Source organism: Sphingomonas sp. RS6, from assembly GCF_054489705.1.
The window spans coordinates 1-55,533 of record NZ_JBTMWM010000012.1 but is presented as its reverse complement, the minus strand read 5'-3'; the positions used below and the strand labels follow the sequence as shown (position 1 = coordinate 55,533).

Annotated in this window: 54 protein-coding genes and 1 riboswitch (1 of these 55 only partly in view); of the genes, 29 read left to right on the top strand and 25 right to left on the bottom strand. The window is 66.9% G+C overall.

Annotated features, from left to right (window positions below):
• From flhA to ACX40Y_RS16810, 4 genes are all read left to right on the top strand, one after another.
• Window positions 1-1,682: the 3' portion of a flagellar biosynthesis protein FlhA gene (gene flhA, locus ACX40Y_RS16825; RefSeq protein ID WP_459120724.1), read on the top strand. It extends 400 nt beyond the left edge of the window; 1,682 of the gene's 2,082 nt are visible here — the last part of the coding sequence; the start codon falls outside the window, past its left edge; it ends in the stop codon at window positions 1,680-1,682.
• Window positions 1,683-1,757: 75 nt separating this feature from the next.
• The gene (locus tag ACX40Y_RS16820; protein WP_459120723.1) at window positions 1,758-3,344 is read left to right on the top strand and encodes a flagellar hook-length control protein FliK; all 1,587 of its coding nucleotides are present in this window, start codon (window positions 1,758-1,760) and stop codon (window positions 3,342-3,344) included.
• Window positions 3,345-3,353: 9 nt separating this feature from the next.
• On the top strand, window positions 3,354-4,016 hold the full coding sequence (locus ACX40Y_RS16815; RefSeq protein ID WP_459120722.1) for a flagellar hook assembly protein FlgD: 663 nt from the start codon (window positions 3,354-3,356) through the stop codon (window positions 4,014-4,016).
• Between the two features lie 304 nt (window positions 4,017-4,320).
• Window positions 4,321-4,827: a hypothetical protein gene (locus ACX40Y_RS16810; RefSeq protein ID WP_459120721.1), complete on the top strand. Its 507-nt coding sequence runs from the start codon at window positions 4,321-4,323 to the stop codon at window positions 4,825-4,827.
• A gap of 188 nt (window positions 4,828-5,015) precedes the next feature.
• On the opposite strand, the gene ACX40Y_RS16805 is transcribed toward ACX40Y_RS16810, so the two are convergent.
• The 7 genes from ACX40Y_RS16805 to ACX40Y_RS16775 form a co-directional block, all read right to left on the bottom strand.
• The gene (locus ACX40Y_RS16805) at window positions 5,016-5,357 is read right to left on the bottom strand and encodes a hypothetical protein (protein ID WP_459120720.1); all 342 of its coding nucleotides are present in this window, start codon (window positions 5,355-5,357) and stop codon (window positions 5,016-5,018) included.
• A gap of 100 nt (window positions 5,358-5,457) precedes the next feature.
• Window positions 5,458-5,859, bottom strand: coding sequence for a hypothetical protein (locus ACX40Y_RS16800; RefSeq protein WP_459120719.1), 402 nt, complete (start codon window positions 5,857-5,859; stop codon window positions 5,458-5,460).
• 139 nt (window positions 5,860-5,998) lie between these two features.
• Complete coding sequence (locus ACX40Y_RS16795; protein WP_459120718.1) at window positions 5,999-6,856, bottom strand: flagellin; 858 nt, start codon at window positions 6,854-6,856, stop codon at window positions 5,999-6,001.
• 244 nt (window positions 6,857-7,100) lie between these two features.
• Window positions 7,101-7,850 (bottom strand): flagellar basal body L-ring protein FlgH, encoded by a 750-nt coding sequence (gene flgH / locus ACX40Y_RS16790; RefSeq protein ID WP_459120717.1) that lies wholly within the window; start codon window positions 7,848-7,850, stop codon window positions 7,101-7,103.
• An 11-nt stretch (window positions 7,851-7,861) separates the two neighbouring features.
• The gene (flgA, locus tag ACX40Y_RS16785; RefSeq protein WP_459120716.1) at window positions 7,862-8,290 is read right to left on the bottom strand and encodes a flagellar basal body P-ring formation chaperone FlgA; all 429 of its coding nucleotides are present in this window, start codon (window positions 8,288-8,290) and stop codon (window positions 7,862-7,864) included.
• The gene (gene flgG, locus ACX40Y_RS16780) at window positions 8,290-9,072 is read right to left on the bottom strand and encodes a flagellar basal-body rod protein FlgG (RefSeq protein WP_459120715.1); all 783 of its coding nucleotides are present in this window, start codon (window positions 9,070-9,072) and stop codon (window positions 8,290-8,292) included. Before flgG ends, flgA begins: the two co-directional genes overlap by 1 nt.
• Window positions 9,073-9,094: 22 nt before the next feature.
• A complete protein-coding gene (locus ACX40Y_RS16775) occupies window positions 9,095-9,835 on the bottom strand; it encodes a flagellar hook-basal body protein (RefSeq protein ID WP_459120714.1) in 741 nt (246 codons plus the stop codon).
• 111 nt (window positions 9,836-9,946) lie between these two features.
• On the opposite strand from ACX40Y_RS16775, the gene ACX40Y_RS16770 reads away from it, so the two are divergent.
• The 5 genes from ACX40Y_RS16770 (at window position 9,947) to ACX40Y_RS16750 (ending at window position 13,696) form a co-directional block, all read left to right on the top strand.
• Complete coding sequence (locus ACX40Y_RS16770; RefSeq protein ID WP_459120713.1) at window positions 9,947-10,507, top strand: flagellar basal body-associated FliL family protein; 561 nt, start codon at window positions 9,947-9,949, stop codon at window positions 10,505-10,507.
• Window positions 10,504-11,523 carry a flagellar motor switch protein FliM gene (gene fliM, locus ACX40Y_RS16765; RefSeq protein WP_459120712.1) on the top strand — a complete coding sequence of 340 codons (1,020 nt, stop codon included), beginning with the start codon at window positions 10,504-10,506 and terminating at the stop codon, window positions 11,521-11,523. The genes ACX40Y_RS16770 and fliM overlap by 4 nt, the downstream gene beginning before the upstream one ends.
• Entirely contained in the window at window positions 11,520-11,969 is a 450-nt protein-coding gene (locus ACX40Y_RS16760) for a DUF6468 domain-containing protein (RefSeq protein WP_459120711.1), read from the top strand. Before fliM ends, ACX40Y_RS16760 begins: the two co-directional genes overlap by 4 nt.
• Entirely contained in the window at window positions 11,969-12,514 is a 546-nt protein-coding gene (locus tag ACX40Y_RS16755) for a magnesium transporter MgtE N-terminal domain-containing protein (protein WP_459120710.1), read from the top strand. The genes ACX40Y_RS16760 and ACX40Y_RS16755 overlap by 1 nt, the downstream gene beginning before the upstream one ends.
• Before the next feature lie 243 nt (window positions 12,515-12,757).
• Entirely contained in the window at window positions 12,758-13,696 is a 939-nt protein-coding gene (locus ACX40Y_RS16750; protein ID WP_459120709.1) for a hypothetical protein, read from the top strand.
• A gap of 149 nt (window positions 13,697-13,845) precedes the next feature.
• Here the strand turns inward: ACX40Y_RS16750 and ACX40Y_RS16745 are convergent, their stop codons facing one another.
• A complete protein-coding gene (locus ACX40Y_RS16745) occupies window positions 13,846-14,262 on the bottom strand; it encodes a hypothetical protein (RefSeq protein ID WP_459120708.1) in 417 nt (138 codons plus the stop codon).
• A gap of 90 nt (window positions 14,263-14,352) precedes the next feature.
• Here ACX40Y_RS16745 and ACX40Y_RS16740 point away from each other — a divergent pair, with 90 nt between their 5' ends.
• Window positions 14,353-14,586: a hypothetical protein gene (locus tag ACX40Y_RS16740; RefSeq protein WP_459120707.1), complete on the top strand. Its 234-nt coding sequence runs from the start codon at window positions 14,353-14,355 to the stop codon at window positions 14,584-14,586.
• Window positions 14,586-16,442 (top strand): hypothetical protein, encoded by a 1,857-nt coding sequence (locus ACX40Y_RS16735; RefSeq protein WP_459120706.1) that lies wholly within the window; start codon window positions 14,586-14,588, stop codon window positions 16,440-16,442. The genes ACX40Y_RS16740 and ACX40Y_RS16735 overlap by 1 nt, the downstream gene beginning before the upstream one ends.
• On the opposite strand, the gene ACX40Y_RS16730 is transcribed toward ACX40Y_RS16735, so the two are convergent.
• The 5 genes from ACX40Y_RS16730 to ACX40Y_RS16710 all read right to left on the bottom strand — a co-directional run bounded on the left by ACX40Y_RS16730 (window position 16,432) and on the right by ACX40Y_RS16710 (window position 22,147).
• Window positions 16,432-18,615 (bottom strand): TonB-dependent receptor, encoded by a 2,184-nt coding sequence (locus tag ACX40Y_RS16730; RefSeq protein WP_459120705.1) that lies wholly within the window; start codon window positions 18,613-18,615, stop codon window positions 16,432-16,434. The two genes, ACX40Y_RS16735 and ACX40Y_RS16730, sit on opposite strands and share 11 nt — an antisense overlap.
• A 119-nt stretch (window positions 18,616-18,734) precedes the next feature.
• Window positions 18,735-19,169, bottom strand: a complete 435-nt coding sequence (locus ACX40Y_RS16725) for an acyl-CoA thioesterase (RefSeq protein ID WP_459120770.1) — start codon at window positions 19,167-19,169, stop codon at window positions 18,735-18,737.
• A gap of 85 nt (window positions 19,170-19,254) precedes the next feature.
• Window positions 19,255-20,028, bottom strand: a complete 774-nt coding sequence (locus ACX40Y_RS16720; RefSeq protein ID WP_459120704.1) for a FadR/GntR family transcriptional regulator — start codon at window positions 20,026-20,028, stop codon at window positions 19,255-19,257.
• A gap of 95 nt (window positions 20,029-20,123) precedes the next feature.
• Window positions 20,124-21,206, bottom strand: coding sequence for an NAD(P)/FAD-dependent oxidoreductase (locus ACX40Y_RS16715; RefSeq protein WP_459120703.1), 1,083 nt, complete (start codon window positions 21,204-21,206; stop codon window positions 20,124-20,126).
• A complete protein-coding gene (locus tag ACX40Y_RS16710; RefSeq protein WP_459120702.1) occupies window positions 21,203-22,147 on the bottom strand; it encodes an alpha/beta fold hydrolase in 945 nt (314 codons plus the stop codon). The genes ACX40Y_RS16715 and ACX40Y_RS16710 overlap by 4 nt, the downstream gene beginning before the upstream one ends.
• Before the next feature lie 49 nt (window positions 22,148-22,196).
• Here ACX40Y_RS16710 and ACX40Y_RS16705 point away from each other — a divergent pair, with 49 nt between their 5' ends.
• The 9 genes from ACX40Y_RS16705 to ACX40Y_RS16665 all read left to right on the top strand — a co-directional run bounded on the left by ACX40Y_RS16705 (window position 22,197) and on the right by ACX40Y_RS16665 (window position 31,199).
• Window positions 22,197-22,673 carry an A24 family peptidase gene (locus ACX40Y_RS16705; RefSeq protein WP_459120701.1) on the top strand — a complete coding sequence of 159 codons (477 nt, stop codon included), beginning with the start codon at window positions 22,197-22,199 and terminating at the stop codon, window positions 22,671-22,673.
• Between the two features lie 53 nt (window positions 22,674-22,726).
• Window positions 22,727-23,761: a Flp pilus assembly protein CpaB gene (gene cpaB, locus ACX40Y_RS16700; RefSeq protein WP_459120700.1), complete on the top strand. Its 1,035-nt coding sequence runs from the start codon at window positions 22,727-22,729 to the stop codon at window positions 23,759-23,761.
• 1 nt (window position 23,762) lies between these two features.
• A complete protein-coding gene (locus ACX40Y_RS16695; RefSeq protein ID WP_459120699.1) occupies window positions 23,763-25,409 on the top strand; it encodes a type II and III secretion system protein family protein in 1,647 nt (548 codons plus the stop codon).
• 30 nt (window positions 25,410-25,439) lie between these two features.
• Window positions 25,440-26,078, top strand: a complete 639-nt coding sequence (locus tag ACX40Y_RS16690; RefSeq protein WP_459120698.1) for a CpaD family pilus assembly protein — start codon at window positions 25,440-25,442, stop codon at window positions 26,076-26,078.
• Entirely contained in the window at window positions 26,075-27,358 is a 1,284-nt protein-coding gene (locus ACX40Y_RS16685) for an AAA family ATPase (RefSeq protein WP_459120697.1), read from the top strand. Before ACX40Y_RS16690 ends, ACX40Y_RS16685 begins: the two co-directional genes overlap by 4 nt.
• 108 nt (window positions 27,359-27,466) lie before the next feature.
• Complete coding sequence (locus ACX40Y_RS16680) at window positions 27,467-28,447, top strand: type II secretion system F family protein (protein ID WP_459120696.1); 981 nt, start codon at window positions 27,467-27,469, stop codon at window positions 28,445-28,447.
• 5 nt (window positions 28,448-28,452) lie between these two features.
• Window positions 28,453-29,448: a type II secretion system F family protein gene (locus ACX40Y_RS16675; protein ID WP_459120695.1), complete on the top strand. Its 996-nt coding sequence runs from the start codon at window positions 28,453-28,455 to the stop codon at window positions 29,446-29,448.
• Between the two features lie 256 nt (window positions 29,449-29,704).
• On the top strand, window positions 29,705-30,340 hold the full coding sequence (locus ACX40Y_RS16670) for a DUF4198 domain-containing protein (RefSeq protein WP_459120694.1): 636 nt from the start codon (window positions 29,705-29,707) through the stop codon (window positions 30,338-30,340).
• 280 nt (window positions 30,341-30,620) lie between these two features.
• Window positions 30,621-31,199: a hypothetical protein gene (locus ACX40Y_RS16665; protein ID WP_459120693.1), complete on the top strand. Its 579-nt coding sequence runs from the start codon at window positions 30,621-30,623 to the stop codon at window positions 31,197-31,199.
• 151 nt (window positions 31,200-31,350) lie between these two features.
• Here ACX40Y_RS16665 and ACX40Y_RS16660 read toward each other — a convergent pair whose 3' ends face one another.
• From ACX40Y_RS16660 to ACX40Y_RS16645, 4 genes are all read right to left on the bottom strand, one after another.
• The gene (locus ACX40Y_RS16660; RefSeq protein ID WP_459120692.1) at window positions 31,351-31,848 is read right to left on the bottom strand and encodes a chorismate--pyruvate lyase family protein; all 498 of its coding nucleotides are present in this window, start codon (window positions 31,846-31,848) and stop codon (window positions 31,351-31,353) included.
• Window positions 31,848-34,511, bottom strand: coding sequence for a pyruvate, phosphate dikinase (ppdK, locus tag ACX40Y_RS16655; protein ID WP_459120691.1), 2,664 nt, complete (start codon window positions 34,509-34,511; stop codon window positions 31,848-31,850). The genes ACX40Y_RS16660 and ppdK overlap by 1 nt, the downstream gene beginning before the upstream one ends.
• A gap of 163 nt (window positions 34,512-34,674) precedes the next feature.
• Window positions 34,675-37,032: a glycine--tRNA ligase subunit beta gene (gene glyS, locus ACX40Y_RS16650; RefSeq protein ID WP_459120690.1), complete on the bottom strand. Its 2,358-nt coding sequence runs from the start codon at window positions 37,030-37,032 to the stop codon at window positions 34,675-34,677.
• Between the two features lie 229 nt (window positions 37,033-37,261).
• A complete protein-coding gene (locus ACX40Y_RS16645; RefSeq protein ID WP_459120769.1) occupies window positions 37,262-38,101 on the bottom strand; it encodes a glycine--tRNA ligase subunit alpha in 840 nt (279 codons plus the stop codon).
• Window positions 38,102-38,411: 310 nt separating this feature from the next.
• Here ACX40Y_RS16645 and ACX40Y_RS16640 point away from each other — a divergent pair, with 310 nt between their 5' ends.
• From ACX40Y_RS16640 to pth, 3 genes are all read left to right on the top strand, one after another.
• Window positions 38,412-39,275, top strand: coding sequence for a TraB/GumN family protein (locus ACX40Y_RS16640; protein ID WP_459120689.1), 864 nt, complete (start codon window positions 38,412-38,414; stop codon window positions 39,273-39,275).
• Between the two features lie 257 nt (window positions 39,276-39,532).
• Entirely contained in the window at window positions 39,533-40,141 is a 609-nt protein-coding gene (locus ACX40Y_RS16635; RefSeq protein WP_459120688.1) for a 50S ribosomal protein L25/general stress protein Ctc, read from the top strand.
• Window positions 40,142-40,348: 207 nt separating this feature from the next.
• Complete coding sequence (pth, locus tag ACX40Y_RS16630) at window positions 40,349-40,921, top strand: aminoacyl-tRNA hydrolase (protein ID WP_459120687.1); 573 nt, start codon at window positions 40,349-40,351, stop codon at window positions 40,919-40,921.
• A gap of 57 nt (window positions 40,922-40,978) precedes the next feature.
• Here the strand turns inward: pth and ACX40Y_RS16625 are convergent, their stop codons facing one another.
• A complete protein-coding gene (locus ACX40Y_RS16625) occupies window positions 40,979-41,986 on the bottom strand; it encodes a transferrin-binding protein-like solute binding protein (RefSeq protein ID WP_459120686.1) in 1,008 nt (335 codons plus the stop codon).
• A 177-nt stretch (window positions 41,987-42,163) separates the two neighbouring features.
• Between ACX40Y_RS16625 and ychF the strand changes: the two genes are divergently transcribed.
• Window positions 42,164-43,261, top strand: a complete 1,098-nt coding sequence (gene ychF / locus ACX40Y_RS16620; RefSeq protein WP_459120685.1) for a redox-regulated ATPase YchF — start codon at window positions 42,164-42,166, stop codon at window positions 43,259-43,261.
• 51 nt (window positions 43,262-43,312) lie between these two features.
• Here ychF and metE read toward each other — a convergent pair whose 3' ends face one another.
• Both metE and ACX40Y_RS16610 read right to left on the bottom strand, forming a co-directional pair.
• A complete protein-coding gene (gene metE / locus ACX40Y_RS16615) occupies window positions 43,313-45,622 on the bottom strand; it encodes a 5-methyltetrahydropteroyltriglutamate--homocysteine S-methyltransferase (RefSeq protein WP_459120684.1) in 2,310 nt (769 codons plus the stop codon).
• Between the two features lie 110 nt (window positions 45,623-45,732).
• A riboswitch (cobalamin riboswitch) is annotated at window positions 45,733-45,940 on the bottom strand.
• A gap of 55 nt (window positions 45,941-45,995) precedes the next feature.
• Window positions 45,996-46,415, bottom strand: coding sequence for a MerR family DNA-binding protein (locus ACX40Y_RS16610; protein ID WP_459120683.1), 420 nt, complete (start codon window positions 46,413-46,415; stop codon window positions 45,996-45,998).
• A 41-nt stretch (window positions 46,416-46,456) separates the two neighbouring features.
• Between ACX40Y_RS16610 and ACX40Y_RS16605 the strand changes: the two genes are divergently transcribed.
• The 4 genes from ACX40Y_RS16605 to ACX40Y_RS16590 all read left to right on the top strand — a co-directional run bounded on the left by ACX40Y_RS16605 (window position 46,457) and on the right by ACX40Y_RS16590 (window position 50,391).
• Window positions 46,457-47,212, top strand: a complete 756-nt coding sequence (locus ACX40Y_RS16605) for a glutaredoxin family protein (protein ID WP_459120682.1) — start codon at window positions 46,457-46,459, stop codon at window positions 47,210-47,212.
• 5 nt (window positions 47,213-47,217) lie between these two features.
• Entirely contained in the window at window positions 47,218-48,540 is a 1,323-nt protein-coding gene (locus ACX40Y_RS16600; RefSeq protein WP_459120681.1) for a hypothetical protein, read from the top strand.
• Between the two features lie 87 nt (window positions 48,541-48,627).
• A complete protein-coding gene (locus tag ACX40Y_RS16595; protein WP_459120680.1) occupies window positions 48,628-49,899 on the top strand; it encodes an alkaline phosphatase family protein in 1,272 nt (423 codons plus the stop codon).
• 42 nt (window positions 49,900-49,941) lie between these two features.
• Entirely contained in the window at window positions 49,942-50,391 is a 450-nt protein-coding gene (locus tag ACX40Y_RS16590; RefSeq protein ID WP_459120679.1) for a MaoC family dehydratase, read from the top strand.
• A gap of 3 nt (window positions 50,392-50,394) precedes the next feature.
• On the opposite strand, the gene ACX40Y_RS16585 is transcribed toward ACX40Y_RS16590, so the two are convergent.
• Genes ACX40Y_RS16585 through petA form a run of 5 tightly spaced genes read right to left on the bottom strand, consistent with a single transcriptional unit; the run spans window position 50,395 to window position 54,883 of the window.
• Entirely contained in the window at window positions 50,395-51,543 is a 1,149-nt protein-coding gene (locus ACX40Y_RS16585) for an AAA family ATPase (protein ID WP_459120678.1), read from the bottom strand.
• Between the two features lie 60 nt (window positions 51,544-51,603).
• Complete coding sequence (locus ACX40Y_RS16580) at window positions 51,604-52,146, bottom strand: adenine phosphoribosyltransferase (protein ID WP_459120677.1); 543 nt, start codon at window positions 52,144-52,146, stop codon at window positions 51,604-51,606.
• Window positions 52,146-52,982, bottom strand: a complete 837-nt coding sequence (locus ACX40Y_RS16575; RefSeq protein WP_459120676.1) for a cytochrome c1 — start codon at window positions 52,980-52,982, stop codon at window positions 52,146-52,148. Before ACX40Y_RS16575 ends, ACX40Y_RS16580 begins: the two co-directional genes overlap by 1 nt.
• A gap of 14 nt (window positions 52,983-52,996) precedes the next feature.
• Window positions 52,997-54,286 carry a cytochrome b gene (locus ACX40Y_RS16570; protein WP_459120675.1) on the bottom strand — a complete coding sequence of 430 codons (1,290 nt, stop codon included), beginning with the start codon at window positions 54,284-54,286 and terminating at the stop codon, window positions 52,997-52,999.
• 12 nt (window positions 54,287-54,298) lie between these two features.
• Window positions 54,299-54,883, bottom strand: coding sequence for a ubiquinol-cytochrome c reductase iron-sulfur subunit (gene petA, locus ACX40Y_RS16565; protein WP_459120674.1), 585 nt, complete (start codon window positions 54,881-54,883; stop codon window positions 54,299-54,301).
• A gap of 213 nt (window positions 54,884-55,096) precedes the next feature.
• Here petA and ACX40Y_RS16560 point away from each other — a divergent pair.
• The coding region (locus ACX40Y_RS16560; protein WP_459120768.1) for a tRNA (cytidine(34)-2'-O)-methyltransferase at window positions 55,097-55,533 on the top strand (437 nt) is incomplete at its 3' end.

Below are 55,533 nucleotides of genomic sequence, written 5' to 3'. Positions count from 1 at the left end.
TCGTCGTCATCACCAAAGGCGCCGGCCGCATCGCCGAAGTCGCCGCGCGCTTCAGCCTCGATTCGATGCCCGGCAAGCAGATGGCAATCGACGCCGATCTCTCCGCCGGCATGATCAACGAGGAACAGGCCAAGCAGCGCCGCGCCGAAGTGGAAGCCGAAAGCGGCTTCTATGGCGCGATGGACGGTGCCTCGAAGTTCGTGAAGGGCGATGCCGTCGCCGGCCTGCTGATCACCGCGATCAACATCGTCGTCGGGCTGGGCATCGGCGTGATTTCACACGGCGTACCGATCGGCGAGGCGTTCCGCACCTATACCGTGCTGACCGCCGGTGACGGCCTGGTCAGCCAGATCCCCGCGCTGATCGTGTCGACCGCGGCGGGCCTGCTCGTCTCGAAGGGCGGCGTGAAGGGCAAGACCGGCTCGGCGCTCGGCGAACAGCTCGGCCGCTATCCCAAGGCGTTCGGGATGGTCGCGTTCCTGATGGCGGCGCTGGCGCTGATGCCCGGCCTGCCCTTCATCCCCTTCGCGTCGTTCGCGGTGCTTTCGGGCGTCGTCGCGTGGCAGATGTCGAAGCGGATCGCCCAGCGCGAGGCCCAGGCCCGGATCCAGACCGCGCAGGAAGTTGCCACCGCCCAGGCGGTCGAACAGCCGATCTCGCAGACGCTGGCGATCGACGCCGTTCGCATCGAGATCGGCTATGCGCTGCTGCCGATGATCAACGACGATACACGCGAACCGCGGCTCGACGATCAGGTGCGCGCGCTCCGCCGCCAGATGGCGACCGATTACGGCTTCGTGCTGCCATCGGTGCGGATCATCGACAATATGAGCCTCAAGCCGAACGAATATGTCATCTCGATCAAGGAAACCGAGGCGGCGCGCGGCGAGATCAAGCTCGAAAAGCTGTTGCTGATCAATCCGGGCGGCGGCCCGATCGGCCTGCCGGGCGAGAACACGCGCGAGCCGGTGTTCGGCCTCCCCGCGCTGTGGATCGACCGCGAGCTGCGCGACGAGGCCGGTTTCCGCGGCCTCACCGTCGTCGATTGCGGCACGATCATCGCCACCCACCTGACCGAACTGGTGAAGGACAATATCGCCGATCTGCTGTCGTACACCGAGACGCAGAAGCTGCTCACCGAAGTCCACAAGGAATCGGAAAAGCTCGTCGCCGACATCATCCCGTCCAAGGTCTCGATCTCGAGCGTGCAGCGCATCCTCCAGAACCTGCTCGCCGAGGGCATTTCGATCCGCGACATTCCCACGATCCTCGAAGGGATCGCCGAAACCGCGCCGCTGACGAGCAATCTCACCCAGATCACCGAGCATGTTCGCAGCCGCCTCGCCCGCCAGATCAGCGCGCAGCAGACGCGCGGCGATGCGATCCCGGTCGTCACGCTGTCGACCGACTGGGACCAGGCCTTCGCCGAATCGATCCTCGGCCAGGGCGACGATCGCCAGCTCGCAATGGCCCCCACCGCGCTGCAACAGTTCATCGCATCGGTGCGCGAAACCTATGATCGCCTTGCCGCCGACGGCGAAATCCCCTGCCTGCTCACCAGCCCGGCGATCCGCCCGTTCGTCCGCTCGATCATCGAACGGATCCGCCCGGCCACCGTCGTGCTGTCGCAGAACGAGATCCACGCGCGCGCGCGCATCCGCGCGCTGGGCGTAATCGGCTGAGCCGCGCACCGCCGCGGCGCCGATCCTTCTATAATGCATGAAGCGGCCGATTGCGGCCCGGCATGAGGCGACTGAATGAACGTCACGACGATCGGCTTCCCCTTCGGTACCCCCTCTGCCCCCACCGGCGCGACCGAGGCCGCGACCGGCTTCGCCGACGCGCTCGATGCGTTGGTCGCCGGCGGCGTCGCCGCGCAGACCCCGATGATCCCCGGCACAGCCGGAACGGCGCCCCTGCTGCCGGCCGTGTCTGCCCAGCCGATGCTGCCCGGCACCACGGCCAACGCCGCGACGGCGATGCCCGGCGCGACCGAAACGACCGTCGCGGCGCCTGCCCCGGACAAGGCCTCGCTCGCCATGGCGCAGCTGCTCGCAACCTCGGCACCGATCGTCCTCGGCGCCGGTCCGCAGCCGCTCGGCGGCGTCACCACGCGCGGGGGCAGTCTGCCCGCCGGCAAGGCGCCTGCTGCGACGCCCGCAACCGACGATGCCGCAGCGGCGCTCGCCCCCACCCCGCCGGCCCCGACCGCTCCCGAAGCAGACGCCGCAGCGCTGCCGGTGGCTGCGCCCGCGCCTGCGCTCGCCGCCAACACCGCGACCAAGGTCGTGCCGACACCGCCCGCCGGTGCCGAAACGGCTACCGACCCCGACGCGCAGATGGTCGCGCTGCCCGATGTCGAGCCTTCGCTCGGTGGCCCCGATCTGCCGCGCACCGCGCGTGACAGCGTCGCCCCAGCGGTCAAGTCGGCCCGGCCGGGCCGCTCGTCTGCCGATGTCGCACCCGCCGACAAGACCGCCGACGAGGCGGCGGCCACCGCCGCAGCGACGGCAGCAGCCGCTGTCCTGCCGGTCGCCGTGCCCGTCCAGGCGCCCGTCGCCGACCAGCCCATGCCCGCCACCGGCAAGCGCAGCGCCCGGCCCGACGGCGCCGACCAGCCGGTCGCCGCGACGACGAGCCTCTCGTCCACCGCGCCCGGCGCGAAGGTCGCGGGCGGCACGGTCGCAGCGCCCGCCGCCGCCGAGCATCAGTCCGCGACCAACACCGGCACCGGCGAACGCGGCGAAGGCGCCGGCAACCCGCAGGGCGCGCCGATCCCCGCGTCGGGCGCAGCGACGTCGCACCACGGCGCCGCCGCACCGGCCTTCACCGTTCCCGGCGCTCCCCAGAGCGCTGCCGCCACGTCGCCCACGGCTCCGGCGGCCCCGGCCGTCGCCGCGACCGCGGAACCCGTGGTCAATGCGCGCCCCGGCGAACTTGGCCGCTCGATCGGCCTCGAAATCGCCCGCAAGGTCGATGCCGGCGAAGACACGCTGCGCGTCCGCCTCAACCCCGCCGAGCTCGGCAAGGTGGAAGTGACGCTGGCATTCGATGACGATGGCGGCCTGCGGGCGACGCTGCGTGCCGAAAGCGCGCACACGCTCCACCTGCTTCGCCAGGATGCGCCCGATCTCGGCCGCGCGCTCGATCAGGCCGGCCTTCGCACCGATGCGCAGAGCTTCCGCTTCGAGGGCCGCGACGGCGGCACCGGCGGCAATGGCGGCCAATCGAGCTTTCAGCAGCAGTCGCGCGGCAGCCAGCAGCAGTTTCGCGACGATCCCGAACCCGATGTCCAGGCCTATCGCACGCTGCGCGGCGACGGCCAGGTCGATATGATCGCCTAGGAGCATTTCATGACGCTTGTTACCGGCAGCACCACCGGCACCACCGCCACCGAAACCGGCAGCACCGCCCTGTCGAAGCTGACGGCGGACTATGATCTGTTCCTGAAGCTGCTGACCACGCAGATGCAGAACCAGGATCCGCTCGATCCGATGGACAGCTCCGAATATACGCAGCAGCTGGTCCAGTATTCGCAGGTCGAACAGTCGATCGAGCAGAACAAGACACTGACCTCAATCCTGTCCAACCTGAACATGGCGTCGCTCACCCAGAGTTCGTCGATGATCGGCCAGAAGGTCGAACTCGATTCGGACGTCGCCGGATTGAGCGCGTCGACGCCCGCCCAGTGGAACTGGATCGCGGCAGGTTCGGTCACCTCGGTCACGGCGACGATCCTCGATGCCAATGGCAATGAGGTCGACAAGGTCGACATGCAGGTATCGGGCACGTCGGGTACGTTCGCATGGGACGGCAAGACGAGCACGGGCAAAACGCTGGCAGACGGCGTTTACCGCGCCACGCTTACGGGGACGAACAGCGCCGGCACCAGCATCGCGATGCAGGCAAGTGCTTCTGGCACAGTGCAAAATGTTCAGATGCTCAATGGCGCCGCGGTTGTGTCAATCAATGACGCTCAATACCCGACGAGCCTGATTACGCGTATCGAGAAGTGATGACACCGATAGACCAGTTATCTACGATATCTAACGCTAGGTATAAATCCTGTACTCCGATTCCGTGATATTTACTTCAATCGACGTGAGAAACGTTGTATAAGAACTACAGAAGGCGGCGAGGACGTACCGATCCCCTCGCGATCCTCCCGCCTTCATCTATCTGCCAGGCACACCCCCCCGCCTGGTACATGCGGCAGGCCGGTTTCCCCCAACCGGCCTGCCGCCCGCGTTTCCGGGGTCTGCATTTCACGCACTGCCCTCGCCCCGCACGCAATGGACCAGCGCACAAGATGGGCGTAGGATGCGACGGCCAGATCGCCCGGCAATCTGCACGATGCTGGCCGTGATCGAGGAGGCGGGCTCGGTGAATGACGCGATGATCGCTCTTGCGCTCGCATTTGCCGCGCCGCCCGCCGATGCGGCTGCGGACAGGATCGGCGAAACCTGCACCGGAACCGAGACGGTCCGGGTCGGCAATCGGCGGGCACAGCTCGTGCCCTACACGCTCGACTTCAGCGCCGACCTGAAGGCGCAATCCTGGTGTTATGGCGGCTGCGGGCCGCACCAGACCTTTGCGATCGCTCGCAGCGACGACAGCGCCGTGCAGCTCGCCGACGTCAATGCCGCCAGCATCGAACCGGGCGACCAACGTCGATCGATCCGGTTCGATCGGCGATCGAACACCCTGACCGACGACCAGTCGATGGATCTTGGCAGGATGGGATCGATCATTCGGCACGCCACGGCGCGATGCCGTGCCTCGGCGTTTCACGCGCCGGCGGCGCTGCTACGGCTCAAGCGGCCCTAGGCGGACGTTCGTCCGTTCGGCGATGATGCGTGAATGCGAACGATCGGGTTCGCCGGCGTCGCCGGCGGCCTCGAGCGGTTTCGATCGTGGAAAGGCGAACGCCGGCCACCCCCGGCCGGCGGGAAGGTCAAAACCAATGGTCGCGCGTAGCGCCGCGATCGGCCATCCGGCCGATGCGCGGCCAGCGATCAGACGAGGCGGGCGCTGGCCACCATCGCGGCACCATCGCAACCGATCGGCAGCAACTGCACCGGCGCGGCCGCGGGCTGTGCCATCTCGCGCACCGTCACCTGGTCCAGGCCGCATCCGGCCACGGTGGTCGGCACCACCAGCATGGCGATGCATTCGGCAATATCGGGATCCTCGCGCGGGCCGATCGTGTCGAGCACATCGGCCAGCGTCATGCCCGGCGCAGTCAGCGCGCGTTCGGCCGCCGCGCACCACAACGCGCTTGCATTCTCCACCGTCAACGACAGTGAAACGGTGTAACTCTCACCACTGATACCCGGTCCGAACTCGCGAAAATCCATCATTGCACCCCTGCTGCGCGGGTTAATCGCCAGTTAACGGATGCCCCAGAAAGGCATCGCTGCGTATTCAGTAGATGCACCTAACCGTGCTTCTACGGATTCAATGCACCCGCGCCTCGGCTCGACGAGCCAGTTCGCGGGCATGCGCGGCCACCAGGCACAGCTCGGCATAGAGCCGGTCCCAGAAGGGCGCGGGAATATCGATCCCCTTCGATGCATCCTGGGTCAGCGACAGCGCCGCCGACGGCTCGAGCGCGAGCTGGAAGCGCGTGCCAAACATGCCGTCGACATGCTCGTCGGGCAGCGGATGCGGCACCGAAAGCCTCGCCGACATGATGAAGCCCGAAAGAACGTCGACGCCGTATCCGTCCAGCAACACGCGGGGCCGGCCCGTCATGTCGGGGCGTTCGATGACGACGAGCGCACCCGACGGGTGCTCTTCGACACTCACCCTCAGGCGGCCGCCAAACGCATCGGTGATTTCTCGTATACGCGGAAACAAGTCCGAAATCTCCTGTCCTTCCCCATTATAGAATGGGAAACCATTTCATCCCGGAGACGGCGCACAAAAAAAGGCCGGGATGGCGTACCATCCCGGCCTCCGTTCAAGCCTTTGGCCCCCAGGGTTGGGCCTTGGGCTCTTAGCGGAACAGCGACGTGATCGTCTGCGGCGCCTGATTGGCGATCGACAGCGCCTGCACGCCCAGCTGCTGCTTCACCTGAAGTGCCTGCAGTCGAGCCGATTCCTTCGCGAGGTCGGCGTCGACGAGGTTGCCGATGCCGCTCTCGATCACGTCCGACAGCTTGCTGGTGAAGGTCGCCTGCGCATCGATCTTGCGCGAAGCCGCGCCGAGCGTGCTGAGGCTGGTCTTCAGGTTCGCCTGCGTGGTGGTGATCGTGTCGATCATCGCCTGCGCATTCGACTGGCTGGAGATGTCTCCGCTCGCCGAGATCGTGACGATCGAACCGCCCAGATCGAGGCCCTGGTTGGACACGCTCAGCGAGTCCGGGTTCCAGGTGGTCGCCGACGTCGTGTCCGAATCCTGCAGCGACTGCAGCGCGGTCACGGTGCCGCCCGAAGCCTTCAGCAGGTTGGTGCCGTTGAAGTCGGACGAGTTGACGATCGTGGTGATCTGGTCACGCAGAGCAACGAAGTCGTTGTTCAGCGCTTCGCGGGTCGCATCGTCGATGCCCGCGTCGGCCGCCTGATAGGCCTTGGCCTTCATCTGGTTGACCACGTCGGAGATCTGCTCAGCGCCGGCAACGGCGACGTCGGTCACGCTCTTGGCGCGGCTCAGCGACGAAGAAACGGCCTTCAGGCCGCCCATGTCGCCACGCAGGCCCTGAGCGATCGTGTACGAAGCCGAGTCGTCCTTGGTCGACGAGACCGAAAGGCCGGTGTTGATGCGGCTCTGAGTGGTGGCGAGACCCTTGTTGGTTTCATTCAGGCTCTGGAGAGCCGCCATTGCGCCAACATTGGTGTTAACGGAAAAACCCATGATGATTTCCTTCTTGGACTAGAGCCGCTTCTGCGACCCGGATCGGAACCGCCGATCCGCGGCGGCGCCCTTGTCAGGCCCCGCAGGTTCATTGTGGAAAGGAATCCAGGAGGACCAAAATAATCCTGGAAATTTTGATGGTTACGAGGTGGTTAACCGGAACCCCCAACGCGAAAGGGGCCGGGGCGCGCCGCATCTGCGACGGGCCCCGGCCCCTTCTCCGCCGCGCGTGGCGGTCGATCGTTCAGAACGGGAACAGCGCGTCGTAGATCTGCTGGCCCCAGCGCGCCTGCTGCGCGTCGGTCAGCTGGCCCTTGCCGCCATAGATCACGCGCGCCTCGGCGATCTGGCTGTGCGCGACCGAATTGTCGCGGGCAATGTCCTCGGGCCGGATGATGCCGGTGACGATCAGTTCGCGCATCTCGAAATTGACGCGCACTTCCTGGCGGCCGCGGATCATCAGATTGCCGTTGGGTAGCACCTGGGTGACGATCGCGGCCATCGTCATGTTGATCGTCTCGGACCGGTTGGTCGATCCGCCGCCGCTATATTTGGAGGTCGAGCTGGTATCGACCAGCGATCCCGGGTCACGGCCGGTCAGCTTGCCGATATGGCTTTCCAGGCCGAGCAGCCCGGCGATGCCGCCGGCCTCGGATCCGCCGCGCGTGCGCGACGTCGTGTTGCCGATATCGGCCTTGTCGGCGATGTTGATACGGATCGTCAGGATGTCGCCGGTTTTCCCCGCGCGCTGGTCGCGGAAGAACGCGCCGGCGCCGGTGCGGAACAGCGACGCTGTCGGCGCGGCCTGCGCCACTGTGGCCGGGTGGCGACCCGCGCGATCGGCCGGATCGGCCAGCGACGCTTCCAGCGCCGGCGCGTCGATCGTTTCGGTTGCGGAGAGCTTGGGCGGCTTGCCCACCGATTTGAGCCGGCCGACCGCGCCGCAGCCGGACAGCATCGCGCAGGCGGTGACCGCCAGAACCACGTTACGCATCAGAACTTCCTTCAAGGGGTGGTGATCCGCACCGATCCGGTGCCGTCGACGACGCCGTCGAGGGTGCGGCTGGTGGCGGTGACGAGCACGCGCACCGTGTCGCCGGCCGCGCCGCCGCCCAGTGCCCGGCCCGATGCGCTGATGACCATCGCGCCCGACGCGATCCGCACCGTCACCGGCTCGCCGCGGCGGACGAGCTGGGCACGGGTCACGTCGCTGCGCCGGATCACGTTGCCGGCGGTCAGGTTGCGCGTCGCCTCCATGCCGACGAGCTCGTCGATCTGAAGCGCGCCGCGCGCGGTTGCCGCCGGCCGGTCCTCGACCGCCAGGTCGCGCACCTCGATCGGCTCGCCGCGCGCGACCGATTGCTGCAGGACGGCCACCGGCACGTCCTGTCCCGGTGCGACTGCCGACAGCAACAGGGCGGCGAAGGCGAACATCAGCGCAGCTGGCTGGTCGTCGCCAGCATTTCGTCCGCGGTCTTCACGACGCGGCTGTTCATCTCATAGGCACGCTGCGCGGTGATCAGCGCGGTGATTTCGGCGACCGGATTGACGTTCGATGCTTCGATGAAGCCCTGCGTCAGCGTGCCGTTGCCGGGCTCGCCCGGGGCGGCGACGGTCGGCTGGCCCGACGCGGCGGTCTCCAGGAACAAGTTGCCGCCCTTCGCCTCGAGGCCGGATTCGTTCATGAACGTCGCGAGTTCGAGCTGGCCCAGCTGCTGCGGCTGGGTGTTGCCGGCCACCACCACTTCAACGACGCCGGTCTTCGAAACGGTGAAGTTGGTCACGCCCTGCGGCAGCGTGATGCCGGGCTGAACAATATAGCCGTCCTGCGTCACCAGTTCGCCCTGATCCGAAATCTGGAACGAACCGTCGCGAGTATAGGCGGTGCTGCCGTCGGGCATCGTCACCTGGAAATAGCCATTGCCCTGGATCGCCAGGTCATAGGGATTGCTGGTCTGCGTCAGCGAGCCCTGCTCGTTGATGCGATAGACGCCGCCGGTCTTGACGCCCGCGCCGATCTGGATGCCCGACGGCACCTTGGTATCGCCGCCGGTCGACGAACCCGGCCGCGACACCTGCTGGTAGAGCAGGTCCTGGAATTCGGCACGCTGGCGCTTGAACGCCGTCGTGTTCATGTTGGCGATGTTGTTCGAAATGACGTCGACGTTGGTCTGCTGCGCGAGCATGCCGGTGCCGGCGATGGAAAGCGAACGCATTTGAACTGCCCTTTCGTTTGAATCAGCCGATCCGGCCGAGCTTGTCGATCGCCTGCTTGCGCATGTCCGACATTGAATCGGCCATGCGCTGGCTGGTCTGATAGGCTCGCAGGATCTGGATCATGTCGGTGGTTTCGGCGATCGCGTTGACGTTCGATCCCTCGACGCCGCCGGTCTGGAGACGGGTATCGGCGGCAGCGAGTTCGCGGCCCCCGGTTGCGTTGAACATGCCGTCGCCGCGCGGATCGACGCCGGCCTCGCTGTCGAACACGGTGACGGCGACGCGGCCCAGCGGCCCTTCGCGGCCGACGATCGTGCCGTCCGAACGCATACTCAGCTGGCCCGCCTGGTCCGCCGGCACGTTGATCGGCTTGCCGCCCTCGCCCAGGATGCGCTGGCCGCCAGCGGTTGCCAGGTCGCCATTTTCGAGCACCTTGATATAGCCCGCGCGCGTATAGGCGGTGGTGCCGTCGCCGGCCTCGACCGCGAGATAACCCGGCCCGTCGATCATCACGTCGAGCGGGTTGCCGGTCGGCTGGAACGATCCGGCGGCCATGTCGTGCACGGCGCCGTAATCGAGCACGAACGAGGTCTGCTTCGCCGGCTTGATCGATGAATCGGTCTGCTCGACATACTCATGGAACACCGGCTGCTCGCGCTTGAAGCCCACCGTGTTCATGTTGGCGATGTTGTTCGCCACGATGTCCAGCCGACGGCGAAGCGCCTGTTCCTGGCTGAGCAGCACATAGGAAGAGATGTCCAACGGGTCGTCCCTCGAAATTTGTCGCTAGGCAGAAATTGCCGGGTGACAGTCCTATAATAGGAGAAAATCGGAGACGCGGGCGCCGCGGTCGAAAAAGGAAGGTCCAGGGGTATGTCGGCGGAAATCGTCGAAGATAAGAGCGCGGACGCCGCACCTGCGGATGGCGCCAAAAAGAAGAAGAAGCTGATCATGATCGGCGGCGCGGCGGTTGCGGCGCTTGCGCTGGGCGGCGGCGGTGCCGCCTTCTTCCTCGGCGGCAGCAAGACCGAAGCCACCGCGGCCGAGGCCGGGCATGGCGGCGAGGAAGCCGCCAGCGCCGATCATGGCGGCGGCGACAATGCCGAGGAAGGCCATGGCGAAGGCAGCGGCGAGAAGTTCGTCGATGTGCCGCCGCTGTCGGTCAATCTGCGCTCGCCCGATGGCGCGCCGCGCTTCCTCAAGCTGCATTTCATGCTCGTGCCGGGGCCGAAGGGCAACGAGACGACGCTGAAGGACCAGTTGCCGATGGTGCTCGACGCCTATCAGCCGTTCCTGCGCGAGCTTCGCCCGGAGGATCTCGCCGGCTCGGCGGCGGTGTTCCGGCTGAAGGAAGAGCTGATGGTGCGCGCCACGCGCGTGCTCGGCCCCGGCATGGTCAAGGACGTGCTCATTCAGGACCTGATCCAGCAATGATCGATCTCGACGATTTCGACCTTCCCGATCCCCCCGCCGCCCCGTTCGGCGGCGAGGAGGGCCGGTTCGACCAGGCGGACATCGACGCGCTGTTCGGCGGCAGCGAGCCGGTCGCGAAGAAAAAGGGCCTGCGCGCAGTCCTTGAATCAAAGGTCATCAGCCACGAGCGCCTGCCGATGCTCGAGGTCGTGTGCGACCGCGTCGTCCGCAGCTTCGCCAGCTCGATGCGCAACCTCACCTCGGACGCGATCGATGTCAGCCTCGAGGAAGTCACCTCGGCGCGGTTCGGCGAGTTCATGAACCGCGTGCTGCTGCCTGCGATGGTGGGCGTGTTCAAGATTTCCGAATGGGAAAGCTATGGCCTGATCACCGTCGAATCGGGGCTGATCTACGCGGTGGTCGATGCGCTGCTCGGCGGCCGCGGCAGCAATTCGCCGACGGTGATCGACGGCCGCGCCTTCACGCCGATCGAGACCGCGCTCGTCTCGCGCGTGCTCGAAATGGCGCTGCGCGACTTCTGCGAAGCCTTTTCGCCGATCGAGTCGGTCCACATGAATCTCGAACGCATCGAGACCAATCCGCGCTTCGCGGCGATCGCGGCGACCTCGAACATCTGCGCGATCGCCACCTTCCGCGTCGACATGGACGGTCGCGGCGGCTGCTTCACGCTGGTGTTTCCCTATGCCACGCTCGAACCCGTTCGCCACAAGCTGCTCCAGCGCTTCATGGGCGAAAAGAGCGGCCGCGACAGCATATGGGAGGCGCACATGGCCTCCGAGATCCGCAAGACCAACGTCACCGTCAGCGTGCTGCTCGGCGAAAAGCCGCTGCCGCTGTCCGATCTCGAAACGCTCCAGGTCGGCCAGGTGATCTCGCTCCACAAGAGCCCCGACGATCCGCTCGACATCGCCTGTGGCGACGTCAAGCTCGCCCAGGCCCAGATCGGCCAGCGCAGCGGCCGCGTCGCCGTTCGCCTGGTCAACGATGTTTCCCGCACAAGGAAGAAGACCCAATGAGTATCGCGTTGCTCGCCAATGTGCTGACGATCGTGCTGTGCGTCGCCGTGCTCGTCCAGAGTCTGCGGATGATGCGCAGCCTGCGCGCGGTGAAGGACGGCGCGCTGACCGACGTCGTCAAGGCGCTCGACAATGCCACCACCCAGGCGCGCGCCGTCCTGTCCGACATGAAGGCGACGCTGGGCACCGATTGCGCGCGCCATGCGCGGCTGGTGGAAAATGCCCGCGAACTTCGCGACGAGCTGTCGGACATGATCGGCATCGCCGATTCCGCCTGTGAGCGGATCGTCGCGGCGGTCAGCATGGCGAATGGCGTGCGCTTCGCCGCCGATGCGGTCGCCGCCGCCGAGGCCGAGATCGAATCCGGTGCCAGCACCGGCGCCGACGCGGCGGATACCGACGCCGACGCCCTGCCCCGCAGCTCGATCTCGCACGAGGCGGCGTGATGCCGCGCCCTTCGCTTCTGCTGCTGATGGCGGCGGCGTCGGCGATCGCGGCGGTCGCCAATGCCGCCGGGCTTGCCGCGGCCGATCAGGATTCCGCCGCGCCCAAGACGCGCCTCGGCAATTCGATCGAGCGCGATCTCAGCGAACGCGATGCCGATGCAGCGCGCCGCAAGCGCGCGCTCGATCTGCGCGAACAGGCGGCAAAGGCCGCTGAATCGCGGCTTCAGGCCGATCTCGAGGCGCGGCAAAAGGCCGATGCCGCCACGGCACCCGGCGCGCCCGGCGCACCCGGCCCGGCCGAAGCGCAGTTCGACGACCTCGCCCGCATCTATCAGGCGATGAAACCCGCCAAGGCGGCCGTGGTGTTCGAGCAGCTCGAAATGGAAGTGCAGATGAAGGTCGCCCAGCGGATGCGCGCCAACTCGACCGCCGCGATCCTGGCGGCGATGTCCCCCAAGGCGGCAGCGGCGCTGAGCATGGCGCTGGCCCGCAAGAACGCGGTGCAGACGGGCAAGCCAACCACCGTTGCAGACGCCAAGCGATAGGTCGCGAAGGGGCCAACATCGGCTTGTCTCGCATTGGGCGAACAGCCGATGTTAGGGGTGGTGGGCCTGCAGCGTGCTCAAGCGCGTATCCCAACACCGTTCATCCTGTCGAGGCGGCTTCCAAACCTGGTAAACTGTAGCTTGAACGGCACCTGCTTGTACGATCGAAGTCTGAGCTTTTGACCTCAAGCAGATTGCGAGATCCACCCTCCTTGCCTAAGAGGCAGACCCTGGGGGGACTATATGAATCACTTGCAGTTTCTTGCTGTTGGACTTTGCCTTGCCGCTACGGGCTGCGGTGGAGGCGGCAGCACATCAGGCGGCGGCACGGTTATCGTACCACCACCCGCCACCTCGGCACCGACCCCAACGCCGTCCCCCTCGCCCCCACCACCCATCGACTTCGCGCACGACTTCACCTTCACCAGCGATCTCGGATCCGTTTGGAGCCGGTTCACCTACACCGACAGCTTTGGTTTGACCCAGACCGTTGACACTGTCGAAGACGACGGGCTTACTGTTGGCCCGCTATTCGGGTTGAACTTCAACGTCAGCACCGGCTCACTCCAGTTCGCCCAAGGGACGCAGAAGATAACTTTTTCTGCTTCTGATCGGTTAGGCGATCGATATTTCGCGCGCGAAGGTAATTCGCTGACCCTTTTTCCGACCGATTCATCTTTTAAATACGTAGTCGCGGCTTATGCCAAGGGAGCTGAAACCCCTTATGTTTTGGGCGTCAACAGCGGCAAGCGTTCGACGTATTACGTCGGCATTTTAGGATATCGCAGCACCGTCACATCGCGCATGGAAGGGGCGCTAAATTTCTATACGGGGCAGCCAACTTTGCGAGGCAGCCCCGCGAACAGCAACCAATTACGAGTGCACGGTCTCCGAATTTTGATCAACTCTGGCCAGAATTACTACTTCGGATCGATATACCTCAACAAAGTAGAAAATGGCGCCGAGGTATATGTCGGAAAACTAGACCTAAAGGGAACGTTGAATGAGGTGTCCAACGTTTTTTCTGGTACACTCACGGATCCCGTAACGGGATACACTGGCGCTTTCCGGGGCGCGCTGTTTGGTCCAAATCGTGATGAGTTGGCGATCTTATATCGCTTTTCTCGTTCTCTTGACGGCGGAATCATCTACTCCGGTGAAATGCTCGCCCGGCGAGAGTAGCGACCCAACTGACATTATTCGATCCTCACCCGCGGTGGTTTCAGCCTCTTTGTGCGCAGCATCTGTCCGCACTTGGGCGCTTCGCGCCGGTACAATCCTGTAAGCCGACGCCCTGAAACACCGGCCGGGACGGCAATTGCCCCCGCCCCTCAGCTCATCGACGCGCCGACTTCAACGATCAGCACGCGCTTCACATCGGGTTCCACCGCCTTGATCGCCTCGGTCAGCGAATGGTCGAGTGCCGCGACATTCACCGCGCGCAGGCTCGACGCATCGAGCCGTGCGAATTCGACGCCCGCCGCCACCACCGCCGCGCGCAGCACCGGCATCGATCCGGTGATCCGTTCGGCGCCCGCCGCCGAATCGACATCGACGACCAGCTTGAAGTTAAGCGTACCGCTCATCCGGTCGGCGTCGATTATCGGCACGGCAACCGGGTCCATCGCGACCAGATGAAGATCGCCCCCCGCTTCGCCGCCGCCGGATGCGAGCGCCTTGCTCGCCGGCATCGGCGACGCGGCGGCAACCACCGCGCCCAGCATGGTGAGCGTCTTTTTCCTGCGCACCTCGATTTCTCCTGTCAGAACATCGCGCTGCCCGCGTCACGGGCGCCGCACTCATCCTATAATAGGTCTAAACCGATTAACGGATTCCCAATGAGCCACGATCAACGCCCCGGCCGGATGCGCGTCGTCAGCGACGCGGCGGCAGCACGCGGCAACGCCGTCGATGCCAAAGCCACGGCCAACGCCAATCTGCCCGCCGGATCGCACGATGCGGGCCAGGCGGCCGGCGCCGGCGGCCTGCCGATCCTGCCTGCCCTGGTGTTCCTGCTCGCCTGCGGCGGGGGCGGCGTCGTCGGCGTGTTCATGCTGGCGGGGGGCCATTGATGCGGGCTTTCGCGATCCTGCTGCTCGCCACGACCGCGATGGCGCCGGTCAGCGATCCGCCCCCTGCGGCCGAACACGCGCCCGCGGCAAACGCTTCGGGAGATCACGGCGCGGGCGATCACGGGGCAGACAGCCATGCCGCCCCCGGCCCCAACGGTGCCGCGCCGGGGGCGACGGCAGCCGGTCGTCAGCCGCTGCCGCCCTTTGCCGCGATCCTGGCACAGATGCCGCGGATCGATGACAGCCGCGACTGGCCCGATCTCACCGACGACGCCGCCTGGGCCGCGCTGATCGCCGCCCGGCCGGAGACGCGGCAGCTCGCTCGCTGGCAATATGCAGGCTCGCTGATCCGCCAGAATCGCGGCGGCGAGGCGCTGGGCGTGCTCGAAACCATGCTGGGCGACGACGAAGATCTCGCACTCGCCGCCCCCTTTCAGCTCGCCACCGGCGCCGCACTGACGCTGATCGGCCGCAATGCCGATGCGGTCGAGGCGCTGTCGCTGCCCGAACTCGCGGGCAATTCGGAAGCCTGTGCCTGGCGGATGCGCGCCCTGGCGGCGGCGGGTGACGAAATGGAGGCGGCACGCCAGATCAACTGCGCGGTGCCCTCGATCAACGGCCGCGATCCGCAATCGCGCAAACCCTTCACGCTCGCGGCGGCACGCGGCGCGATCGCCGCCGGCCAGGCCCAGCCGGCGATCGCCTGGCTCAAGCTGTTCGGCGAACAGGACGCGACAGCCAATCTGCTGCGCGGCCGGGCGCTGCTCGCGGCCGGCGATCCGGCGGCAGGGCTGTTCCGCCTGTCGCGCGCCGAACTCAGCGGCACGCCCGAAGTCCAGGCGGCGGCACGCTTCTATCGGATCGAAGGCGATCTGAAGCGCCATCGCATCAGCCCCGCCGAAGGGATCAAGCAGCTCGAAACGCTGCGCTATCAATGGCGCGGTGGCCCGATCGAGGAAGCGGCGCTGCGCCTAGAATTCGCGCTCGCCAGCGAACTCGGTGATCGCCGCTCGTCGCTGCGCACCGCCGCGGTGCTGTTCCGATACTTCAACCTCGGCCGCGATGGCGCGCCGATGCTCAAGCAGATCCAGACGTGGCTGGCGGAGATGCTGGCGCCGAACAGCGGCATGCCGCTGCCCGAGGCGGCCGGGCTCTATTGGGATTACAAGGAACTCGCGCCATCAGGTGCGGAGGGCGACGCGCTCGCCTTGCGGCTCGCCGACCGGCTCGAAGCTGCCGGTCTCTACGCGCGCTCCGCCGAACTGCTGCAATATCAGCTGATGCAGCGCCGCCAGGATGTCGCGCAGGGGCCGCTTTCGGTGAAGGTCGCCTCGCTGTTCATCCTGTCCGGCCGGCCCGATCGAGCGATCGACACGCTGCACGCGACCGAACAGCCAAGCTATACCGATGCGATGCGCTGGGATCGCAAGCGGGTCGAGGCGGTGGCGCTCTACAAGCTGGGACGCCCGCAGGCCGCACAGGCTGCGCTCGACGGCATTCCCGGCGCCAATGGCGTCCGCGCCGAAATCCAGTGGCGCGCGCGCAACTGGGGCAATTTCATCACCGAGAACGAGGCCGCGCTGCCCCCGCCGGGGCCGCTCGACGCCCCCGCCCAGGCGGCGGTGCTGCGCCACGCGGTCGCGCTGGCGATGCTGGGGCGCGAGGATCGTCTCGGGGCGCTGCGGGCGCGCTATGGCGCGGCGTTCAAGACGCTGCCCAGCGCGCAGGCATTCGATCTGCTGACACAGCCTGCGGACCGGATCGATCCGGCCCGCATCAGCGCCGCGATGGCGGCGATCCCCGAAGCGAGCCCCAGCGGCGCGATCGGGGATCTGTTCGACGCGCCTACAGGCTGAAGCGCAGCGTCGCGCGGATGTCGCGGCCGGCGAGCGGCGCGAAGTCCTTCAGATAGCTGCTGGCGCGGCGGGCATCGACGTCAAAGATGTTGTTCGCCGACAGCGTCAGGCTCGTTCCCGGCATCGCCTGGAACGGCTTGAAGCTCAGCGCCGCGTTGACCATCGTGTACGCCGCCGTCGGCGTCTCATATTCGGCGATCCGGTCCTGCTTGAACACATGCTCGACCTCGAAACGGCCGGTCAGCGCGTCCGATTGCGCCTCGATCCCGCCGAGCACGCGCATCGCCGGGATGCGCGGTGCCGGTCCCTGATCGACGATGTTGGCATGAACGTAATCACCCAGCGCATCGAGGTTGATGGTGTAGCCGCCCAGTTGCGCGACACGCACCGAACCCTGCGCCTCGAAGCCGTAATAACGGGCATCGCGCTGGGTGAACTGGAAGCAGGGCAGGTCCACGTCGCGCCCGCTCGGCGCTGCGGCCGCCTCGCACACCGACTGATCGGTCTGGTTGTCGGTGATGTAGTTGGAGAACCAGTTGTAATAGGCCGATGCGTCGAAGCTGTAGCCGTCACCATGCGCATGGACGGTCGCCTCCAGGCCCCAGCTCTTTTCCAGCCGGAAGTCGGGGTCACCCAGTTCATAGGCTTCGGTGCCGGCATGCGCACCATTGGCGAACAGCTCCTCGGCCGACGGCGCGCGTTCGGTGTGCGACAGGTTGAGGCCGATCCGCACCGCTTCGCTCAGGCCATAGGACGCACCCACTGATCCCGTCAGCGCCTCGAAATGGCGCTTGCCGCGATAGAAGCGCAGATCGTCGGGCAGCGTGTCGGCCGAAAGGTCGGTGAATTCATAGCGCAGGCCGGCCTCGGCCTTGAAGCGGCCCAGATCGAGCTGCTGGAGCGTGAACAGGCCCAGCTGGCTGGTCTGGTTCTTCGGCAGGAACGCCTCGTCGCCCTTCACGTCGAAGTTGCGGCTGAAGTATTGGACGCCTGATGCACCCTTCCATGCGCCGCGATCGGCCTGGACGAGTTCAAGGCGGCTTTCGAGGCCCTGGTTGTAGAAGGCGGTGCCGATCGCGCCGTCCTCTTCCAGCTCGTAATGCCGATACGAGGCATAACCGGCGCGCAGCCGCACCTGCTGGAGGATGCCGCCGCCGGTATCGACTTCGGCGCGCAGGTCGACGCGGTTCTGCACCAAGTCGAGCCGCGGCGCTTCCTGCTCCTGGCCGGGCTGCGTCGCGTAGCGGACGGGAATGCCGTACACGCTGTCATAATGGCTGTACGAAACGCCCAGGCTGCCGGTGTCGGTGATGATCGACACGCCGAAGCCGGCGGTCCAGGTTTCCGCCGCGCTGTTCGGCAGCTTGCCCTTGATCCGCGCATTCGCCGCGAAGTCGATCGGCTCGGCCTCGTCCGGGTCGGCCGGCAGCGCCGCGCTCGCCAGCGCTTGGTTGCGCGCGGCACGGGTCAGCGCATAGCCGCCGATGCGCAGGTCGTCGGCCTTCGAATAGGAACCGTCGGCATGGAGCACCAAATACTTGCCCACGGCGACATCGCCGGCGCCGCCGACGCTGCGCTCGTTCGCCGCCGAGCCATAGGTGCCGATCGCGCTCAGGCGATAGCCCTTCTCCGGGATGGTGCGCGGGATACGCGAGTCGATCACGTTGACCACGCCGCCCACCGCCGACGATCCGAACAGCAGCGCAGACGGGCCGCGCAGCACCTCGACACGCTCGGCGAGCAGCGGGTTGATGACGACGGCATGGTCGGCCGAGGTGTTCGACACGTCGATCGAACCGATCCCGTCGGTCAGCACGCGGACGCGCTCGCCCTGGAAACCGCGCAGGATCGGCCGCGATGCGTTCGGGCCGAACGACGATGCGGACACGCCGGGCTGGCGCGCCAGCGTCTCGCCGATCGTCGGCCGCAGGTCGCGGGTCAGTTCCTCGCCGGTGACGACCGAGGTGCCCGACAGCACGTCGCGTTCGGTCTGGCGATAGGGCGCGGTGACGATGATCGCGCTGTTCTGCTGCGTGCCGCTCTGCGCATCGGCATCGGTGGTCGCGGGCACATCGGCCTCAGCCGGCGCGGCGGGCGCCCGATCGGTATTGGCCAGCGCCGGCAACGGCGCGGCAAGCAGGCAGGCGGAAGCGAACAGGACACGACGCGACATCAACTCGAATTCCCCGAACATCTTTATGATCGGGCGCGGCTGTAACGGAGATGATATATGGTATCAAGTGCCAATCTCGTGACACGGTGGCGCTTGCCGAAGTTCCCACTCGGCCCGGATCAGTCGGGCCGTTCGCCTTTTACGAAGAAATGATCGATCACGTCTCTGGCAAGACGCGCCGGCCGGCGCGTCTCGGCATCGAGGCAACACCAGCTCGACTTCACCTCGGCCAGCACCTCCGAGCCGCGCCGGATGATCGTCTCGTAGAAGGCGCGTGCGCCCTGCACCTTCTCCAGCAGCACCGTCGCGACCACGTCGTCGTCGAGGAATGCCGGCCGGCGATAGGTGATTTCGTGCTTCAGCGCCACCCACAGATGCTCGGCCACTGCCTCCACCGGTGCCAGCGCCTGCCAGTGGCTGACCACCGCCGCCTGCACCCATTTGAGATAGGAGGCATTGTTGACATGGCCCATGAAGTCGATGTCGGATTGCTCCACATCGACGCGGAATTCGAAGGGGATCGCAGTGCCGGTCACGCGTCCATCATAGCGCATCCGCGCCGCCGACGCGACCGCCGCCGGCAAAAAACCCCGCACCCTGCCGCCGCGCGCTTGCCGTAGCGGCAGCGCCGCCACCGCCTCAATCGTGGCCGAGTTCCAGCCGCCGCGCTAGCGAATCGCGCCGCGAGTCGATCTCGTGCCGGGCGCGTTGGATGATCTCCAGCTCCGTCGCCTCCAGCAGGTCGTCCACCACCCCGCGCAGATGCCCGCGCATCGCCGCGCGCGCCGCATTCGGATCGCGCTCGCTCAGCGCCTCCAGGATCGGCCGATGCTCCGCCACGCGCGGGTTGACGCCGCTGCGCCGCGCCCGATCGAACATCGTCGCGCTCAGCGGCGATCGCGTGCGCAGATCCCACAGATATTCAACGACGTTGCGCACCGCGGCATTGCCGGTCGCATTGGCGATCGCGACGTGGAAACGGCGATCGGCGTCATAGGCCTCGGCCTGCTCCGGGTCCGCCGCGGCCATTTCCGCGACAATTCCCTCCAGCTCGGCCAGCTGCTCGTCGGTGATCGACACCGCCGCCAGCGCCGCCGCCTCGCCCTCGAACAGGATACGCGCCTCGGTCAGGTCAAATGCGCCGACATCGAGGTTGAGCGCATCGCCGCGCATCGCCGTGGCCTGACCGTCGCGCCGCATCACGTACAGGCCGGAGCCGTGCCGCGCCTCGATCCAGCCCTTCATCTCCAGCGCGATCATCGCCTCGCGGATCGTCGGCCGGCTGACGCCATATTCCTCGGCCAGGTCGCGCTCGCCGGGGAGTCGCGTGCCGGGCGCCCACTGCCCCCCCTCGATCGCCTCGGCGATCGCGGCAGCCACGCGCTGGTAAAGTTTGTTGCCGTTGATCTTCATGAACAAGCCCACATAAGCAAGCCGGGCGCGATCGGGAAGCCATTATCGGTCTGGCCAATCGCGGCGTGCGCCCGGCTTTGTGTCCGACCGAGACGTCAGAACCGCTCCGGCGAATAGCGCGCGGGGTCGATCACCGCCAACCCCGGGTCGGGCGCCCCTGGCTCGATCAGCGCCGCGCACAGCCGCGCCGCCGCCGGCGCCGTCTGGATGCCGAAGCCGCCCTGCCCCGCGCACCAGAAAAAGCCGGGCACCACCGGATCGAAGCCATAAACCGGGCGCCGGTCGGGCGCGAAGCTGCGCAGCCCGGCCCATTTATGCTCCAGCGCCGCCACCCGCCAGTCGACCGCCCCCTCGAACCGGTCGATCGCCACCGCGACGTCGATCTCCTCGGGCGCGACGTCGCAGGGCGGGCTCGGCGTCTCGTCGTGCGGGGTCAGCCACAGCCGCCCGCCCGGCTCGGGCTTGAAATAGAATCCGCCGCCCAGATCGCTGACCAGCGGCGTGCCCGGCGGCGGCGGCGGATCGGTGCGGATCTGGAGCATCGTCCGACGGTAGGCGGTGATGCCCACCGGCCGTGCCCCGGCGATCGCCGCCACCTGGTCGGCCCATGCGCCGCCCGCGTTGATCAGCAGGTCGGCGCCAAACGCCCCGCCCGCCGTCTCCAGCCGCCACACGCCCGCCTCGCGCACCGCCTCGCGCAGTTCGGCCGAAAGCACCAGCTCGGCACCCGCGCGGCGCGCCTGGTTCAGGAAATGCTGATGCAGCGCGGCGACGTCGATATAGGCGCAGCTCGGCTCGCGCACGCCCAGCCGCCACGGCGCCCGCAGCCCCGGCAGGATCGCCTGCGGGTCGATCGGCTCGAGCGCGACACCGCTGCCCTCGAACGCGGCCAGAAAGGCGTCGACGCTGGCCTCGTCGCCGGCCCGGGCCAGATGCAGCTCGCCCAGCGGATCGAGGAACCCGCCATCGCGCAGCATTGCGCCCGACGCGCTGGTCAGCGGCTGGACGTCCGGCCCGCCATAGGTTTCGGACCAGAAGGCCGCCGACCGGCCCGTCGCGTGATAGCCGGGTCGCTCCTCCGCCTCGATCAGCAGCACCAGCCCCCGCGGCGCAAGCGCGGCGGCAAGGCTCGCCCCGGCGATGCCGGCGCCGACGATCGCCACGTCATATCGGATCATGCCGGCCGCGCCCGCGCATCGAGAAACGAATCGATCGCCGCAATCGCCCGGTCGCGCACGCCGTCCACCTCGCGCAGGATCTCATGCGCGCTTTCGGGGCCGAACCGCACCAGCTCCCCATGCGACAGCCGCGGCACGATGCGCAGCGCCGCCCGCGCATCGACCAGCTGGTCGGCTTCGGCGACCAGGGCCAGCACCGGCACCCTCACGCGCTCGATCGGGCCGGCTTCCAGCGCCTGCATCGATCGAAACGCCTCGACCACCCATTGCCAGCTCGGCGGGCCGGTCAGAATCGACGGATCGTGCGTCTGCCACCACAATTCGTCGGCATAACGATCGGGATCGTGCGTCAGCAGGTTCGATCGCGTCTCGGTGGTATAGGGCTTTTCGTTGCCGCGCCACGCCGCCCGGGCGGGATTGCCCAGCCGCGCCAGCAGCCGTGCGGCGGGAGCGGCGAATCGCCCGAGCGGGCTGCGGATCCCGAGCATCGGCGCGACCAGCACCGCCGCGTCGGGCGCGATCGCCCCTTCGGCCAGTGCGCGCAGCACCAGATGGCCGCCCATCGAATGCCCCATCACCACATGCGGCCCCGGCGTATCCGCTCGCCAATCGGCGAAGAAGCCGCGAAAATCGGCGATGAAGTCGGCGAAATCGGCGATATGGCCGCAATTGGCGGCGGGCGTCAGCCGCCCCGATCCGCCCTGCCCGCGCCAGTCGAACGCCGCGATATTCCATCCCTGCGCGTGCCAGTGCGCGAACGTCTCCAGATATTTCTCGAAAATGTCGCCGCGCCCGGTTTGGAACAGGATGCTGCCCCGCGCCGGCCCGTCGCCGGTCGCCGGCCAGCGAAACCGTCGCAGTCGCCATCCGTCCGCCGCCGTCCACTGATCGATGATCGCGTCGGCAGGGATCGCACGCCGCACATTAAGGTCAACTGCCATGTTCACTGGTTACGGTTTCCTAATCGGTTGCGTCTAGCGATTAACGGCGATGGGGAACCTCGCTGCGACAATTCTGCTCGGCGTCTTGATGCTGCTGCTCGTCTGGGCGGGCATCGAGGATGTCCGCACGCGCGAGATCGCCAACTGGAAGAACGCGACGATCGCGCTGCTCGCGCCCTTATGGTGGTGGGCCAGCGGAGTCGCCCTTTGGCCGGACGCGGCGATCCATGTCGGCGCGGCGGCGCTGGTGTTCGCCTTCTTCGTCGGCGCCTTCGCGCTCGGCCAGATGGGCGGCGGCGACGTTAAGTTGATCGGCGCGCTCGCGCTGTGGCTGCCGGTGCAGCCGCTGATCTGGATGCTCGTCCTCATGTCGTTGCTCGGCGGCGCGCTGACGATCGTGATGCTGGCCGAGAAATGGCTGCGCCGTCGCAACGATGCACCACTTGAGATTCCTTATGGCGTGGCGATCGCCCTGGCCGGGCTGATTGTCCTTCGCGAACCGATTCTTAACCAGTTCGGCGGATGATTAACGCCGGCGCAACCGTATCTGGCAGCCCAGACAAAAAGGCTTGAAGCGAAATGGATGGACGCAAGGTCATTCTCCTCGTCGGCGCGCTCGTCGTGGCTGCGATCACCGCTTTCATGGCGCGCAGCCTGATGGTCGGCGCGCCTGCACCGGTCGCCGGGGCGATGCCGAACGGCGCAGCGGCGCAGCCCGTGAACACCACCGAGGTGCTGGTCGCCAAGCGCGCGCTGCCGGTGGGCACGATCCTCGATGCCACTGCGCTCGAATTCCGCCCCTGGCCGAAGGAACTGGTCGAGGGCGCCTATTTCATCCGCGGCGACAGCGATCCCGCCAAGCTTCAGGGCACGGTCGTCCGCTACGCGATTCCCGCCGGCCAGCCGGTGGCGCAGGGCGCGCTGGTCAAGCCGGGTGATCGCGGCTTCCTCGCCGCCGCGCTCGGCCCGGGCATGCGCGCCGTCACCGTGCCGGTGTCTGCGCAGAGCGCCGTTGCCGGCTTCGTCTTCCCGGGCGATCATGTCGATCTGATCCTCACCCAGTCGGTCGCCGGCGGCGGCGATGGCCCGCCGCTCAAGGCGTCGGAAACGGTGCTGCGCAACCTGCGCGTGCTCGCCACCGACCAGCGCACCGAAAAGCGCACCGACGATCAGGGCAAGACCGTCGTCGACACCTATTCGACCGTTACCGTCGAGGCGACGGCCAAGATCGCCGAAAAGATCGCGGTCGCACAGACCGTTGGCACGCTGTCGCTGTCGCTGCGCTCGCTCGCCGATACGCCCGGCGAGCTCGAGGAGGCGATCGCCAGCGGCGCAGTCAACGTCCCCGACGATCCGAAGCAGGAAAAGGAAATGCTCGCCCGCGCCGCGACCCGGCCGCAGGACGTTGCCGACAGCTTCGTGACGGGCGCCGATGTGTCGCGCTTCCAGCGCCGCACCGTGCCCGGCAAGGGCGACGGCAGCGCGACGGGCGCCGTGCCCTCGGCCGCCCCGGCAGCCAACTATCCCGGTGGAACCAGCTCGCGCGTCGGCCCGTCGGTCCTCGTCGTGCGCGGCAGCGACGCCAGCATCGTCCCGGTCGGGGGGAAGAACTGACATGAACAGCCTGTTGCTCGCGCGCCGCTCGCTCGCGGCCACCGTCTCCGCCGGGCTCGCGCTCGGCACCCCGGCCACCGGCTTCGCCCAGAGCCGCGCCGCGCGCCCGGCGCAGGCCCAGGGTGTCCGCGTCGCGCAGCTTCCGGCAGGGACGCAGCGCCCGACGACCGAAGTGCGCCTGTCGATCGGCGAGGGTGAACTCATCACCCTGCCCGCCGCCGCCGCCAATGTCTGGACGTCCAATCCCGGCGTCGCCGACGTCTATGTCGCCAATGCGCGCCAGATTCATCTCTATGGCAAGGAATTCGGCGACGCGACGGTGTTCGCTACCAACGCCGCCGGCGCGGTGATCTATTCGACCACGGTTCGCGTCAGCCAGAACATCACTTCGATCGATCGGATGATGAAGGCAGCGATGCCCGATGCCGACATCACCGTCGTCACCGTCGGCCAGCTCGCGGTGCTCAACGGCACGGTCAAATCGCCCGCCGACAGCGAACAGGCGGCGCGGCTTGTGACCAGCCTGCTCAACCCCGGCGTCAACGTCAACGACGCCAATGCCCCGCTCAAGATCGGCGTGGTCAACCGGCTGCGCACGGCAACGCCGCTTCAGGTCCAGCTTCAGGTCCGCTTTTCGGAAGTGAGCCGCAGCTTCATCAAGAATCTGAACGTCAATCTCACCAACCGCGATCAGGGCAGCTTCCTGTTCGGCATCGCCCAGGGCAACCAGGGCACGATCACCACCAACACCGGCTCCACCGTCGACTCCGCCTCGGGCGCAGCGCCGGGCGGCACCATCTACAAATTCCCGACGCCCAGCAGCGGCAACACGATGATCGGCGCCGCGGGGCGCTTCCTCGGCACCGATCTGCTCGCCTCGCTCGATCTGGGGGAGACGATCGGCCAAGTGACGACGCTCGCCACGCCCAGCCTCACCGCGCTGTCGGGCGAAACCGCCAATTTCCTCGCGGGCGGCGAAATCCCGATCCCGATCGCGCAGGCGCTCGGCACCACCTCGATCGAATATAAGCAATATGGCGTCAGCCTCGCCTTCACCCCCACCGTGCTCGCCGATGGCCGCATCTCGCTGCACGTCCGGCCGGAAGTATCGCAGCTTTCGTCCTCGGGCGCGGTGACGTTCAACGGCACCACCATTCCGGGCATCACCACGCGCCGCAGCGAGACCACGGTCGAGCTGGGCTCGGGCGAAAGCATGGTGATCGGCGGCCTGCTTCAGAACAGCCACAATAATTCGATCACCAAGACGCCCGGCCTCGGCGACGTGCCGATCCTCGGCGCGCTGTTCCGCTCGAACGGGTTCCAGCGCAACGAGACCGAACTGGTGATCGTCATCACCCCCTATCTGGTGCGCCCGGTCAACGCGAACCAGATCGTGCTGCCGACCGACGGGTACAAGGCGCCGAACGACTTTGATCGCCTGCTGATGGGCAGCCTCGGCGGCGGCACCTCGGGCGGCGAGCGGCCCAAGCCGACAATGGCGCCGGCGAGCAGCCAGCCCTCGATCGGTGCGATGGCGCCCGCCCCCGTCGCGCCGCAGCCGCAGCAACAGGCGCCCGAAAAGGCGCTGCCCGCCGGCACCCGCAAGTCCCGCACGGACGCCGCCCCGGCGCCCGGCTTCGGCTTCTGATCGTCGCGCATGTCGTTGAGGAGACTGCCCGTGTACTCGCGCTTCCTTCCCCTCCTTGCCGCCCCGGCGCTGCTGCTTGGCGGCTGCAGCGGCTATAATGGCGGGCTCGAATCGGTGCATCAGCCGGTCGTCGAGCGCCACGACTATGTCCTCGATCTGCAGACCGACGGCGATCGGCTCGGCGCGGGCGAGACGCAGCGCCTGACCGACTGGCTCGCCGCGATGAACCTGCGCTACGGCGATCACATCGCGGTCGATGACGGTGCCGGCGGGATCGCCGGCCGCAGCGAAGTCGCCGCGCTCGCGGGCAATTACGGCCTGATGATCGACGATCGCGCGCCCGTCACCGCCAGCCCCGTCGCCCCCGGCACCGTCCGGGTGGTGGTGACGCGGATGACCGCCTCGGTTCCCGGCTGCCCCGATTATTCGCATCCCGGCGAGCTCACCGCCGATGCCAGCACCAGTTCGAACTTCGGCTGCGCGACCAACGCCAATCTCGCCGCGATGGTGGCCGATCCGCGCGATCTGGTGCGCGGCGCGCCTGCCGCGCCGGTCACCGATCCGCTGACCTCCACCAAGGCGATCCGCGCGCTGCGCGCCGCCGCGCCATCCGGCGGGGGCGGCACCACGATCAAGAGCGAATCCGCAACCGGTGGAGGCAGCAAGTGAACATGCCCTTCGCACCCGGCCGCACCGCGCATCGCGATCCCTTCGCCGCCTTTGTCTGCGACGAAGCCACCGCCGAGGCGCTTCGCCCGATCGCCGTCGAACTCGGCTGGCCGCCCGAAAAGGTCAGCAAGGGCGGCCTGCGCAACGCCGTCCAGACGCTGTCGGTCTCGGCCAGCCCGACGATCCTGTTCGTCGACCTATCCGAATCGAGCGACCCGCTCAACGACATCAACGCGCTTGCCGAGGTGTGCGAGCCCGGCACGATCGTCATCGCCTCGGGCCAGGTCAACGACGTCCGCCTCTATCGCGATCTGATCGCCAGCGGCATCCAGGACTATCTGCTCAAGCCGATCAATCCCGATGCCCTGCGCGATACCTTCGCCCAGGCCCAGGCCTCGCTCGCCGCGCCGCGCCAGGCCGATCCGGGCAGCGATCGCCCGCACTGCGCGGTCGCGGTGATCGGCACGCGCGGCGGCGTCGGCGCCTCCACCGTCGCCACCTCGCTCGCCTGGCTGTTGTCGGACAAGCACAGCCGCACCACGGCGCTGCTCGATCTCGACGTCCATTTCGGCACCGGCGCGCTGTCGCTCGATCTCGAGCCAGGCCGCGGCCTCACCGACGCGATCGAGAATCCCAGCCGCATCGACGGCCTGTTCATCGAACGCGCGATGGTCCGCGCCTCCGAACGCCTCGCGGTGCTCTCTGCCGAGGCGCCGATCAACGCGCCGATGATCAGCGACGGCGCCGCCTTCTACCAGTTGCAGGAGGAGATGCGCAGCGCCTTCGAATGCACCGTGGTCGATCTGCCGCGCGCGATGCTGGTCAATCACCCGCATCTCATCACCGACGTCCAGGTCGCGGTGCTCGTCACCGAAATGACGCTGGCGGCGGCGCGCGACGCGATCCGCATCCTCAGCTGGTTCAAGTCGAACGCACCGCAGACGCGCGTGTTCGTCGTCGCCAACAAGGTGCCTCAGCCGGCGATGCTGGAAATCAGCCGCAAGGATTTCGAAGGCTCGATCGAACGCAAGATCGACGTCGTCGTCCCCTTCGAGCCCAAGATCGCGGTCCAGGCCGCCAAGCTCGGCAAGCCGTTCATCGATGCGGGCAAGAGCGCCAAGTCGCTCGCCGGGCTGATCGGCCTGGCACCGCAGATCACCGAGATCACCGACGCGGCCGAAGCCGATGCCGCGCGCGGCGCCAAGCAGAGCCGCGGCGATGCAAAGGGCGCCTCGCTGCTCGACAAGCTCAAGGGCCGGATGGGCGGCCGCAAGAAATGACCGGCCGCCCCGCCCCCTCGCCGGTAACGCGGCGCTAAGGTCTGTCTGAGACACTGGGCCGCGACCGCCGGGGGCGCGGTCCGGCTTGCCAATGGGAGCACGACGCGCGTGGAATTGCTGCCGCTATTGATGATCGGTGGAGGCGCCATGCTGGTGCTGGTGCTGATGGTGATGGCGCTGTCCGGCCCCTCGCCCCAGCGCGCCGGCGCCCGCCGCCTCACCAGCGTGCGCGAACGCCATGTCGTCAGCGCCACCGGCACCAACGCGATGGAGGCGCAGCTCCGCCGTATCTCCACCAACCGCGCGACCACGCTCGATGCCACCGCCTCGCGCTTCCTGCCCAATCCCGCCCAGCTGCAAAAGCGGCTGAACATGACCGGCAAGGGCTGGACGCTCGGCCGCTACGGCCTGACGATGCTCGGCCTCACGCTCGTCACCGCCGCGCTGCTGTTCCTGAAAGGCGCGCCGATCTGGCTGTCGCTGTTCCTCGGCCTGTTCGTCGGGCTCGGCATCCCGCATTTCGTCGTCGGCTTCTTCATCAAGCGCCGCATCGCGCAGTTCACCGCGAAATTCCCCGATGCGATCGAGCTGCTCGTTCGCGGCCTGCGCTCGGGCCTGCCGATCACCGAGACGATCGGCGTCGTCGGCCAGGAAGTCGACGGCCCGGTGGGCGAGGAATTCCGCTCGGTCAGCGACAAGATGAAGATCGGCCGCTCGCTCGATGCCGCGCTTCAGGAAACCGCCGATCGCCTCGGCACGCCCGAATTCCAGTTCTTCACCATCACCATCGCCATCCAGCGCGAAACCGGCGGCAACCTCGCCGAAACGCTCGCCAACCTGGCCGACGTGCTCCGCAAGCGCAGCCAGATGAAGCTCAAGATCAAGGCGATGTCGTCCGAATCCAAGGCGTCGGCGCTGATCGTCGGCTCGCTCCCCTTCATCGTCTTCACGCTCGTCTGGTTCATCAACAACAACTACATGATGAACTTCTTCAAGGACGAACGGCTGATGATCGCCGGCGGCGGCGGGCTGATCTGGATGGGCCTGGGCGCCTTCATCATGGCCAAGATGGTCAATTTCGAGATCTGATCGCGATGCAGGCTCCCCCCACCGGCCCCACGCTGCTTGGCGTCGACGTCCTCTGGGTCGCGACGATCCTGTCGGGCGTCGCCGCGCTCGCGGTGATCCTCGCCATCTATGCCGCCGCCACCGTGCGCGATCCGATGGGCAAGCGCGTAAAGGCGCTCAACGAACGCCGCGAACAGCTCAAGGCCGGCATCACCGCCTCGACCTCGAAGCGCCGCGCCAAGCTCGTCCAGCGCAGCGAGACCACCGATCGCATCCGCAGCTTCCTCACCTCGCTCAAGGTGCTTCAGGACAGCCAGCTCAAAATGGCGCAGACCCGGCTGATGCAGGCCGGCATCCGGCGCAAGGAATGGGCGGTGGCGGTGATCTTCGGCCGGCTCGTCCTGCCGATCGTCATCGGCGGCCCGGTGCTCTATCTCGTCTATGGCACCCAGGCCTTTGCCGACTGGTCGCCGCTCAAGGCATATGGCCTCGTCGCCGGGAGCTTCATCCTCAGCTACAAATTCCCCGATCTCTACCTCAAGAACCGCATCACCAAGCGCAGCCACGCGATCCGCAAGGGCCTGCCCGACGCGCTCGACCTCTTGGTGATCTGTGCCGAGGCGGGGCTCACCGTCGACGCCGCCTTCGCCCGCGTCGCGCGCGAGCTTGGCAAGGCCTATCCCGAACTGGGCGAGGAATTCTCGCTCACCGCGATCGAGCTGGGCTTCCTCACCGATCGCCGCACCGCGTTCGAAAACCTCGCCCTGCGCATCGATCTCGATGCGATCCGCGGCGTCGTGACGACGATGATCCAGACCGAGAAATACGGCACCCCCCTCGCCTCGGCGCTGCGCGTGCTCTCGGCCGAATTCCGCAACGAACGCATGATGCGCGCCGAGGAAAAAGCCGCCCGCCTGCCCGCGATCATGACCGTGCCGCTGATCCTGTTCATCCTGCCGGTGCTGTTCATCGTCATCCTCGGCCCGGCGGCCTGCTCGATCAACGATGCGCTGATGAAGTGAGGGGGCCGGGTTCTCGGCGCAGCATGCGCCTTGGCTCCGCCTAGCGCATTTCCAAGTTGACCGAGTATGGTCAACGATACGGCGTCGGCGCAAGCCTCTATCCCCGTCCGTGCGTGCGCCGGGCCGCCTACCTGTAACAAAACATTGCTGCCGTTTATTGAAAGTGACTCGCATAAGCGCACCCTGTACGGATCGATGCGCCTAAGCGGGCGCGGCCAAAAGCAATCAACATGCGCGGCATCCAAGAAAGGTAGCGATGACCATGAAGAAGACTTTGATGACCGTGCTGCTCTTGGCGCTGGCCGGCACCGCCCAGGCGCATGAGGTGTGGGTGGAGCGCGACGGCTCCGGCCCGGTGCGAATCTATCTTGGCGAGCCGGCAGAAGCAGCACCCGAGGGCGGTGATCCCGAGTTCTCGAACTTGAAGGCCCCCCGTATTCTGACGGTGGAGCGCCCGACTCTGACCCGCAAGGCCGGATACATCGAAGTGATGGTACCACCCGGCGATGTTCGCGTCTGGGACGACAACGTGTTCCAGCCCTGGGGCACTGACGGCGCTAAAGAAAGCGTGGTCTATTATGCTCGCGCCGGTCGCACCGAGGCCTCCGCGCAGCTTCCGTTCGAGATCGCGCCGATCGCTGCGAACTCCAACCGTTTCCGGCTCGTCCGTAACGGCAAGCCCGTCGCCGGCGGCAAATTGACAGTGATCGCCCCGGATAGGTCGTCCAAGGAACTCACCACGGATGCGCTGGGGGTCGCCGAAATTCCGATCGGTGCGCAGGGCCGCTATATCCTTTCAGCGGCGATCAAGGAGGACGGGCCAGCCGATCTGCCAGGCGGCCAGGTCCACGCCGTCCATCACATCACGACAACGACTTTCAAGGCGCCATGACCCTTCCATCTGCGCGCCTCGGCGAGAGCAATCTGGATGTTGCCGATCGTTAAGCGTCACCTGAAATCGCGATAAACGCAGGCTATCTGCGCAGAGCGTTGGTTCAAAGGTTAATGGCGGCCAAGTCCCAATCTCCGGCCTTCAACCCCGCTTTACCAAGCCATCGGCCAGATGCGCGTGAACAATATTGAAGCAACGCAGGCCAAGCCGCCCCATTACACCCCCACGGGGAACCCCAGCACCGATAGGCAGTTGACCGCGCAACCCCGGAGGTCGCCCGATGTCCCTGCCCTTCACCACCCCGATCCAGTTCATCGCGCTTGCGCTCACCCTGCTTGCCGGGCTCTTGCTCGGCATGGCGTTCAGTTCGGCGGGCCGCAAATGGCGGGCGCGGTTCGAGGATGAGCGTGAGGCGCACAACGCCACGCGCGAGCGTGCCCGCGACGAGCTGACCGCCGCCCATGCCCGGATTCGCGAGCTCGAAACCGAGCGCGACCAGATCGAGGCCGAGCGCGCCCGGCTCGATGCCGCGCTCGCCGATCGGCGCGCGGGCGGCGTGCCGGCGGTCGATCCCGTCAACGACGGCCGCGATCGCAGTTCGGCGATGCGCAACTGGCTTTACGGCGGCACCGATGTGCTCTCGCGCATCCGCGGGATTGACGAGCATCGCGAACGCGCGCTCAACGAGGCCGGGCTGCGCCATTTCCGCGACATCGAAACGCTCCCGCCCGAGGACGAACGCCCGCTCGAAGATCATATCGGCGTTCCCCCCGGCACCATCGCCGACGAACATTGGCGCGAACAGGCGGCGCTGCTGCGCGCCGGCAATATCGAGGAGCATGAGCGCCGGTTTCGCTGAAGCCGCCTCCGCCCGTTCCACCGCCTGACAGGGGCAGAGCGCCCCCATTCCCTCTCCCCCTGTGGGAGAGGGAGGGAGCCGCGAAGCGGCGGAAGGGTGAGGGGGACGCCGGCACATCTACCGCCCCCCCTTCCGGGGAGCAACGCCCCCCTCAGCGCACCGGCGCGGCCAGCAGTTCGGGCGTGTAATTCTCCACCACTTCGGCGATCGGCCGGTCGCGGCCGTCGAGCACCAGCGCGCGGTGGCGCAGCACATAGGGCGCGGTGCCGGTCAGCTGCTGTTCGATCGGCCGGCGGTGCGGCTGGAGGCCGCGCACCACCGCGCCGAACGGCACGTCGCCGGTTTCCAGCGCGGCGTTCATCGCCGGCGTCAGCCGCGACGGCACATACCAGTTCTCGGCGACCGACAGCGGCGTGCCCGCGCAGCTGAGCACGACGCTGCGATAGGCGATGCGCTCGTCCGCGCCCACGTTCAGCCGCGCGCGCTGTTCGGGCGAGGCCGGGCGCGCCGCCTTGCGGTCGACGATCGCGCGGATCGGCGCATCGCAGCGTCGCTGGAGCACGGCGGTGGCGGTCGGGCTGGCGAGAAGCTCGCGGCTCAGGTCCGCCGCCGCTTCCGCCATCTGCACCGCCACCGTCGCAATCAGCATTATTTTCCTCGAATAGCCGCCTGCGCCGCCGCAAGCCGCGCGATCGGCACGCGATAGGGCGAAGCCGAGACATAATCGAGCCCTGTCTGCTCGCAGAACGCGATCGAGGCCGGATCGCCGCCATGCTCGCCGCAGATGCCGAGCTTGATGTCGGGCCGGGTCTTGCGGCCGCGCTCGGCGGCGAGCGCGATCAGCTGGCCGACACCCTCCACGTCGAGGCTGACGAACGGATCCTTGGCGTAGATGCCCTTCTCGACATAGGTGGTGAGGAAGCGCGAGGCGTCGTCGCGGCTCACGCCCAGCGTGGTCTGGGTCAGGTCGTTGGTGCCGAACGAGAAGAAGGCACCCACCTCGGCGATCTCGCCCGCCATGAGTGCTGCGCGCGGCAGCTCGATCATCGTGCCGACCAGATAGTCGAGCGTGCGGCCCTTCTCGGCGAACACCGCCTGCGCCGCCTTGTCGACCACCGCCTTCATCAGCTCCAGCTCGCGCCGGGTGGCGACCAGCGGGATCATCACTTCCGGCACCGGCGCCGCGCCCGACTTCTCGGCAACCGCAATCGCCGCCTCGAAGATGGCACGTGCCTGCATCTCGTAGATTTCGGGATAGGTCACACCCAGACGGCAACCGCGATGGCCGAGCATCGGGTTGAACTCGTGCAGCTCGGCCGCACGACGCTTGAGCGTGTCCACGTCCACGCCCGCCGCCGTGGCGACCTCGGCGAACTCGGCCTCTTCGTGCGGCAGGAATTCGTGAAGCGGCGGATCGAGCAGGCGGATCGTCACTGGCAGGCCTGCCATCACCTCGAAGATCTCGAGGAAGTCGCTGCGCTGTTCGGGCAGCAGCTTCTCCAGCGCGGCGCGACGGCCGGCCTCGTTCTCGGCGAGGATCATCTGGCGCACCGCGGTGATGCGCGCCGAATCGAAGAACATGTGCTCGGTGCGGCACAGCCCGACGCCCTCGGCGCCGAACTCGCGCGCGGTGCGGCAGTCGAGCGGCGTCTCGGCATTGGCGCGGACCTTGAGGCGGCGGACCGCGTCGGCCCAGGTCATCAGCGTGCCGAAATCGCCCGACAGCTCGGGCTGCACGGTCGGCACCTGGCCGGCCATCACTTCGCCGGTGGCGCCGTCGATCGTCACCATGTCGCCCTCGCGGACCTCACGCCCGCCGACGCGCATCACCTTCGCACGTGCGTCGATCGACAGGCTGCCCGCGCCGGAGACGCAGGGACGGCCCATGCCGCGCGCGACGACCGCCGCATGGCTGGTCATGCCGCCGCGCGCCGTCAGAATGCCGCGCGCCGCGTGCATGCCGTGAATGTCTTCAGGGCTGGTCTCGACGCGGATCAGGATCACCGCATCGCCGGCATTGGCGCGCTTCTCGGCCGTGTCGCTGTCGAACACCGCGAGGCCCGAGGCCGCACCCGGCGAGGCAGGCAGGCCCTTGGTCAGCACGTCGCGCGGCGCCTTGGGATCGAGCGTCGGGTGGAGCAGCTGGTCGAGCGCCGCCGGATCCACGCGCAGGATCGCCTCCTCGCGGGTAATCAGCCCCTCATTCGCCATGTCGACCGCGATCTTGAGCGCCGCCTTGGCAGTACGCTTGCCGCTGCGGGTCTGCAGCATCCACAATTTGGCGCGCTCGACGGTGAACTCGATGTCCTGCATGTCGCGATAGTGCGTCTCAAGCCGGTCGAATACCGCCGCCAGCTCGCCATAGACCTCGGGCATCGCCTCTTCCATCGAGGCGGGCTTGGCACCTGCCGCCTCGCGCGCGCGCTGCGTCAGATATTGCGGCGTGCGGATGCCAGCGACGACGTCTTCGCCCTGCGCGTTGATGAGGAACTCACCATAATAGGCGCGCTCGCCGGTCGAGGGGTCACGAGTGAAGGCCACGCCCGTCGCCGAGGTGTCGCCCATATTGCCGAACACCATCGCCTGCACGTTCACCGCAGTGCCCCAATCGGCCGGGATGTCGTTCAACCGCCGATAGACCTTGGCGCGCTCCGACTGCCACGAGCCGAACACCGCGCCGATCGCACCCCAGAGCTGGTCGTGCACGTCCTGCGGGAACGGCTTGTCCCACAGCTCCTCGACGATCGCCTTGTACTCGGCGACCAGCGCCTGGAGGTCGGTAGCCGACAGCTCGGTATCGAGCGTGAAGCCGCGATCTTCCTTGGCGATCTCCAGCGCTTCCTCGAACCGGCCATGGTCGAGGCCGAGCACCACGTCCGCATACATCTGGATGAAGCGGCGATAGCTGTCCCAGGCGAAGCGATCGTCGCCGCTGGTCGCGGCCAGGCCCTGCACCGTCTGGTCGTTGAGCCCGAGGTTGAGGACGGTGTCCATCATCCCCGGCATCGAGACGCGCGCGCCCGAGCGGACCGAGACGAGCAGCGGATCGGCCGCGTCGCCGAACTGCTTGCCGGTGATCGCCGCAATATGCGCGATGCCGTTCGCCACCTCGGCCTTCACGCTCTCGGGGAACGTCTCGCCTTCCTCATAATAACGCGTGCACATCGCGGTGGAGATGGTGAAGCCCGGCGGCACCGGCAGCCCGATCGAGGCCATCTCGGCGAGGTTCGCGCCCTTGCCCCCCAGCAGATTCTTGTCGCCCGCACCACCATCCGAAACACCACCGCCAAAGCGGTACACATATTGCGTCATTCTGATCCCCTTCCGATCGAAAGCGCCCCTTCGAAGACAGAAGGGCCGCTACCGCGCTTGCGAAGACTCAGGAACCGCTGATTACGTTGTCGGTGCCGGATTATTTCGGGACGATGACCAATTTGCCCGATTTAACCAAGGATTAATCGGACAATTAAGCGCCTCAGCCCTCGATTTTGCCGAAGTCGGCCACCTTGTGCACCGCATCACGCATCCGCGCGAGCAACCCGAGCCGCGCCGCGCGCTTCACCGGATCGGCATCGTTGACCGTCACGGAGTCGAAGAACGCATCGATCGGCGCGCGCAGGATCGCCAGCGCGGCCATCGCATCCTCGAACTGCTCCGCTTGAATCGCGGCGGTCGCCTTTGGCTCGGCCGCGTCGAGCGCAGCGGCGAGCGCGGCCTCGGCGGGTTCGGGCGCGGGGTTCACGGCGCCGGCTTCCCATTCCTCCTTCTTGAGGATGTTCGCCGCGCGCTTGTAGCCGGCGAGCAGGTTGGCGCCGTCCTCCGTCGTGACGAACGCCTGCAGCGCCTTCACCCGCGCGAGCAGGCGGACGAGATCGTCCTCCCCGCCGAGCGCGAACACCGCGTCGATCAGGTCGTGGCGGACACCGGCCTCGCGCTGCTGGACCTTGAGGCGGTCTGTGCTGAAGCCGTTGAGCGCATGAATTAGGTCCCCCAGAGGCAAAATACGCATCCAGCTGTAGGCAATGGCTTGTTTGCGATCGTACGGAACTTGGAAGCCTGGATGATTTGCCTCATCCTCGAAGAAGAAAGTATCCAACTCAAAATTCAGCTCGTAATCATCCTTCCAAACAGAATAGAGGCTCGTGCTAACGCCGTCACCAAAATCCGCTTGGTATCCGAATGGACGCGATCTAACCTGAGAATAGAACCATATATAAGACCGCGCGATTACGTCAGACAGGTTGAAACGCAGATCATTTTTCAGAGTTATTGCTGCTGACGCTATTGCAGCGCGCCGCAGCGCGTAAGGGTCCTTAGACCCAGTCGGCCACTCTCCAACCGCATAGAACACCACGAGCGTATCCAGCTTGTCGGCCAGGGCCACCGCCACCGTGACCGGATCGGTAGGGACGTCGTCACCCTGCCCGACCGGCTTGTAGTGATCGCGGATCGCCGCGGCGACCGCGGGGTCCTCGCCCTGCGCGGCGGCGTAATAGCCGCCCATCAAGCCCTGCAGCTCGGGGAACTCGCCGACCATGCCGGTGACGAGGTCCGCCTTGGCGAGCCGCGCGGCGCGTTCGGCGAGGTCGGCCAGTTCAAGCCCCTCCCCTTCAGGGGAGGGGTTGGGGGTGGGGCCTGAGCTGGGAGCGAGTCCTTCGGTGGAGGCGGAGTGCCCCACCCCAACCCCTCCCCTGAAGGGGAGGGGCTTAGAAGAAACCACCCCGCTCTCCACCAACCAACGCGCGAGCTTGGCGACGCGCTCGACCTTGTCGGCCACCGTGCCAAGCTTCTCGTGGAAGACGATCTTCTCGAGCTTCCCCGCCTGCGCCTCGAGCGGCACCTTCAGGTCCGTCTCGTAGAAGAAGCGCGCATCGCTCAGCCGCGCCGCCAGCACTTTCTGGTTGCCTGCGACGATCTTCTCGCCGCCATCGGCCGCGTCGATATTCGCCACGCAGACGAACGCATTGGCCAACTTACCCGCAGCATCCCGGCACACGAAATATTTCTGGTTCACCCGCGCGGTGAGTTGGATCACCTCGGGCGGCACCGCCAGGAAGGCTTCGTCGAAGCGGCCGAGCAGCGGCATCGGCCATTCGGTCAGCCCGGCATTCTCGAACAGCAGGCCCTCGTCCTCGATCAGGCTGAGCCCGGCCTTCTGCGCCGCCATCTTCGCGCCCAGCGCGATGATGTTGCGCCGCTCGGCCCCGTCGACGATCACATGGGCTTCGCGCAGCTTCTCGACATAGTCGTCCGCCGAACCGATCGTGATCGCACCCGGATGATGGAAGCGATGCCCCACCGTCGCCGCACCGCTCACCACGCCGGCGATCTCGCACGGCACCACCTCGCTGCCGAACAGCGCGACGATGCCCTGTAGCGGGCGCACCCAGCGCAGGCTCTCGGTGGAGAGCGAGTCCGCCCCCCAGCGCATCGACTTGGGCCATGGGAAGGCGCGGATCACCGCGGGGATCGCGGCGGCCAGCACTTCCGCCGTCGCGCGGCCGGGCTTGTCTACAATCGCGAACAGCACGCCGTCGCGCTCGACCAGTTGGTCGGCGGTGAGGCCCGTCTTGCGCAGAAAGCCTTCCAGCGCCTGGGGCGGCGCGCCGACGCGCGGGCCCTTGGTCTCCTCGGAGACGGCGGCAGTCTGCTCGGGCAGGCCCTTGAGGATCAGCGCGAGCCGGCGCGGCGTGGCATAGGACACCACCTCGACGGCCTTGAGGCCGGCCCTGTCCAGCTCGGCGGCGAACAGGCGCGCAAGATCCTCCCGCGCCTTTTCCTGCATGCGGGCGGGGATTTCTTCAGAGCGGAGCTCGAGGAGGAAGTCGGTCATGATTTCTTTTCACGCGAAGGCGCGAAGGCGCAAAGGAAGGAAAGGGTTTCGCGCAGAGGCGCGGAGGACGCAGAGGCGGAAGCGAGCGTTGCGGCGTCAGCCGCCTCAAAAGCGGTTGCGGAAAGAGGGCCGCTGGCGCGGCAGAGACGACGCCCCCTCTGCGCTCTCTGCGCCTCTGCGCGCAAAATCTTCTTCGCGCCTTCGCGCCTTCGCGTGAAACGAGGGAGCATCACGCCATCCACCCGTTCTTTTCCATCCACGCCGCACAGGCCCCCTTCGCCAGATCGCGCACCCGGCCGATATAGGCCTGGCGTTCCGCCACGGAGATCACGCCGCGCGCGTTCAGCAGGTTGAAGATGTGGCTCGCCTCGATCGCCTGCTCATAGGCCGGGATCGGCAGCTTCGCCTCCAGCGAACGCTCGCACTCGGCCGCGGCCTTGCGGAACAGGTCGAACAGCGCATCGGTATCGGCGATCTCGAAGTTCCACTTCGACATCTCGCGCTCATTCTCCAGGAACACGTCGCCATAGGTCACGCCCGCATCGTTGAAGGCGAGATCGTACACGCTGTCCTTGTTCTGGATGTACATGGCGAGGCGTTCGAGCCCGTAGGTCAGCTCGCCCGCCACCGGCTTGCAGTCGAACCCGCCCATCTGCTGGAAATAGGTGAACTGGGTGACTTCCATCCCGTCGCACCACACTTCCCAGCCCAGGCCCCAGGCGCCGAGCGTCGGCGATTCCCAGTCGTCCTCGACGAAGCGGATGTCGTGGCGGGTGAAATCGATGCCGATCGCTGCCAGGCTGCCCAGATACAGTTCCTGCAGATCGGGCGGGCTCGGCTTCAGGATCACCTGATACTGGTAATAATGCTGGAGCCGGTTGGGGTTTTCGCCATAGCGGCCGTCGGTCGGGCGGCGGCAGGGCTGGACGAAGGCGGCATTCCACGGATCCGGCCCCAGCGCGCGCAGCGTGGTGGCGGGGTGGAAGGTGCCGGCACCCATCCGCATGTCATAGGGCTGCAGGATCAGGCAGCCGCGCGTGCTCCAATAGTCATGGAGCGTCAGGATCATGCGCTGGAAGCTGAGCGGTTCGGACAAGTTGATCACCCTGAAAATCGTGATGGCCGCTTTGGCGCAGGGCGCTTGGGGGGTCAACCGGGGTGACGGCTGGCCCCTCGCCTCTCACCTCCATCCCCGCACCGCTCCACCGTCATCCCCGCGAAGGCGGGGATCCATTGGCACTGAAGCGGCGGTTCTTGCCCCCAGCGTCCTGGCAAACGGATTCCCGCCTCCGCGGGAATGACGATGGAATTTGAGACGCGAGCGCAGACCCGAACGCGGGATCGTTGAACTCCCCCGCCCCCTCCCCCACAAGACCCCCATGTTCCGCGCGCTCCTCCTCGTCTTCGCCCTCCTCCTCGGCAGCTGCGGCCCCGCCCCGCGCGCGGCGAAGCCCGCGCTCTGGGCGGTGCGCGACGGCGACACCACTGTCTATCTGTTCGGTACGGTCCATATGCTCCGCCCGGAGCTGCGATGGTTCGACGGCCCGGTCCGCACCGCGTTCGATCGTGCCGACACGCTCATCCTCGAACTGGTGATGCCGCCGCCGGCCGAAACGCAGGCGCTGCTCGATCGGCTCGGCCGCACGCCGGGCGATCCCAGCGTCGCCAGCCTGCCTCCGGCGTTGCGCGAACGGGTCGAGGCGGCCGCGCGGGCAAGCGGCGCGCCGCCGGGCAATTTCGACCGCGAGGAACCCTGGCTCGCCGCGCTCACCCTGTCGCTGCTGCCGCTCCAGAAGGCACATTATGACGATGCCAACGGCGCCGAACAGGTGCTGGAGGCCGCCGCGCGCAAGGCCGGCAAGCGCGTCGTCGGGCTGGAAACCGCCGCGCAGCAGTTCGGCTATTTCGATCGTCTGTCGCCCGCCGCCCAGTCGCGGATGCTCCGCGCGACGCTCGACGGCCTGCCGGTGGCGGGCCGCACGCTCGACAGCGCGGTCGCGGCGTGGAGCAAGGGCGACACCGATCTGCTCGCCGGCATCCTCAACACCGATCTCGCCAGCAACCCGGAGCTTCGCGACGTGCTGCTCGTCCAGCGCAACCGCCGCTGGGCGGGGTGGATCACGGGCCGAATGGCGCGGCCGGGCACCGTCTTCGTCGCGGTCGGCGCCGGCCATCTGGCGGGGCGGGACAGCCTGGTCGCAATGCTTGCCGCGCGGGGGCTCAAGGTCGAGCGGCTGCAATAGCGCCGGTCAGAACATTTGAGGAACTTTTCGCTGTCCTACAGGCGCTTCGTGGGTTAGGGTCTGCACCGGCGCGGCCATCGGTTCCCGCCGCGCGGGGGATGGGTTTCATGTCGTTTTCCCGGAACTTTCGGAACCTTCGGCCCGCCTTGCGATTCGCGCCCGTCTCGATTATAGGCGCGCGCTTGTCGTGGCAGGGTCATCCCTGGAGGCCTGTCCGGCATGAACGTTGAAACATTTAGCGCATTGGAATCGACAAGATGAGCGACACGCTTACGCTGTCGGCCGAAACGCGCGACCGGGCTGGCAAGGGAGCCTCCCGGGCGCTGCGTCGTGAAGGCCGCGTCCCCGCCGTGATCTACGGCAACAAGCAGGATCCGCAGAGCATCCACCTCGCCGAACGCGAGCTCCAGAAGCTGCTCAACACGGGCCACTTCTTCAACTCGGTGATCATGGTCAATGGCGAGCGCACGCTGGCCAAGGACGTCGCGTTCGACGTCGTCACCGATCGTCCGCTCCATGTCGATTTTCTGCGCATCTCCGAGCATGCGACCGTCACCGTCGAAGTGCCGATCGTGTTCACCGATGAAGCGCTGGCCCCCGGCCTGAAGCGCGGCGGCGTGCTCAACATCGTCCGTCACGAGCTCGAAGTCGTCGTCGATGCGGCGAACATCCCCGATCAGCTCGAGATTTCGGTCAAGGGCCTCGAAGTCGGCGATTCGCTGCACATCTCGGCCGTCACCCTGCCCAAGGGCGTGACGCCGTCGATCACCGATCGCGATTTCACCATCGCCACCGTCGTCGCGCCGTCGGCGCTGAAGTCGGCCGATGGCGAAGCCGCTGCCGAGGACGAAGCGGCCGAGGGCTGATCGCTCCGCTTCCCTTTGCGGGTTCAAAAGATCGCCTCCGCGCCCTAGGTGCGGGGGCGATTTTGTTTTCAGGGGCCGTGGATCGCCCTCACCCTTCCCACCGCCTCCGGCGGCGGGCCCCTTCCCTCTCCCGTTGGGAGAGGGAGGGAGCGGCGAAGCCGCGGAAGGGTGAGGGTGGCTGCAGCGGCTGCGAGATGGAGGATGCTGATGCAGCTATGGGTGGGTCTCGGCAATCCGGGGCCGCAATATGCGATGCACCGCCACAATGTCGGCTTCATGGCGCTCGACGCCATTGCCGAAGTGTATGATTTCGCTGCGCCGAAGAAGCAGTTCCAGGGCTGGACGCAGGACGGCCGGATCGGCACCGAAAAGCTGGTGCTGCTCAAACCGGGCACCTTCATGAATGAAAGCGGCCGCTCGGTCCGCGCCGCGATGGATTTCTACAAGCTGACGCCGGGCGACGTCACCGTGTTTCACGACGAGCTCGATCTGCTGCCGATGAAGGTCAAGGTGAAGCGGGGCGGCGGCACCGCGGGGCACAACGGGCTGCGCTCCACCGATGCCCATCTCGGGCCGGATTTCCGCCGCGTCCGCCTCGGCATCGGCCATCCGGGCCACAAGGATCGGGTGACGGGCTATGTCCTTGGCAACTATGCCAAGGCCGAGATCGAGGCGCTGTCGGACATGCTCGGCGCCGTGGCAGCCGAGGCGCCGTGGCTGGCCGCGGGCGACGACGTCCGGTTCATGAACGAGGTCGCTCGGCGGCTTCAGAACGGCTGACGAAAAAAGGGGCCCGGTCGCCCGAGCCCCTTTTCTGCTTTGTCGGTGGTGCGGCGGTTACTGCTTGGCGCCGACGATTTCGCCGACGATGCGGGTGTCCGCGCCGTTGACGACGCCCGAGGCACCGAAGACGACGCCGATATTGGCGCCGCTCTTGCCGAAGAAGCCGCCGGCCAGCGTGCCGGACAGCGGGTTGCCGCTGGTGAAGCTGCCGGTGAACTGGGTCTGGGCGATGGGGATCGCGCCCTGGGCGGTGAGGTTGAGGTACGGCGTCTCGGTGCCGCCGCTGTCGACGGTGGTCAGGTTGAGGCCGATCGACACCAGCCCGGTGGCGAAGTTGACGCTGGTGGTGGTGGTGCCGGACAGCCGCAGGATTTCGGTCGCGCCGTTGGCCACCCGGATCACCCGGCCGACGATGCGGGCGTTGTAAGCGGCGGTGCCGGTGCTGGGCATGTCATAGCTGACGGTGTTGTAGCCCCACACCGAATAGGTCAGCCGCTTGGCACCGGTGGTCGAATCGCCGCGCCACCAGTTGGCGTAGCTCACCGTGGTCAGCGTCTTCAGGATGCTGTCGGTCGTGACCTGCGACGGGATGGTGTTGTTGAGGAATTCGAGCTGGCTGAAATTGCCCGCTGCGGCGCCGGTCGCGGTGCTGACGCTGCGGAACACGAATTCGGTGACGGTCGGCGCGGCGGTCGTCTGGATGTTGGCGTTGGTGAAGCGCGATTCCTCGCTCGCCTCGTCGATGACGAAGGTGCCGCTGGAGATGACGTTGCTGGTGGCCAGCTTGACGCGGGTCGACTGCATCTCGGTGCTGGTGACGCCCAGCGTCACCGCTCCGGCGGTCGGATCGCCGGTGTAGCTGGTCGCGGCGTTGATCGTGTAGAATTCCTTAGCCGCCGTCAGCGGGAACGACGTGTAGGTTGCGGTCGGCGTCGGAGTCGGGGTGGGCGTGGCCGTCGAGGTCGGCGTCGGGGTGGCCGAGGAATTGGAATCGCTGCCGCTGCAGCTCGCAAGCGCGGCCGCCGAAAACGCGGCGCCCATGATAACAAAACGGCGAATCATGCGTAACTCCTCGTGAACCCGCGACTTGCGAGATAGCTTTGGTTCCCTGTACCGCAGGTGAGCGCCCCCCCGTCAAGCGAACAACGTGCCCGACGGGCTGGAAAAGCGCCGCCGTTGCGCCTAACGAGCGACCGATCGCGCCGGCTACCCGGCTTTCACGACAGGATTCAAGCACCAATGGGTTTTCGTTGCGGCATCGTCGGCCTGCCGAATGTCGGCAAGTCCACGCTTTTCAACGCGCTGACCGAGACGGCAGCGGCACAGGCGGCCAATTATCCTTTCTGCACGATCGAGCCGAATGTCGGCAACGTCGCCGTGCCCGACCCGCGGCTGAACAAGCTGGCCGAAATCGCCGGCTCGCAGAAGATCATCGAAACGCAGCTCGGCTTCGTCGACATCGCCGGGCTGGTGCGCGGCGCCAGCAAGGGCGAAGGGCTGGGCAACCAGTTCCTCGGCAACATCCGCGAAGTCGATGCGGTCGTGCACGTCCTGCGCTGCTTCGAGAATGACGACATCCAGCATGTCGACAACCGCGTCGATCCGATCGCCGATGCCGAGACGGTCGAGACCGAGCTGATGCTCTCCGACCTCGAAAGTCTGGAAAAGCGCGTGCCGAACCTCGCCAAGAAGGCGGCACAGGGCGACAAGGAAGCCAAGGCAGCCGTCTCGGTGCTCGGCCAGGCGCTCGAGCTGCTGCGCGACGGCAAGCCCGCCCGCCTTACCGAGCCGAAGGACGTCGACGAGGCACGCATCCTCCGCCAAGCCCAGCTGCTCACCACCAAGCCGGTCCTCTATGTCTGCAACGTCAACGAGGAAGACGCCGCGAACGGCAACAACCTGTCGGCGAAGGTCTTCGCCAAGGCCGCGGCCGAAGGCGCGCAGGCCGTCGTCGTCTCGGCGGCGATCGAGGCAGAGATCGCGACCATGCCGGTCGACGAGCGCGGCGAATTCCTGGGCGAACTGGGGCTGGAGGAAACCGGCCTCGCCCGCGTCATCCGTGCCGGCTACACGCTGCTCGACCTGCTGACCTTCTTCACCGTCGGGCCGAAGGAAGCGCGTGCCTGGACCGTCCATCGCGGCGCCACCGCGCCCGAGGCGGCGGGCGAGATCCACAGCGACTTCGAAAAGGGCTTCATCCGCGCCGAGACGATCGCGTTCGACGATTTCGTCACGCTCGGCGGCGAAGCCAAGGCACGCGAGGCCGGCAAACTCCGCGCCGAAGGCAAGGCCTATGTCGTCCAGGACGGCGACGTGATGCACTTCCTGCACAGCTGATCCGGCACCGGCCGACGCCTCCCCTGCATAGAGGAGGCGTTGGCCCCGCCTTCACGCCTCGGCCAGCGCCTCCACTCGCAGCGTCCGCGCCGCACCGACCATCGCGGCGATCGCCGGCTTCACTTCGACCCAGCCGCGCGTCTTCAGCCCGCAATCGGGGTTCACCCACAATTGCTCCGGCGCCAGATGGCGCTGCGCCATCCGCATCAGCGACACCATCTCCGCTTCCGCCGGCACGCGCGCCGAATGGATGTCGTACACCCCCGGCCCGATCGCCGCCGGGTAGCGATAGGCGGCGAAGCCCTCGAGCAGCTCCATCTGCGACCGCGCGGTCTCGATCGAAATCACGTCGGCATCCATCGCCCCGATCGACGGCAGTATGTCGTTGAACTCCGAATAGCACATATGCGTGTGAATCTGCGTCGCATCGCCCACGCCAGCGGCGGTCAGGCGGAAGCAAGCGACCGCCCATGCCAGATACGTATCCCAGTCACGGCGCAAGAGCGGCAGTCCTTCACGCAGCGCCGCCTCGTCGATCTGGATCGCGCGGCATCCCGCCGCCTCTAGGTCAAGCACCTCGTCCCGGATCGCCAGCGCGATCTGGCGGCACGAATCGGCGCGCGGCTGGTCGTCGCGGACGAAGCTCCAGTTGAGGATCGTCACCGGGCCGGTCAGCATCCCCTTCACCGGCTTGTCGGTCAGCGACTGGGCATAGCGCCACCAGTCGACCGTCATCGCCGACGGTCGCGATACGTCGCCGTACAGGATCGGCGGGCGCACGCACCGCGACCCATAGCTCTGCACCCAGCCATGAACGGTGAAGGCGAAGCCGGCGAGCTGTTCGCCGAAATACTGCACCATGTCGTTGCGCTCGAACTCGCCATGGACGAGCATGTCGAGCCCCGCCTCTGCCTGCCAGGCGATCGCACGGGCGGTCTCTTCCTCCAGGAACGCGCGATACTGCGCCTCGTCGATCGCGCCGCGCTTGTGCGCTGCCCGGGCGTGGCGCACTTCGGCGGTCTGCGGAAACGACCCGATCGTAGTGGTGGGAAACGGCGGCAGCTGCAACGCCTCCGCCTGCAGCCTTGCCCGCACGGCATAGGGTGCGGCGCGGTCGTACATCGCCGGCGTCACCGCTGCCATGCGGGCCTGCACCGCCGGATCATGGATGCGGCGGGACGTCTTGCGAGCCGCTGCTGCAGCCGCCGCCTCGGCCAGCGGTTCGGCAACCGCCGCGCGTCCCTCGTTCAGCGCGCGACGCAGCAGGTCGAGCTCGCGCAGCTTCTGCACGGCAAAGGCCAGCCATTGCTTTACTTCGGGCTCGATCGCCGTTTCGAGCTCCAGGTCGAGCGGCACGTGCAGCAGCGAACAGGATGGCGCGAGCACCAGGTCGCGGGTCGCCGCGACCGGTTCCAGCAGCGCGAGCAGCACGTCGAGATCGGCGCGCCAGACATTGCGGCCGTCGATCACGCCCAGCGACAGCAGCATCTGCGGCGGCACGCGGCGGATCAGTTCGTCCAGCTCGCCGGCGCCGCGCACCAGATCGACATGCAACCCCGCCACTGGCAGCGCCGCGACGAAGGCCAGATTGTCGCCCAGCCCGCCGAAATAGGTGGTCAGCATCAGCTTCGGTTCCGACCGCGACAAGCGCGCATAGGCGCGCAGCAACGCCCGCTGCTGCACGTCGCTAAGGTCGGTCACCAGGATCGGCTCGTCGATCTGCACCCATTCGGCACCGGCATGGCCCAGCTGGCTCAGAATGGCGCCGTACAGCCCGAGCACTTCGTCGAGCAGGTCGAACGGATCGACTCCGTCCTGCCCCTTGGCCAGGCTCAGCCAGGTCACCGGCCCCAGCAGCACCGGCCGGGTTTCATAGCCGAGCGCCCGCGCCTCGCGATATTCGTCGACGATCTTCAGCCGCCCCAGCGCCAGCTTCTGCCCCGGTTCGATCTCAGGGACGATATAATGGTAATTGGTGTCGAACCATTTGGTCATCTCGCCTGCGGTCGTCCCGCTCGGGCCGTGCGAACACCCGGCATGGCCGGCCCCGCCGCTGCCGCGTGCCATCGCGAAATAGGTGGCCAGATCGGCCTCTCCGGCGGCGGCGCCATAGCGGCGGGGCACCGCGCCCAGCATCAGGCTGGTGTCGAGCACATGGTCGTACAGCGAGAAATCGTTGGAGGGCAGCCAATCGACGCCGAGCGCCTTTTGCCGCGACCATGCGGCCACGCGCAATCCGGCGGCGATTTCCTGAAGGGTCGCGGCATCGATCGCGCCGGCCCAATATTTTTCCAGCGCGAATTTCAGCTCGCGGCGCGGGCCGATGCGGGGGAACCCCAGGCTGGCAGTTGTAACGGTCATTCTCTTCAACCCCGAAGAAGGGGCGCGGCGACCGGGCAAGACGCAGGCGGCCGCAACCGGGGCTCCCCGCTCGCGGACCAACGCGCGTCCGGACCGGGCACCCCGCCGGTGGACATAGAGCGTCGAAGGCAGGTCTCCTGACTTGCGGGTCGTCGCGGCTGGTCTGGCCTTCCCGGGGGCGCGCACGCCGCCAGTGACACGTATCGACCAGCCCCTCGCCGCTCACAGTTGCGGGGGCAGCGCCGGAATCGCACCGGCTTCCCGTCTTAGCGCCGGCGCGGGCGAACCCGGCCGGAGAACCTTGACGCTCGCCTCATTGCGCGGCACGGCTCGCCAGTCAACCATCATATAAAGATTTCTTTATGTCTTTATATCAACCCTGCTCAAACGCCGTCAGGATCGGGCACGGCCCAGCGCTGCCCGATCCGCACTGATGCGCCAGCCGCGCCAGCGCATCGCGCGCCGCCACCAGTTCGGCGATCTTCGTATCCAGCGCCGCGATCCGTTCGCGCGCCAGCGACCGTGCGCGCGCCCGGTCGTCGGTGGTGTCGAGGTCCAGCAGTTCGCCGATCTGTTCCAGCGTGAAGCCCGCCGACTGCGCCGCGCGGATGAAGCGCAGCCGGCGCAGCGCCGCCTCGCCATAGCGGCGCACCCCGGCGTCGGGGCCGCCACCGCGCGGCGGGGTCGCGATCAGCCCGCGCCGCTGATAATAGCGGATCGTCTCCACTCCCACCCCGCCCGCTTCGGCGAGTTTTCCGATCGTCCACTGCGTCATGCCTTGACTCCGTACCATGGTACGGACCCTATATGGGGTGCGGAAGCAAGGAAAGCAGCATGGCATCCGCCTCGGATAAAAGCGCAATTCTCTATCGCATGGTGATGGACAAGCATGTCTGCCCCTGGGGGCTGCGTGCGCTCCATCTGCTCCGCAGCCATGGCTACGCCGTCGACGACCGCCACCTGACGACGCGCGAGGAAACCGATGCGTTCAAGGCGCGCCACGCCGTCGCCACCACGCCTCAAATCTTCATCGGCGACCGCCGCATCGGCGGCCATGACGATCTCCGCCGGTTCCTCGGGCTCAAGGTCCGCGATCCCAAGGCGAAGACCTATCGCCCGGTGATCGCGCTGTTCGCCATCGCCGCGCTGCTCGCGCTGGCGGTCAGCCAGGCGGTCTATGCCACCCCCTTCACCGTTCGCGCGGGCGAATGGTTCGTCAGCTTCGCGATGGTCCTGCTCGCGATGCTCAAGCTGCGCGATGTCTCCGGCTTCGCGACGATGTTCCTCGGCTATGACCTGCTCGCCCGGCGCTGGGTGCCCTATGCGACGCTCTACCCGTTCGCCGAGGCGGCGGCCGGCCTGTTGATGGCGGCGAATGCGCTGACCTGGCTCTCCGCTCCGCTCGCCCTGTTCATCGGCGGTATCGGCGCGGTGTCGGTCTTCAAGGCCGTTTATGCCGACCGGCGGGAGCTGAAATGCGCCTGTGTCGGCGGCGACAGCAATGTGCCGCTCGGCTTCGTCTCGCTCACCGAAAACCTGCTGATGATCGCGATGAGCATCTGGATGCTCGCGCGCCCGATGGGAATCTGACCCGAATGCGCACCGCCCTTGCCACCCTCGCCCTGCTCGCGCCGCTGCCCGCGCTTGCGCAGGAGGACCACAGCATGCACGACATGGCCGACATGCCCGCCAAGTCGACGCCGCAGGATCATGCGGCGATGGGTCATGTGATGCCTCCCTCTCCCGACGACCATCCGATGCCGATGATGCGGATGGGCGGATCGGATCACGCCGCCGGCGGCTCCGGCACCTCGCTTCTCCCGCTGGCCGACGGTCCGATGCGCGGCGTGATGCTGTCGCGTGGTGACTGGATGGTGATGGCGCACGGCTATGTGTGGGGCGTCTATACCGATCAGGGCGGACGGCGGGGCGCGGACGAGGCGTTCGTCGAATCGATGGCGATGCTCAGCGCCACCCGCGACTTTGTTGGCGGCACCACGCTTCAGCTTCGCGCGATGGGCAGTCTTGAACCGGCGATGGGCCAGCGCGGCTATCCCAATCTGTTCGCCAGCGGCGAGACCGCGAACGGGGTGCCGCTGGTCGATCGCCAGCATCCGCACGATCTGCTCATGGAACTCAGCGCGCGCGTCGACACGCCGATCGCGCCCGGCGTGAAGGGCTTTGTCTATGGCGGCCCGGTCGCCGAACCGGCGCTCGGGCCGAGCGCCTTCATGCACCGCCGCTCCGATCGCTACTTCGCGCTCTCGCCGATCGCGCATCACTGGTTCGACAGCAGCCACATCACGTACGGCGTCGTCACCGGCGGCGTGCAGGCGGGCCGCATCCAGCTCGAAGGCTCATGGTTCAACGGCCGCGAGCCGGACGAGCATCGCTGGGACATCGATCCGATAAAGCTCGACAGCTGGAGCATCCGCGCCAGCTGGTCGCCATCCGATCGCTGGGTAGCACAGGTTTCGACCGGGCGACTCAAGCAACCCGAAGTCACCCATCCGGGCGAGGATGAGCATCGCACCACCGCCAGTCTCCACTATAGCGACGGCAAGGTTTCTGCGATGGTCGCCTATGCGGCGAAGAACCGCCTCCCCGGCCCGGTGCTCAGCGCCTGGACCGCCGAAGCCAACTGGGACGTCAGCACCCGCCACAGCCTGTTCGGCCGCGTCGAGAATGTCGCCAATGACGAGCTGTTCCCAGACCATGACGATCCGCTGCACGACCAGAAATTCCGGGTGACACGGTTCGAGGGCGGCTATGCCTATCGCATTCCGCTCGCCAGTCAGACCGAGCTGGCGCTCGGCGGATCGGTCGCCGCCTATGCCAAGCCGAGCGTGCTCGACAGCGCCTATGGCAAGGCACCGGTCAGCTACACGCTGTTCGCCCGGTTGGCGCTGGGCCGGTAATTGCGCTCCATTCTCCGGGACTTCGGCTCGCCGGAGAGAGCACTCGCCGTCTTCTCACCGCAACAATTCCGGCGCATGGGGCCGTCCATGCGCTGGTATTCCAAAGTCGCCGCTGCGGCGCTCGCCGCTTTGCTTCAGGCCTGTGTCACGGCCCCCGCCCTCAGCCCCGCCCCCTCGCCTATCGCTGCGGCGGCTGAGACGCGCGCGCCGGTGACGATCCTGGTCTCGATCGATGGCTTCCGCATCGATTATCTGAACCGCGGCGTCACGCCGAACCTCAACCGGCTGGCGGCCGAGGGGATCAGCGGCCCGATGCGGCCCAGCTTCCCGTCAAAGACCTTTCCCAACCACTGGACGCTCGTCACCGGCCTGGTGCCCGATCACCACGGCATCACGGCGAACAAGATGGAGGACGCCGCCCGCCCGGGCGAGGTCTTCACCATGGCGACCGACGATCCGTTTTGGTGGAATGCGGCACCGCCGATCTGGGTCGATGCCGAAAAGGCCGGCATTCGCACCGCCACCATGTTCTGGCCCGGCTCGAACGTGGCGTTCGGCGGCGAGGCGGCCCGCGGCCACAGCGGCGTAAAGGGAGGCACCCGGCCTGAAGACTGGCAGCAGTTCAACCAGGCCATCACGGGCGAACAGCGCGTCAATGCCGTGCTCGACTGGCTGCGCCGTCCGGCCGCGATCCGGCCGCGCTTCCTGACGCTCTATTTCGACACGGTCGACACCGCCGGCCACAGCTATGGCCCCGACGATGCCCGCACCACGGCGGTCGTCGCCGATATCGACCAGCGGGTCGGCGACCTCGTCGCCGGGCTCGCCGCGCTGGGCCAGCCCGCCAATCTCGTCATCGTCGCCGATCACGGCATGGCCGCGACCAGCAGCGACCGCGTGGTCCTGCTCGGCGATGCGGCGGCCGAATCGCATGTCGTCGAAACCGGCCCCTATGCCAGCCTCACCCCCCTGCCCGGCCATGAAGCAGCGGTCGAAAAGGCGCTGCTCGGCCACCATCCGCATATGGATTGCTGGCGCAAAAGCGAGATTCCTGCACGTTTCCGCTACGGCACCAATCCGCGCATCCCGGCGATTGTCTGCCTCGCCGAAACCGGCTGGCTGATCCTCGACAAGGCGCCTGACAAGCCGTTCGCGGGCGGCAATCACGGCTATGACAACCAGGCGCCGGACATGCTGGCACTGTTCGTCGCCGCCGGCCCCGCCTTCCGCCACGGCACCGTGCCCACGTTCGACAATGTCGACGTCACCCCGCTGCTGCGCGACCTGCTCGGCCTGCCGCCAAAGGCCGGCCAGGACGGCGACGACGCACCCTTCCGGGGACTGCTCGCCGGCCGCTGAAAATGCTTGCCAGCAACGGGTTTCCAATCGAAACTGGTCGCAATGCGCTATTTCGACGACATCCAGGTGGGCGACCGTGCCAGCTTCGGCCGCTATGAAGTCACGCGCGAGGAAGTGCTCGACTTCGCCCGCAAATACGACCCCCAGCCCTTCCACCTCTCCGACGAGGCGGCGGCGAAGACCCATTTCGGCCGGCTGGCGGCGAGCGGCTGGCACACCAATGCGATGACCATGGCGATGCTGGTCGCCTATAACGAGGCGCACCCCCTGGCGAGTCTGGGCGCCGCCGGTATCGACGAGCTGCGCTGGGTACGCCCGGTCTATCCCGGCGACGTCCTGCGCTGCGAAACCGAAGTGCTCGAAGCCCGTGCCTCGCAGAGCCGCCCCGAAATGGGCATCGTCCGCAGCCGGATGACGACCTTCAACCAGAAGGACGAACCCGTCCTCACCTTCATCGCCAACGCGCTGGTCGAGCGGCGGCCGGCCGGCTAAGCCTCAGCGCGAAGGCCATGCCCAATTGACCGGCGCGGATTGCGAGGTCAGCGTCTCACCCAAATCCTTGCGCAGCTCGATCACAAGGCTGTCGGCGGCGCGATCGAGCGCCTCGACCAGCGGCGTCGCGTGCGACACGACAATCAGCTGGCAGCGCTGCGACGCGGTCACCAGCAGCCGCGCGAGTGGCGCGAGCAGATCGGGATGCAGGCTGGCTTCCGGCTCGTTGAGGATCATCAGTTCAGGCGGCCGAGGCGACAGCAACGCCGCCGCGAGCAGCAGGTAACGCAGCGTCCCATCGGAAAGCTCGGCGGCGACGAGCGGCCGCAGCAGCCCCGGTTGCCGCATCTCGACCTCGAACCGCTCGCCCACCGCGAGCGTCGCGCCTTCGAATGCATCGGCGATCGCATCGCGCAGCGTCTCCGCGTCGCCGATTTCGAAAATCGTTTGGATCGCCGCGCCCAGATCGGAACCGTCGCTCGCCAGCACCGGCGTCCGGGTGCCGACCTGCGGGCGTCGCGCAGGGGCATCGCGGTCGGTGCGCAGATCGTCGTAGAAGCGCCAGTTCCGCATCCGCTCGCGCAGGTTGAGCATCTCGAAGCCGTCCGCAGCGTCGGCGCAGTGCATCATCATGCTGTCATAGGCGGGCAGTTCGCCCAGGCGTGCACGCCACTCCCCGGTGCCAGAGTCGCGCAGCCGCACGCGCGGGCCATTGCGGTCGGCGAAGACATTCCTTCGGCCGAGCACCTGCCCGGTCCACAGGCTCTCCGCCTTGATCTCCGGATCATGGTGGAACCGGGTGTGCGACGGGACCGGCAGCCCCAGATCGACGGCATAGCCGAAATCCTCGCCCGCAAAGCCCAGCTTGAGGCTCACCGGCCCGGTTCGCACGGTGCCCTGCACCGGGTAGCGGCCGCTCCGCATGTCGCGGCTGATCTTCTCCGGGCCGGCCCAGAGCGTCGATGCAAGGCCCCCCTCCGCCGCCAGCGAAGCGATCGCCCGCCCCTGCGCAAGTTCGGAAAGGAGCCGCAATGCGCGATAAAGGCTCGATTTGCCGCTGCCGTTCGGGCCGGTGATAACGTTGAGCGGCCCGAGGGCGAGCCGCACGTCGCGCAACGAACGGTATCCGGAAACGGCAAGGCGTGTCAGCATGGCGCCACCCTAGGCTGCGGCGGACGGTCGTGACAGCCGTTCAGCGGCGGCTGCCGTTGATCATTGCCCGTCGAACGCCACTAGCGCGGAAACCGCAATCCCCTCGCCGCGCAGTGCATCGGCGCCGCCCAGTTCGGGCAGGTCGACCACGAACGACGCCTGCACCACCTCGGCGCCTGCCTTGCGCAGCAGCCGCACCGCCGCTCGTGCGGTGCCGCCCGTGGCGATCAGGTCGTCGACCAGCAGCACGCGGGCGCCGGGGGCCAGCGCATCGGCATGGATCGCAATCCGGTCAGTGCCATATTCGAGCGCATAGTCCTCGGCGATGGTCACGCCGGGCAGCTTGCCGTCCTTGCGGACCAGCAGCACGCCGGTGCCAAGCTGCATCGCCAGCGCCGCGGCGAACAGAAAGCCTCTCGCCTCGATCCCGGCGACCAGATCGACCTCGCCCTTCACCTGCGTCGCCATCCGCTCGATCGTCAGACGTAGCCCCTCGGCATCGAGCAGCAGCGTGGTGATGTCGCGAAACATGATCCCCGGCTTCGGAAAGTCGGGGATCGTGCGGATGCGAGCGCGGATATCGTCGTTCTGGTCCAGGTCCATCAATGCTTCACGCCGCGCCACACAGTAAGGTACGCGCCATAGGCGAGCCCGGTGGCAAACAGCAAGAAGATCACGACCGCCAGGCCAACCTGATGCCGCTTCTGCAGCGTCGGCTCCGCTGTCCAGACGAGGAAGGCGGAAACGTCCTTCGCCATCTGGTCCACCGTCGCGCGCGTGCCATCGTCGAACTGCACCTGGCCCTCGCTGATCAGTGGCGGCGGCATCGCGATGTTGAGGTTGGCGAAATACGGATTGAAGTACATGCCATCGGGCGTCTTCATCACGTCGGGGAACTTCGCGGCCACCGCCGGATCGGGCTTTTCGTCATAACCGGTCAGCAGCGAATGGACATAGGCCGCGCCGTCATGCCGCGCCTTGGTGATCAGGCTCAGGTCCGGCGGATTGCCGGTGCCCGCATAATAGACCTTCGGGAAGCGGTCCGACGGCAGATTGTCGCGCTCGCCCCAGGTGCCCGCCTTCTCGTCGAACACCGGCTGCTTGACCGGCCATTCCTGGGCGATCTTCTTCACCTGGGCTTCGCTATAGCCCAGGTCGCCCAGGTTGCGGAACGCGATCATGTGCAGCGAATGGCAGGCCGCGCAGACTTCCTTATAGACCTTGAAGCCGCGCTGGAGCTGGCCCTTGTCGAACTTCCCGAACGGCCCGTTGGACGCGATGTCCAGTTCCTTCGGATGCTTGTGCAGGGCCTGTTCGGCGGTCTGCGCGGGCGGCTCGTTGATGACGCCCATGATACTGCCGACCAGCGCGATCAGCAGCACGCCGACAAAGGCGATGCCGATCAGGAACTTGATCGAACGTTGAAAGAGTGGACCCATGTTCCCTTGCCCCTTTAAGCGGTCGCCGCGGTGTCGCTGATCCGCGATCCGCCCTTGCCGGCAAGCACCGCCTCGGTGATCGAATTCGGCAGCGGCTTCGGCGTTTCAAGCCGCGCGATGATCGGCACGATGATCAGGAAGTGCGCGAAATAATAGGCTGCCGCGATCTGGCTGATGATCACATAGAGCGGCTCGGCAGGCGATCCGCCGCACCAGCCCAGGATCAGCACGTCGGCAACCAGCACCCAGAAGGCGATGCGGTACATCGGCCGGTAATTGGCCGAGCGGACCGGCGAGCGATCGAGCCACGGCAGGAAGAACAGCAGGATGATCGATCCGAACATCGCCAGCACGCCCCACAGCTTCGCCGGGATGATGAAGTCCGCGGTGAAGGCGCGCAGGATCGCGTAGAACGGCCAGAAATACCATTCGGGGACGATATGGGCCGGCGTCGAAAGCGGGTTCGCCGGGATGTAATTGTCGGGATGCCCCAGATAATCGGGGTAGAAGAAGATCAGCGTCGAGAAGACGATCATGAACACGCCCAGCCCGAACCCGTCCTTCGCGGTGTAATAGGGGTGGAACGGCACGGTATCCTGCTCGCCCTTCACGGCCACGCCGGTCGGGTTGCCCGAGCCCGGGATGTGCAGCGCCCAGATGTGCAGGATGATCACGCCCGCGATCACGAACGGCAGCAGATAGTGGAGCGAGAAGAACCGGTTGAGCGTCGCGTCATCCGGCGCATAGCCGCCCAGCAGCCACACGCGGACCCATTCGCCCACCACCGGGATCGCCGAGAAGAAGCCGGTGATCACCTGCGCACCCCAGAAGCTCATCTGCCCCCAGGGAAGCACATAGCCCATGAACGCGGTGGCCATCATCAGCAGGAAGATGACGACGCCGAGCAGCCACACCATCTCGCGCGGCGGCTTGTACGATCCGTAGTAAAGCCCGCGGAAGATGTGGATATAGACCACGACGAAGAACATGCTCGCGCCGTTGGCGTGGGCGAACCGCAGGAACCAGCCGGCGTTCACGTCGCGCATGATCGTGCCGTTCACCGATTCGAACGCACCCGCAGCAGACGAATGGAAATGCATCGCCAGAACGATGCCGGTGACGATCTGCACCGTCAGGGCAACGCCGGCGAGCACGCCGAAATTCCAGAAATAGTTGAGGTTGCGCGGCACCGGATAGCCGGCGCCGACGGCGTTATAGACGAACCGCGGCAAGGGCAGACGTTCGTCCACCCACTTCATCACCGGATTTTTCGGTTCGTAATGGCGCGCCCAGGGAAAGCTCATGCTCGTCTATCCTCACCCGACCACGACGACAGTGTCTGACGTGAATTCATAATCTGGCACTTCGAGATTCTTCGGCGCCGGCCCCTGGCGGATGCGTGCCGCCGTGTCATAGGCCGAACCGTGGCACGGGCAGAAATAGCCGCCGAACGGCCCGCGATTCTCGCCCTCGCCCGCGCCCAGTGGCACGCAGCCGAGATGGGTGCAGACGCCCAGCGTAATCAGCCAGTTCTTGTGGCCCTGCTTGGTGCGCTGCTCCAGCGTCTGCGGGTCGCGCAGGCTGGAAAGCGGCACCTTTTCGGCCTCGGCGATCTCGGTCGGCGTCAGGTTGCGCACGAACAACGGCTGCTTGCGGAAGCTGGTCTTGATCGCCTGCCCCGGCTCGATCGCGGAAAGATCCACTTCGGTGCTCGACAGTGCGAGCGTCGCCGCGTCGGGGTTCATCGAATTGATGAGCGGTAGCACGACGATGCCGGCACCCACCGCCGCCACCGATGCGGCGGCATAGGTCAGGTAATCGCGGCGGCGCGGATTCTCTAGCACCTCTCCGCCCGGGCCGACCGTCTGATCCCGAGAAACCCCATCTTCACGCGTTGCCATGCTTTAGCCCTTGCACTTCGAACCTCTCCGCGCAGAACGCGCGGCTATCGGACGCGGACGAAACAATGCCCAATGCCGGTCGGTTGCCCGACTTCTTATCATGGATTTGATAGACGGCGCGGAGCGGCTTTGCCAACAAGGTTTTTGATTCGAATTCAACTGCGATGGTCCGCCGCCGCAATATTGCACTGCAAAATGACTATGCCTGCCATGATCCGTGTCGCATTGTTTCAGCCTGAAATCGCGGGGAATGTCGGCACGATCTTGCGGTTGGCAGCCTGTATGGGCGTGGCGGTCGATCTGATCGAGCCTATGGGTTTTCCCTGGGGCGATCGCGCCCGGCGACGCGCGGCGATGGATTATGAACCGGACGTCGTCCGCCATCCCGACTGGGATTCGTTCGCGGCAAGCGTGCCTGCCCGGCTGGTGCTGTTCACGACGCGCGGCGGCGTAGCTTTGCCCGACGCGCGGTTTGAGCCCGGCGACACGCTGTTGTTCGGATCGGAAGGCGCCGGCGTGCCCGAAGCGGTGCATGCCAGCGTCGATGCCGCGGTCAGGATCCCGATCCGGGCCGAACTGCGGTCCTTGAACCTGGCGGTCGCAACGGGCATCGGCTTGGCCGAGGCGCTGCGGCAGACGAAAGGATTTCC

What these genes read in the sequence shown, in the direction of transcription:
- ACX40Y_RS16665 (WP_459120693.1), top strand. Translation starts at nt 30,621, where the DNA reads ATGTCCCTGCCCTTCACCACCCCGATCCAGTTCATCGCGCTTGCGCTC.
- pth (WP_459120687.1), top strand. Translation starts at nt 40,349, where the DNA reads ATGCAGCTATGGGTGGGTCTCGGCAATCCGGGGCCGCAATATGCGATG.
- ACX40Y_RS16720 (WP_459120704.1), bottom strand. Translation starts at nt 20,028, where the DNA reads ATGAAGATCAACGGCAACAAACTTTACCAGCGCGTGGCTGCCGCGATC.
- ACX40Y_RS16625 (WP_459120686.1), bottom strand. Translation starts at nt 41,986, where the DNA reads ATGATTCGCCGTTTTGTTATCATGGGCGCCGCGTTTTCGGCGGCCGCG.
- ACX40Y_RS16815 (WP_459120722.1), top strand. Translation starts at nt 3,354, where the DNA reads ATGACGCTTGTTACCGGCAGCACCACCGGCACCACCGCCACCGAAACC.
- ACX40Y_RS16715 (WP_459120703.1), bottom strand. Translation starts at nt 21,206, where the DNA reads ATGATCCGATATGACGTGGCGATCGTCGGCGCCGGCATCGCCGGGGCG.
- ACX40Y_RS16820 (WP_459120723.1), top strand. Translation starts at nt 1,758, where the DNA reads ATGAACGTCACGACGATCGGCTTCCCCTTCGGTACCCCCTCTGCCCCC.
- ACX40Y_RS16570 (WP_459120675.1), bottom strand. Translation starts at nt 54,286, where the DNA reads ATGAGCTTTCCCTGGGCGCGCCATTACGAACCGAAAAATCCGGTGATG.
- ACX40Y_RS16605 (WP_459120682.1), top strand. Translation starts at nt 46,457, where the DNA reads ATGGCATCCGCCTCGGATAAAAGCGCAATTCTCTATCGCATGGTGATG.
- ACX40Y_RS16750 (WP_459120709.1), top strand. Translation starts at nt 12,758, where the DNA reads ATGAATCACTTGCAGTTTCTTGCTGTTGGACTTTGCCTTGCCGCTACG.
- ACX40Y_RS16795 (WP_459120718.1), bottom strand. Translation starts at nt 6,856, where the DNA reads ATGGGTTTTTCCGTTAACACCAATGTTGGCGCAATGGCGGCTCTCCAG.
- ACX40Y_RS16770 (WP_459120713.1), top strand. Translation starts at nt 9,947, where the DNA reads ATGTCGGCGGAAATCGTCGAAGATAAGAGCGCGGACGCCGCACCTGCG.
- ACX40Y_RS16635 (WP_459120688.1), top strand. Translation starts at nt 39,533, where the DNA reads ATGAGCGACACGCTTACGCTGTCGGCCGAAACGCGCGACCGGGCTGGC.
- ACX40Y_RS16810 (WP_459120721.1), top strand. Translation starts at nt 4,321, where the DNA reads ATGCGACGGCCAGATCGCCCGGCAATCTGCACGATGCTGGCCGTGATC.
- ACX40Y_RS16760 (WP_459120711.1), top strand. Translation starts at nt 11,520, where the DNA reads ATGAGTATCGCGTTGCTCGCCAATGTGCTGACGATCGTGCTGTGCGTC.
- ACX40Y_RS16675 (WP_459120695.1), top strand. Translation starts at nt 28,453, where the DNA reads ATGCAGGCTCCCCCCACCGGCCCCACGCTGCTTGGCGTCGACGTCCTC.
- ACX40Y_RS16640 (WP_459120689.1), top strand. Translation starts at nt 38,412, where the DNA reads ATGTTCCGCGCGCTCCTCCTCGTCTTCGCCCTCCTCCTCGGCAGCTGC.
- ACX40Y_RS16660 (WP_459120692.1), bottom strand. Translation starts at nt 31,848, where the DNA reads ATGCTGATTGCGACGGTGGCGGTGCAGATGGCGGAAGCGGCGGCGGAC.
- ACX40Y_RS16695 (WP_459120699.1), top strand. Translation starts at nt 23,763, where the DNA reads ATGAACAGCCTGTTGCTCGCGCGCCGCTCGCTCGCGGCCACCGTCTCC.
- ACX40Y_RS16710 (WP_459120702.1), bottom strand. Translation starts at nt 22,147, where the DNA reads ATGGCAGTTGACCTTAATGTGCGGCGTGCGATCCCTGCCGACGCGATC.
- glyS (WP_459120690.1), bottom strand. Translation starts at nt 37,032, where the DNA reads ATGACCGACTTCCTCCTCGAGCTCCGCTCTGAAGAAATCCCCGCCCGC.
- metE (WP_459120684.1), bottom strand. Translation starts at nt 45,622, where the DNA reads ATGACCGTTACAACTGCCAGCCTGGGGTTCCCCCGCATCGGCCCGCGC.
- ACX40Y_RS16705 (WP_459120701.1), top strand. Translation starts at nt 22,197, where the DNA reads ATGGGGAACCTCGCTGCGACAATTCTGCTCGGCGTCTTGATGCTGCTG.
- flgG (WP_459120715.1), bottom strand. Translation starts at nt 9,072, where the DNA reads ATGCGTTCGCTTTCCATCGCCGGCACCGGCATGCTCGCGCAGCAGACC.
- ACX40Y_RS16735 (WP_459120706.1), top strand. Translation starts at nt 14,586, where the DNA reads ATGCGGGCTTTCGCGATCCTGCTGCTCGCCACGACCGCGATGGCGCCG.
- ychF (WP_459120685.1), top strand. Translation starts at nt 42,164, where the DNA reads ATGGGTTTTCGTTGCGGCATCGTCGGCCTGCCGAATGTCGGCAAGTCC.
- ACX40Y_RS16610 (WP_459120683.1), bottom strand. Translation starts at nt 46,415, where the DNA reads ATGGTACGGAGTCAAGGCATGACGCAGTGGACGATCGGAAAACTCGCC.
- ACX40Y_RS16740 (WP_459120707.1), top strand. Translation starts at nt 14,353, where the DNA reads ATGAGCCACGATCAACGCCCCGGCCGGATGCGCGTCGTCAGCGACGCG.
- cpaB (WP_459120700.1), top strand. Translation starts at nt 22,727, where the DNA reads ATGGATGGACGCAAGGTCATTCTCCTCGTCGGCGCGCTCGTCGTGGCT.
- ACX40Y_RS16585 (WP_459120678.1), bottom strand. Translation starts at nt 51,543, where the DNA reads ATGCTGACACGCCTTGCCGTTTCCGGATACCGTTCGTTGCGCGACGTG.
- fliM (WP_459120712.1), top strand. Translation starts at nt 10,504, where the DNA reads ATGATCGATCTCGACGATTTCGACCTTCCCGATCCCCCCGCCGCCCCG.
- flgH (WP_459120717.1), bottom strand. Translation starts at nt 7,850, where the DNA reads ATGCGTAACGTGGTTCTGGCGGTCACCGCCTGCGCGATGCTGTCCGGC.
- ppdK (WP_459120691.1), bottom strand. Translation starts at nt 34,511, where the DNA reads ATGACGCAATATGTGTACCGCTTTGGCGGTGGTGTTTCGGATGGTGGT.
- ACX40Y_RS16595 (WP_459120680.1), top strand. Translation starts at nt 48,628, where the DNA reads ATGCGCTGGTATTCCAAAGTCGCCGCTGCGGCGCTCGCCGCTTTGCTT.
- ACX40Y_RS16645 (WP_459120769.1), bottom strand. Translation starts at nt 38,101, where the DNA reads ATGATCCTGACGCTCCATGACTATTGGAGCACGCGCGGCTGCCTGATC.
- ACX40Y_RS16730 (WP_459120705.1), bottom strand. Translation starts at nt 18,615, where the DNA reads ATGTCGCGTCGTGTCCTGTTCGCTTCCGCCTGCCTGCTTGCCGCGCCG.
- ACX40Y_RS16575 (WP_459120676.1), bottom strand. Translation starts at nt 52,982, where the DNA reads ATGGGTCCACTCTTTCAACGTTCGATCAAGTTCCTGATCGGCATCGCC.
- ACX40Y_RS16600 (WP_459120681.1), top strand. Translation starts at nt 47,218, where the DNA reads ATGCGCACCGCCCTTGCCACCCTCGCCCTGCTCGCGCCGCTGCCCGCG.
- ACX40Y_RS16725 (WP_459120770.1), bottom strand. Translation starts at nt 19,169, where the DNA reads ATGCGCTATGATGGACGCGTGACCGGCACTGCGATCCCCTTCGAATTC.
- petA (WP_459120674.1), bottom strand. Translation starts at nt 54,883, where the DNA reads ATGGCAACGCGTGAAGATGGGGTTTCTCGGGATCAGACGGTCGGCCCG.
- ACX40Y_RS16590 (WP_459120679.1), top strand. Translation starts at nt 49,942, where the DNA reads ATGCGCTATTTCGACGACATCCAGGTGGGCGACCGTGCCAGCTTCGGC.
- ACX40Y_RS16580 (WP_459120677.1), bottom strand. Translation starts at nt 52,146, where the DNA reads ATGGACCTGGACCAGAACGACGATATCCGCGCTCGCATCCGCACGATC.
- ACX40Y_RS16805 (WP_459120720.1), bottom strand. Translation starts at nt 5,357, where the DNA reads ATGGATTTTCGCGAGTTCGGACCGGGTATCAGTGGTGAGAGTTACACC.
- ACX40Y_RS16755 (WP_459120710.1), top strand. Translation starts at nt 11,969, where the DNA reads ATGCCGCGCCCTTCGCTTCTGCTGCTGATGGCGGCGGCGTCGGCGATC.
- ACX40Y_RS16670 (WP_459120694.1), top strand. Translation starts at nt 29,705, where the DNA reads ATGACCATGAAGAAGACTTTGATGACCGTGCTGCTCTTGGCGCTGGCC.
- flgA (WP_459120716.1), bottom strand. Translation starts at nt 8,290, where the DNA reads ATGTTCGCCTTCGCCGCCCTGTTGCTGTCGGCAGTCGCACCGGGACAG.